Annotated in this window: 48 protein-coding genes and 1 tRNA gene (2 of these 49 cut by a window edge); 25 read left to right on the top strand and 24 right to left on the bottom strand. The window is 59.1% G+C overall.

Translation table 11 applies throughout. The features are described 5' to 3' along the window. The 3 genes from AB4Z52_RS04950 to AB4Z52_RS04940 form a co-directional block, all read left to right on the top strand. Positions 1–523, top strand: partial view of an amino acid ABC transporter substrate-binding protein gene (locus AB4Z52_RS04950; protein ID WP_442217001.1) — the 3' portion only. It extends 251 nt beyond the left edge of the window; the window shows 523 of its 774 coding nt (coding positions 252–774); its start codon lies off the left edge, out of view; it ends in the stop codon at positions 521–523. A 112-nt stretch (positions 524–635) separates the two neighbouring features. Further along, on the top strand, positions 636–1,316 hold the full coding sequence (locus AB4Z52_RS04945; RefSeq protein WP_442216798.1) for an amino acid ABC transporter permease: 681 nt from the start codon (positions 636–638) through the stop codon (positions 1,314–1,316). Further along, positions 1,313–2,074 (top strand): amino acid ABC transporter ATP-binding protein, encoded by a 762-nt coding sequence (locus tag AB4Z52_RS04940; RefSeq protein ID WP_442216797.1) that lies wholly within the window; start codon positions 1,313–1,315, stop codon positions 2,072–2,074. Before AB4Z52_RS04945 ends, AB4Z52_RS04940 begins: the two co-directional genes overlap by 4 nt. A gap of 54 nt (positions 2,075–2,128) precedes the next feature. Here the strand turns inward: AB4Z52_RS04940 and pyc are convergent, their stop codons facing one another. Then, on the bottom strand, positions 2,129–5,590 hold the full coding sequence (gene pyc, locus AB4Z52_RS04935; RefSeq protein ID WP_442216796.1) for a pyruvate carboxylase: 3,462 nt from the start codon (positions 5,588–5,590) through the stop codon (positions 2,129–2,131). A 115-nt stretch (positions 5,591–5,705) separates the two neighbouring features. Beyond that, positions 5,706–6,446, bottom strand: a complete 741-nt coding sequence (locus AB4Z52_RS04930) for a LuxR family transcriptional regulator (RefSeq protein ID WP_442216795.1) — start codon at positions 6,444–6,446, stop codon at positions 5,706–5,708. A 387-nt stretch (positions 6,447–6,833) separates the two neighbouring features. Between AB4Z52_RS04930 and AB4Z52_RS04925 the strand changes: the two genes are divergently transcribed. Beyond that, the gene (locus tag AB4Z52_RS04925) at positions 6,834–8,603 is read left to right on the top strand and encodes a glucan ABC transporter ATP-binding protein/ permease (protein WP_442216794.1); all 1,770 of its coding nucleotides are present in this window, start codon (positions 6,834–6,836) and stop codon (positions 8,601–8,603) included. Between the two features lie 122 nt (positions 8,604–8,725). Here the strand turns inward: AB4Z52_RS04925 and AB4Z52_RS04920 are convergent, their stop codons facing one another. The 14 genes from AB4Z52_RS04920 to AB4Z52_RS04855 all read right to left on the bottom strand — a co-directional run bounded on the left by AB4Z52_RS04920 (position 8,726) and on the right by AB4Z52_RS04855 (position 30,968). Further along, the gene (locus AB4Z52_RS04920) at positions 8,726–9,961 is read right to left on the bottom strand and encodes an OpgC family protein (protein ID WP_442216793.1); all 1,236 of its coding nucleotides are present in this window, start codon (positions 9,959–9,961) and stop codon (positions 8,726–8,728) included. Positions 9,962–10,059: 98 nt separating this feature from the next. Beyond that, positions 10,060–18,564, bottom strand: coding sequence for a GH36-type glycosyl hydrolase domain-containing protein (locus AB4Z52_RS04915; RefSeq protein WP_442216792.1), 8,505 nt, complete (start codon positions 18,562–18,564; stop codon positions 10,060–10,062). Positions 18,565–18,993: 429 nt separating this feature from the next. Next, positions 18,994–19,689 carry a helix-turn-helix domain-containing protein gene (locus tag AB4Z52_RS04910; protein WP_442216791.1) on the bottom strand — a complete coding sequence of 232 codons (696 nt, stop codon included), beginning with the start codon at positions 19,687–19,689 and terminating at the stop codon, positions 18,994–18,996. A 169-nt stretch (positions 19,690–19,858) separates the two neighbouring features. Then, positions 19,859–20,023 (bottom strand): DUF1328 domain-containing protein, encoded by a 165-nt coding sequence (locus AB4Z52_RS04905; RefSeq protein WP_442216790.1) that lies wholly within the window; start codon positions 20,021–20,023, stop codon positions 19,859–19,861. 476 nt (positions 20,024–20,499) lie between these two features. Further along, positions 20,500–20,688 carry a hypothetical protein gene (locus AB4Z52_RS04900; RefSeq protein ID WP_442216789.1) on the bottom strand — a complete coding sequence of 63 codons (189 nt, stop codon included), beginning with the start codon at positions 20,686–20,688 and terminating at the stop codon, positions 20,500–20,502. Between the two features lie 151 nt (positions 20,689–20,839). Next, complete coding sequence (locus AB4Z52_RS04895) at positions 20,840–21,589, bottom strand: ABC transporter ATP-binding protein (protein ID WP_442216788.1); 750 nt, start codon at positions 21,587–21,589, stop codon at positions 20,840–20,842. Further along, the gene (locus AB4Z52_RS04890) at positions 21,586–22,419 is read right to left on the bottom strand and encodes an ABC transporter ATP-binding protein (protein WP_442216787.1); all 834 of its coding nucleotides are present in this window, start codon (positions 22,417–22,419) and stop codon (positions 21,586–21,588) included. Before AB4Z52_RS04890 ends, AB4Z52_RS04895 begins: the two co-directional genes overlap by 4 nt. Beyond that, positions 22,416–23,351, bottom strand: a complete 936-nt coding sequence (locus tag AB4Z52_RS04885; protein ID WP_442216786.1) for an ABC transporter permease — start codon at positions 23,349–23,351, stop codon at positions 22,416–22,418. Before AB4Z52_RS04885 ends, AB4Z52_RS04890 begins: the two co-directional genes overlap by 4 nt. After that, complete coding sequence (locus tag AB4Z52_RS04880; protein WP_442216785.1) at positions 23,348–24,415, bottom strand: ABC transporter permease; 1,068 nt, start codon at positions 24,413–24,415, stop codon at positions 23,348–23,350. The genes AB4Z52_RS04885 and AB4Z52_RS04880 overlap by 4 nt, the downstream gene beginning before the upstream one ends. 18 nt (positions 24,416–24,433) lie before the next feature. Further along, positions 24,434–26,080, bottom strand: a complete 1,647-nt coding sequence (locus tag AB4Z52_RS04875) for an ABC transporter substrate-binding protein (protein ID WP_442216784.1) — start codon at positions 26,078–26,080, stop codon at positions 24,434–24,436. 47 nt (positions 26,081–26,127) lie between these two features. Continuing rightward, positions 26,128–27,186: a dipeptidase gene (locus AB4Z52_RS04870; protein WP_442216783.1), complete on the bottom strand. Its 1,059-nt coding sequence runs from the start codon at positions 27,184–27,186 to the stop codon at positions 26,128–26,130. Positions 27,187–27,356: 170 nt separating this feature from the next. Beyond that, entirely contained in the window at positions 27,357–28,382 is a 1,026-nt protein-coding gene (locus tag AB4Z52_RS04865) for an ABC transporter permease (protein WP_442216782.1), read from the bottom strand. A 38-nt stretch (positions 28,383–28,420) separates the two neighbouring features. After that, entirely contained in the window at positions 28,421–29,962 is a 1,542-nt protein-coding gene (locus AB4Z52_RS04860) for a sugar ABC transporter ATP-binding protein (RefSeq protein ID WP_442216781.1), read from the bottom strand. Between the two features lie 76 nt (positions 29,963–30,038). Continuing rightward, positions 30,039–30,968: a sugar ABC transporter substrate-binding protein gene (locus AB4Z52_RS04855; RefSeq protein ID WP_442216780.1), complete on the bottom strand. Its 930-nt coding sequence runs from the start codon at positions 30,966–30,968 to the stop codon at positions 30,039–30,041. A gap of 407 nt (positions 30,969–31,375) precedes the next feature. On the opposite strand from AB4Z52_RS04855, the gene AB4Z52_RS04850 reads away from it, so the two are divergent. Continuing rightward, positions 31,376–31,885 (top strand): DUF1993 domain-containing protein, encoded by a 510-nt coding sequence (locus tag AB4Z52_RS04850; protein ID WP_442216779.1) that lies wholly within the window; start codon positions 31,376–31,378, stop codon positions 31,883–31,885. On the opposite strand, the gene AB4Z52_RS04845 is transcribed toward AB4Z52_RS04850, so the two are convergent. The 3 genes from AB4Z52_RS04845 to AB4Z52_RS04835 all read right to left on the bottom strand — a co-directional run bounded on the left by AB4Z52_RS04845 (position 31,868) and on the right by AB4Z52_RS04835 (position 34,779). Continuing rightward, entirely contained in the window at positions 31,868–33,442 is a 1,575-nt protein-coding gene (locus AB4Z52_RS04845; protein ID WP_442216778.1) for an alkaline phosphatase family protein, read from the bottom strand. The genes AB4Z52_RS04850 and AB4Z52_RS04845 overlap by 18 nt on opposite strands. Further along, positions 33,420–34,403 (bottom strand): UDP-glucose 4-epimerase GalE, encoded by a 984-nt coding sequence (gene galE / locus AB4Z52_RS04840; protein WP_442216777.1) that lies wholly within the window; start codon positions 34,401–34,403, stop codon positions 33,420–33,422. Before galE ends, AB4Z52_RS04845 begins: the two co-directional genes overlap by 23 nt. Before the next feature lie 187 nt (positions 34,404–34,590). Further along, positions 34,591–34,779 (bottom strand): hypothetical protein, encoded by a 189-nt coding sequence (locus AB4Z52_RS04835; RefSeq protein WP_442216776.1) that lies wholly within the window; start codon positions 34,777–34,779, stop codon positions 34,591–34,593. A 296-nt stretch (positions 34,780–35,075) separates the two neighbouring features. On the opposite strand from AB4Z52_RS04835, the gene AB4Z52_RS04830 reads away from it, so the two are divergent. Then, complete coding sequence (locus tag AB4Z52_RS04830) at positions 35,076–35,855, top strand: class I SAM-dependent methyltransferase (RefSeq protein WP_442216775.1); 780 nt, start codon at positions 35,076–35,078, stop codon at positions 35,853–35,855. A 43-nt stretch (positions 35,856–35,898) separates the two neighbouring features. On the opposite strand, the gene AB4Z52_RS04825 is transcribed toward AB4Z52_RS04830, so the two are convergent. Continuing rightward, positions 35,899–36,183, bottom strand: a complete 285-nt coding sequence (locus AB4Z52_RS04825; RefSeq protein WP_442216774.1) for a hypothetical protein — start codon at positions 36,181–36,183, stop codon at positions 35,899–35,901. A 346-nt stretch (positions 36,184–36,529) separates the two neighbouring features. Between AB4Z52_RS04825 and AB4Z52_RS04820 the strand changes: the two genes are divergently transcribed. The 3 genes from AB4Z52_RS04820 (at position 36,530) to AB4Z52_RS04810 (ending at position 40,104) form a co-directional block, all read left to right on the top strand. Continuing rightward, positions 36,530–38,020 (top strand): lipopolysaccharide biosynthesis protein, encoded by a 1,491-nt coding sequence (locus tag AB4Z52_RS04820; RefSeq protein ID WP_442216773.1) that lies wholly within the window; start codon positions 36,530–36,532, stop codon positions 38,018–38,020. An 89-nt stretch (positions 38,021–38,109) separates the two neighbouring features. Beyond that, the gene (locus AB4Z52_RS04815) at positions 38,110–38,925 is read left to right on the top strand and encodes a galactosyl transferase (protein ID WP_442216772.1); all 816 of its coding nucleotides are present in this window, start codon (positions 38,110–38,112) and stop codon (positions 38,923–38,925) included. A gap of 108 nt (positions 38,926–39,033) precedes the next feature. Further along, positions 39,034–40,104, top strand: a complete 1,071-nt coding sequence (locus AB4Z52_RS04810; protein WP_442216771.1) for an acyltransferase family protein — start codon at positions 39,034–39,036, stop codon at positions 40,102–40,104. A gap of 327 nt (positions 40,105–40,431) precedes the next feature. Here AB4Z52_RS04810 and AB4Z52_RS04805 read toward each other — a convergent pair whose 3' ends face one another. Beyond that, a complete protein-coding gene (locus AB4Z52_RS04805; protein WP_442216770.1) occupies positions 40,432–40,665 on the bottom strand; it encodes a hypothetical protein in 234 nt (77 codons plus the stop codon). A 187-nt stretch (positions 40,666–40,852) separates the two neighbouring features. Between AB4Z52_RS04805 and AB4Z52_RS04800 the strand changes: the two genes are divergently transcribed. Beyond that, positions 40,853–42,289 (top strand): DUF6880 family protein, encoded by a 1,437-nt coding sequence (locus AB4Z52_RS04800; protein WP_442216769.1) that lies wholly within the window; start codon positions 40,853–40,855, stop codon positions 42,287–42,289. 316 nt (positions 42,290–42,605) lie between these two features. Here the strand turns inward: AB4Z52_RS04800 and AB4Z52_RS04795 are convergent. Further along, positions 42,606–42,695 (bottom strand) — tRNA-Ser (locus AB4Z52_RS04795). Positions 42,696–42,995: 300 nt separating this feature from the next. Here AB4Z52_RS04795 and rplU point away from each other — a divergent pair. The 4 genes from rplU to AB4Z52_RS04775 all read left to right on the top strand — a co-directional run bounded on the left by rplU (position 42,996) and on the right by AB4Z52_RS04775 (position 44,960). Next, on the top strand, positions 42,996–43,313 hold the full coding sequence (rplU, locus tag AB4Z52_RS04790; RefSeq protein ID WP_442216768.1) for a 50S ribosomal protein L21: 318 nt from the start codon (positions 42,996–42,998) through the stop codon (positions 43,311–43,313). 32 nt (positions 43,314–43,345) lie between these two features. Further along, positions 43,346–43,615 (top strand): 50S ribosomal protein L27, encoded by a 270-nt coding sequence (rpmA, locus tag AB4Z52_RS04785; protein ID WP_111163104.1) that lies wholly within the window; start codon positions 43,346–43,348, stop codon positions 43,613–43,615. Between the two features lie 125 nt (positions 43,616–43,740). Beyond that, complete coding sequence (locus tag AB4Z52_RS04780; protein WP_442216767.1) at positions 43,741–44,376, top strand: GNAT family N-acetyltransferase; 636 nt, start codon at positions 43,741–43,743, stop codon at positions 44,374–44,376. Continuing rightward, a complete protein-coding gene (locus AB4Z52_RS04775; protein ID WP_442216766.1) occupies positions 44,373–44,960 on the top strand; it encodes a GNAT family N-acetyltransferase in 588 nt (195 codons plus the stop codon). Before AB4Z52_RS04780 ends, AB4Z52_RS04775 begins: the two co-directional genes overlap by 4 nt. Positions 44,961–45,000: 40 nt before the next feature. On the opposite strand, the gene AB4Z52_RS04770 is transcribed toward AB4Z52_RS04775, so the two are convergent. Beyond that, positions 45,001–45,861: an endonuclease/exonuclease/phosphatase family protein gene (locus AB4Z52_RS04770; RefSeq protein ID WP_442216765.1), complete on the bottom strand. Its 861-nt coding sequence runs from the start codon at positions 45,859–45,861 to the stop codon at positions 45,001–45,003. 80 nt (positions 45,862–45,941) lie between these two features. Here AB4Z52_RS04770 and obgE point away from each other — a divergent pair, with 80 nt between their 5' ends. From obgE to modC, 7 genes are all read left to right on the top strand, one after another. Next, positions 45,942–47,030 (top strand): GTPase ObgE, encoded by a 1,089-nt coding sequence (gene obgE / locus AB4Z52_RS04765; RefSeq protein ID WP_442216764.1) that lies wholly within the window; start codon positions 45,942–45,944, stop codon positions 47,028–47,030. Continuing rightward, entirely contained in the window at positions 47,027–48,196 is a 1,170-nt protein-coding gene (proB, locus tag AB4Z52_RS04760; RefSeq protein ID WP_442216763.1) for a glutamate 5-kinase, read from the top strand. The genes obgE and proB overlap by 4 nt, the downstream gene beginning before the upstream one ends. Continuing rightward, positions 48,189–49,472 carry a glutamate-5-semialdehyde dehydrogenase gene (locus tag AB4Z52_RS04755; protein WP_442216762.1) on the top strand — a complete coding sequence of 428 codons (1,284 nt, stop codon included), beginning with the start codon at positions 48,189–48,191 and terminating at the stop codon, positions 49,470–49,472. The genes proB and AB4Z52_RS04755 overlap by 8 nt, the downstream gene beginning before the upstream one ends. After that, the gene (locus AB4Z52_RS04750; RefSeq protein ID WP_442216761.1) at positions 49,447–50,091 is read left to right on the top strand and encodes a nicotinate-nucleotide adenylyltransferase; all 645 of its coding nucleotides are present in this window, start codon (positions 49,447–49,449) and stop codon (positions 50,089–50,091) included. Before AB4Z52_RS04755 ends, AB4Z52_RS04750 begins: the two co-directional genes overlap by 26 nt. Before the next feature lie 553 nt (positions 50,092–50,644). Beyond that, the gene (gene modA, locus AB4Z52_RS04745) at positions 50,645–51,439 is read left to right on the top strand and encodes a molybdate ABC transporter substrate-binding protein (protein ID WP_442216760.1); all 795 of its coding nucleotides are present in this window, start codon (positions 50,645–50,647) and stop codon (positions 51,437–51,439) included. An 89-nt stretch (positions 51,440–51,528) separates the two neighbouring features. Then, positions 51,529–52,230: a molybdate ABC transporter permease subunit gene (modB, locus tag AB4Z52_RS04740; RefSeq protein WP_442216759.1), complete on the top strand. Its 702-nt coding sequence runs from the start codon at positions 51,529–51,531 to the stop codon at positions 52,228–52,230. Then, positions 52,227–53,297 carry a molybdenum ABC transporter ATP-binding protein gene (gene modC, locus AB4Z52_RS04735; protein WP_442216758.1) on the top strand — a complete coding sequence of 357 codons (1,071 nt, stop codon included), beginning with the start codon at positions 52,227–52,229 and terminating at the stop codon, positions 53,295–53,297. Before modB ends, modC begins: the two co-directional genes overlap by 4 nt. A 13-nt stretch (positions 53,298–53,310) precedes the next feature. On the opposite strand, the gene AB4Z52_RS04730 is transcribed toward modC, so the two are convergent. Further along, positions 53,311–53,682 carry a winged helix-turn-helix domain-containing protein gene (locus AB4Z52_RS04730; protein ID WP_442216757.1) on the bottom strand — a complete coding sequence of 124 codons (372 nt, stop codon included), beginning with the start codon at positions 53,680–53,682 and terminating at the stop codon, positions 53,311–53,313. A gap of 272 nt (positions 53,683–53,954) precedes the next feature. On the opposite strand from AB4Z52_RS04730, the gene rsfS reads away from it, so the two are divergent. The 4 genes from rsfS to AB4Z52_RS04710 all read left to right on the top strand — a co-directional run. Then, positions 53,955–54,398, top strand: a complete 444-nt coding sequence (rsfS, locus tag AB4Z52_RS04725; protein ID WP_442216756.1) for a ribosome silencing factor — start codon at positions 53,955–53,957, stop codon at positions 54,396–54,398. 121 nt (positions 54,399–54,519) lie between these two features. Beyond that, positions 54,520–55,002 (top strand): 23S rRNA (pseudouridine(1915)-N(3))-methyltransferase RlmH, encoded by a 483-nt coding sequence (gene rlmH / locus AB4Z52_RS04720; RefSeq protein WP_442216755.1) that lies wholly within the window; start codon positions 54,520–54,522, stop codon positions 55,000–55,002. A gap of 168 nt (positions 55,003–55,170) precedes the next feature. Further along, positions 55,171–56,601, top strand: a complete 1,431-nt coding sequence (locus tag AB4Z52_RS04715; RefSeq protein WP_442217000.1) for a murein hydrolase activator EnvC family protein — start codon at positions 55,171–55,173, stop codon at positions 56,599–56,601. Then, positions 56,591–57,671: the 5' portion of a S41 family peptidase gene (locus tag AB4Z52_RS04710; protein WP_442216754.1), read on the top strand. 242 nt of this gene lie beyond the right edge of the window; the window shows 1,081 of its 1,323 coding nt (coding positions 1–1,081); it begins with the start codon at positions 56,591–56,593; the stop codon falls past the right edge of the window. Before AB4Z52_RS04715 ends, AB4Z52_RS04710 begins: the two co-directional genes overlap by 11 nt.

The raw sequence follows: 57,671 nt of genomic DNA, 5'->3' as shown, positions 1-57,671 counted from the left end.
ATTGATCGCCGGTCTCGATTCTAAGCGCTACGACACCGTCATCAACGAAGTCGGGATTACCGACGCGCGCAAGCAGAAATATGATTTCTCCGAGCCTTATATTGCTTCCAAGGCAGTCCTCATCGTTCGCGACAACGATACCTCGATCAAGAGCTTCGCCGATCTGAAGGGCAAGAAGTCGGCACAATCCCTGACCAGCAACTTCGGCAAGCTCGCCCAGCAATCGGGCGCCGAACTCGTCGGCACCGATGGTTTCGACCAGTCGATCCAGCTCGTGCTCACCAGCCGTGCCGATGCGACGATCAATGACAGCCTTTCGTTCCTGGACTTCAAGAAGCACAAGCCCGACGCGCCGGTGAAGATCGTCGCCCAGGAGGCGAATGCTGACTATTCCGCAGCCATCATTCGCAAGGGCGAGCCGGAATTGCTCGACGCCATCAACAAAGCGCTCGCCGAGATCAAGGCGGACGGGACCTATGCGAAGATTTCGCAGAAGTACTTTGGCCAGGACGTCTCGAAGTAGTTGCCAGGACCGGCGATTTTGCGTTGTGGCGCGCTGGTGTGTAGTTACTGTTGACCTATCTTGAATGCGTCTGGGAACCCCTGGGCGCATTCTCTTATCGAAAGGGACCTTCGTGTCGCATTGGCTATCCCTGATGGCGGATTCGTTTTGGCCCCTGGTCTGGGCGGGCCTCGTCTTTACGATCCCCCTGACACTTCTGTCCTTCGCCTTCGGCCTTGTGCTGGGGTTGATCACGGCCATTGCCCGGCTCTTCGGTCCCGCCCCGGCCTCGGCAATTGCCCGCTTCTATGTCTGGGTCATCCGCGGCACACCGCTGCTGGTGCAACTCTTCGTCATATTCTACGGCCTCCCAAGCATCGGAATCCTGCTCGACGCATTTCCGGCAGCGCTGATCGGCTTCACGCTGAACATCGGCGCCTATACCTCCGAAATCATCCGCGCCGTTATCTCCTCGGTGCCGAAGGGCCAATGGGAGGCCGCCTATTCGATCGGCATGAGCTGGCGTCAGGCCATGCAGCGAACCATCCTGCCGCAGGCTTCCCGCGTCGCCGTACCTCCGCTGTCGAACACCTTTATCTCGCTGGTCAAGGATACGTCGCTGGCAGCAGCAATCACCGTGCCGGAGCTTTTCCAGGCAGCCCAGCGCATCGTCGCGACCACCTACGAGCCGCTGATCCTCTATATCGAGGCCGCATTGCTCTATCTGGCTCTGAGTTCGGTTCTATCCACACTGCAACAGCGCCTGGAACGTCGCTTTGCCCGCTATGGCGGTATGCTGGAGACGCGCGCATGATCGAGCTGTCGAACATCGAAAAGCGCTTCGGCGACGCCGTTATACTGAAGGACATCAGCCTCAGGATTCCGGAAGGCAACGTGACCGCCCTTGTCGGCCCCTCCGGCGGTGGCAAGAGCACGCTCCTGCGCTGCATCAACCTTTTGGAAATACCCACCGCCGGCACGATCCGCATCGGCGAGGCCGAACAGAGCTTCAAGCCGGGGCAGAAAACCGGTTGGCAGGCAATCCAGAAAATCCGCCGCCAGACAGGCATGGTCTTTCAGAACTTCCAGCTTTTTCCGCACCAGACCGCGATTGAGAACGTCATGGAAGGGCTGGTGACGGTGCTGAAGTGGCCGACCGACAGGGCGCACCGCCACGCAATGGAACTCCTAACCAAGGTCGGCATGGCGCACAAGGCGGACGCATGGCCATCGACGCTGTCGGGCGGCCAGCAGCAACGTGTCGCGATCGCGCGGGCGCTCGCCCCTTCTCCGCGGGTGCTACTGTGCGACGAGCCGACTTCCGCACTCGATCCGGAGCTGGCGGCCGAAGTGGTCGATGTGCTTGCCCGGCTTGCAAGCGAGGGCACGACCATGGTCATGGCGACCCACGATCTGAGGCTCGCTTCGAAAATCGCCAACGATGTCGTGTTCCTCGAGGCCGGCAGCGTCGTCGAGACGGGATCGGCCCGCAACATCTTCGGTGCGCCGACGCAGGAGCGAACCAAGCGCTTCATCTCGACGCTCAATGCTGGCCACAGCTACGACATATGAAAAAGGCGGCTAAGCCGGCCGCCTCTTCGGTCCATAGCAATCTATCTTTCCAGATCAGGCGCTGTAGACGACCAACAGGTCCTTGGCGTCGATCTGGTCGCCGGCGTGTACGAGCACTTCGGTGATGGTGCCGTCCTTCTCCGCATGCAGCGCCGTTTCCATCTTCATCGCCTCGATCGAGACAAGCACGTCGCCGGCCTTGATGGCCTGGCCCGCAGCGACGAACACCCGCGAGATGACGCCCGGCATCGGCGCACCGACCTGCGCGGCATTGCCGGTCTCAGCCTTGCGGCGCACGGCACCGCCCGTGGCGCCATGGGCGCGATCTGGCACCTTGATGCGGCGTGGCTGGCCGTTCAGTTCGAAGAAGACGGTGACCATTCCCTTGTCGTCGGTTGCGGTCATTGCCTGGTTGACGACGACGAGCGTCTTGCCCTTCTCGATCTCGGCAAACAGCTCGCCGCCTTCGGGAAGACCGTAGAAGTAGGCCGGCGTCGGCAGCGCCGACACGGGGCCGTAAGTATCGGCGGCAAAGGCGAAGTCGGTAAAGACCTTCGGGTACATCAGGTATGAGGCGAATTCGAAATCGTCGACCTTGCGCTCAAGCTTGGCTTCGATCGCCTGGCGCTCCGCGTCAAGGTCGGCTTCGGCAAGCAGCGAGCCCGGACGCCCCGTGTAGGGCTTTTCGCCCTTCAGCGCCTTCTTCTGCAGCGCTTCCGGCCATCCGCTCGGCGGCTGGCCGAGATCGCCCTTCAGCATCGAGACGACGGATTCCGGGAAGGAGACTTCCTTTTCCGGGCTGACGACGTCGGCAACGGTCAGATCCTGGCTCACCATCATCAGCGCCATGTCCCCGACCACCTTGGAGGACGGCGTCACCTTGACGATATCGCCGAACATCTGGTTGGCGTCGGCATAGGCCTGCGCCACCGCGTGCCAGCGGCTTTCGAGCCCTAGCGAGCGCGCCTGTTCCTTAAGATTGGTGAACTGGCCACCTGGCATTTCATGCAGATAGACTTCTGAGGCCGGCCCCTTAAGGTCGCTTTCAAACGCGGTGTACTGGTGACGGACCGCTTCCCAGTAAAACGAGATGCGCCGGATCCATTCGGGGTCGAGACCCGGATCACGTTCGGTGCGGCTGAGCGCCTCGACGATCGAGCCAAGGCATGGCTGCGACGTGTTGCCGGACAAAGCATCCATTGCCGCATCGACGGCATCGACGCCGGCATCGACCGCGGCCAGCACAGTGGCTGCCGCAATGCCGGACGTGTCATGCGTGTGGAAATGGATCGGCAGGCTGGTCGCCTCGCGCAACGCCTTGAACAGGATCTTGGCCGCCGCCGGCTTCAACAGACCGGCCATGTCCTTCAAGGCGATGATGTGCGCGCCGGCCTTCTCAAGTTCGACGGCAAGCTCGGTATAATATTTGAGATCGTATTTCGGCCGTGCCGAGTTCAGAATGTCGCCGGTGTAGCAGATCGCTGCCTCGCACAGCTTGTTCTCCTCGATGACGGCATCCATCGATACCCGCATGTTCTCGACCCAGTTCAGGCAGTCGAACACGCGGAAAAGATCAATGCCGCCCTTGGCTGCCTGGCGAACGAAGTATTTGACCACATTGTCGGGATAGTTCTTGTAGCCGACGCCGTTTGCGCCGCGCAAAAGCATCTGCAACAACAGGTTCGGCGCACCTTCGCGGATCTGCGACAGCCGCTCCCACGGATCTTCTGTCAGAAAGCGCATCGAGACGTCGAAGGTAGCACCCCCCCAACATTCAAGCGACAAGAGCTGCGGCAGCGCCCGGGCGTAGGTGCCGGCAACCTGGGCAATGTCATAGGTCCGCATGCGCGTTGCCAGCAGCGACTGATGGCCGTCGCGCATCGTCGTGTCGGTGACCAGAACGCGCTTCTCGTTGCGCATCCATTCACCGAATTTCTTCGGTCCGAGCTTGTCCAGACGCTGCTTTGTGCCGGCCGGCACCTTGCCGTCGATATAGGGCAGCACGGGCTCGGCAATTTTCGACGACGGCGTTGGTCGGCCGCGGGCTTCCGGATGACCATTGACGGTGACGTCGGCAAGATAGGTCAAGAGCTTGGTGGCGCGATCCTGGCGCTTCACCTGCTGGAAGAGCTCCGGCGTCGTATCGATGAAGCGCGTCGTGTAGCTGTTGTCGAGGAACTTCGGATGCGTGATGATCGCCTCAAGGAATGTGAGGTTCGTCGCCACGCCGCGGATCCGGAATTCGCGCAGCGCCCGGTCCATTCGGCTGATCACCTCTTCCGGCGTCGGCGCCCAGGCGGTGACCTTGACCAGCAGCGGATCGTAGAAACGGGTGATGATCGCACCGGAATAGGCGGTGCCGCCGTCGAGCCGGATGCCGAAGCCGGCGGCTGAGCGATAGGCGGTGATGCGGCCGTAATCCGGGATGAAGTTATGTTCGGGGTCTTCGGTGGTGATGCGGCACTGCAGCGCATGGCCGTTCAGACGGATATCCTTCTGTTTCGGAACGCCCGAGCCTGGCGTGCCGATCGCAAAGCCGTCGAGAATGTGGATCTGCGCCTTGACGATGTCGATGCCGGTGACGACTTCGGTCACCGTGTGCTCCACCTGGATGCGCGGATTGACTTCGATAAAGTAGAATTTGCCGGTGTCGGCATCCATCAGATATTCGACCGTGCCAGCGCCGACATAGTCGGTGGCGCCGGCGATCTTCAGGGAATAGGCGGCAAGCTCCTGGCGCTGCGCGTCGCTCAGATAGGGCGCCGGCGCCCGTTCGACGACCTTCTGGTTGCGCCGCTGGATCGAGCAGTCGCGCTCGAACAGATGAACGACGTTGCCATGCGTATCGCCGAGGATCTGGCTTTCGACATGGCGAGCGCGCTCGACGAGCTTTTCGAGATAGACCTCATCCTTGCCGAAAGCGGCCATCGCCTCGCGCTTGGCTTCGGTGACTTCCTTGGCCAAATCCTTGGGATCGCGGATGGCGCGCATGCCGCGACCGCCGCCGCCCCAGGAGGCCTTGAGCATGACCGGATAGCCAATCTCTTCCGCCATCTTGGCAACGATGGTCATGTCATCGGGCAACGGCTCGGTTGCCGGCACCACCGGGACGCCCACCGAGATCGCCAGGTTGCGCGCGGCCACCTTGTTGCCGAGTTGGCGCATGGTGTCGCCCTTCGGTCCGATGAAGATGATGCCGGCTTCCTTACAGGCATCGACGAATTCGGGGCTCTCGGACAGCAGCCCATATCCTGGATGGATCGCATCGGCGCCCGATAGCTTGGCGACACGGATGACTTCGTCGATCGACAGGTAGCTTTCGATCGGCCCGAGATCACGGGCCAGATGCGGCCCGCGTCCGACCTGATAGCTTTCGTCGGCTTTGAAGCGATGAAGCGCCAGCTTGTCTTCCTCTGCCCAGATCGCAACCGTCTTTATCCCGAGTTCGTTGGCGGCGCGAAAGACGCGAATGGCAATTTCAGACCGGTTGGCGACTAGGATCTTCGAAATGGGCAAGGCAATCTCCTCAACGCGCGGGATGCGGGCATGCTGCACCCGCGAAGAAAATTCTTAACGTCTTGTCACAAGAAGTTCAATTTCTCCAAGGCCCCTGCTCGGAAAAATGTTGCGCCTAGGAAATTAGGCCATATCGGAAGGCTAGGGCTACAATATGCTGCCTGTTCTTGGCCTTTAACTTGTCCTGGATGCCATTCATGTACCAATCGACGGTATGGTTCGAGATCGAAAGCAATTTGCTGATGTCCATCGAGGTCAGGCCGTCGGCAAGATAGTTCAAAATCTCCATCTCGCGTCTTGTCATCTGCGTATCGATGGTTGATCCCTGTTCAAGCGCATCGGCATCGCCCCTGAGCTCGAGAATCCGCCAGAACGTCTTTTTCGCTATGGCCTCGAAGAGCGACATCTCCGACGGCGAGAGATCGACGACGTTGCCGCCCAGCGTCATGTTGCCGAGCAGCCCGCTACGTCCGTGGATCGGGAAAATATAGCCATCGAGCAAGCCATGGTTGCGACCGTCCACCATCATCTGCTCCATACGTCTGCGATGCGGATCCGCGCGGAACGCTGCGACGGTATCCCGCCAGCGAAACGGCCTTTGCGCCCGCGAAAGGTAGCGCACGGTTGGGTCGATAAGCACATACTTCTTGGCGATGTAGACATGCGGCCATTTTTCGGGCCACCGGCCGGCAAGCACCAGGCTCATCGGATCGGAGTTTGGCTTTGGCTGTTTGAGAAGACCATAAAAGTCGAATTTGTAGGATCGAAGCACTCGCTCCAATTCGGCAATGACGTTCTCGCTTGTCCTGCATTCGTCGATGACGACGAGCAATTGTATTAAGGAATGAATATTCACCTATGCCCCCTGGCAATCAATAATGTGGATGCGACCACTGCAATATGCCGTCAACACTCATGGGCCCCTCCCCCGGCAGGCAGCAAAAATCGGCAATTGTCACCATCGGACCAAGTCCGGTTGCAACAGAAGCAAATAATCACCATCTGCAAAATTTCGCAGCCGACTGCAAACAATATTTCAAACGAAATGCGGCGTCTGCAGCAAACGGCGCCATTGACGCTGTCACTGTATGCCCAGAGCGGTCAACACCCAACCCTTTTGAGGGGTATTTCCGCATAATTCTGCTGGAAAAACAGCAGTTCGATTTCGTTAATCGCCGGTTCAGGTAGCGAATTGTAGCATCGCAACATTCCATATTTTGCAGATGCACATGAGGGTATCGACGTGTCGCTATTCAAAGTTTACGCCAGAGCCTTGCAGTATCTCGCCGCATACAAGCTCCGCGTGTCGCTGGTTGTCTTAGCAAACATCGTGCTCGCGGTGATAACGATTGCCGAGCCCATTTTGTTCGGCCGCATCATCGACGCCATCTCGTCGAAGGAAGCCGTTCGCCCGATCCTGATCATGTGGGCGGCTTTTGCCGTCTTCAACACCGTTGCCTTCGTGGTTGTCGCCCGCGAGGCGGACCGTCTGGCGCATGGACGCCGCGCAACGCTCCTGACCGAGGCGTTCGGTCGCATCATTTCCATGCCGCTGTCCTGGCATAGCCAGCGTGGCACTTCCAATGCGCTGCACACCTTGTTGCGTGCATGCGAAACGCTGTTCGGCCTGTGGCTCGAATTCATGCGCAATCATCTGTCGACCGCCGTTGCACTTGCCCTGCTGATCCCGACGGCAATGTCGATGGATATGCGCTTGTCCGGCGTCCTCGTCGTGCTCGGCATTCTCTACTGGCTGATCGGCCGCGTTGTCATGAGCCGCACCAAGGATGGTCAGGCCTCGGTTGAGGATCACTACCACAACGTCTTCTCGCATGTCAGCGACTCGATCAGCAACGTCTCGGTTCTGCATAGCTACAACCGGATCGAAGCTGAGACCCGCGCACTCAAGTCGTTCGCCGACCGCCTGCTTGCTGCCCAGTACCCGGTCCTCGATTGGTGGGCTCTTGCAAGCGCTCTCAACCGCATGGCCTCGACGATCGCCATGATGATCATCCTGATCATCGGCACGATGCTTGTCGAAGACGGCAGCCTGCGTATCGGCAACGTCATTGCCTTCATCGGCTTTGCCAACCTCCTGATCGCCCGCCTGGATCAGATGCGCAACTTCGCGACCCAGATCTTCGAGGCTCGCGCCAAGCTGGTCGAATTCTATGCGCTTGAGGACTCGGTGCGTGAGCGTGAAGAGCCGGCCGGCCTTGCTGAGATCAAGGACGTCAAGGGTGAAATCGAGTTCCGCGATGTTTCATTCGGTTTCGGCGAGACGTCGCAGGGCCTTCATGATGTGAGCTTCTCGGTCAAGGCCGGCCAGACGGTTGCGATCGTCGGTCCGACCGGTGCCGGCAAGACCACGCTGGTCAACCTCCTGCAGCGCGTCTTCGATCCGCAGCAGGGCCAGATCCTCGTCGACGGAACCGATATCACCAAGGTGACCCGCAAGTCGCTGCGCCGCAGCATCGCTACCGTCTTCCAGGATGCCGGCCTGCTCAACCGCTCGATCAGCGAAAACATCCGTCTCGGTCGCGAAGGCGCCACCGAGCAGGAAGTGATGGAGGCTGCAGAGGCTGCGGCGGCTGCCGACTTCATCGAAACGCGCGACGAGGGGTATGACACCCGCGTCGGCGAGCGCGGCAACAAGCTCTCCGGTGGCGAGCGTCAGCGTATCGCGATTGCTCGCGCCATTTTGAAGGATGCGCCGATCCTCGTGCTCGACGAAGCGACGAGCGCGCTCGACGTGGAAACCGAAAATAGGGTCAAGGCTGCGATAGACAACCTGCGTGAGAACCGCACGACGTTCATCATCGCTCACCGTCTGTCGACCGTTCGGGAAGCAGACATCGTGCTCTTCCTTGAGAATGGCCGTGTGATCGAGAATGGCAGCTTCAACGAACTTAGCCAGAGCAACGGCCGCTTCGCCGCCTTGCTCCGCGCCAGCGGCATCCTGACGGATGAAGAAGTTCGCAAGGCCCACGCCACCGCCTCCGAGGCAGCCTGATCGGCGGGATATCCGACAACAGTCACCTGTTCAAAAGGCCGGAAGAGCATCGCTCTCCCGGCCTTTGCGTTTGTGTACTGCGTCCGGCCAAATGCCCGTACGAAATGGCGTGGCATTGCGGCCTAACCGCGCTCCCTGGTGAAGCTGCGAACATCTGTCGCCCGAACCTGAACTGCGATGGGCCTCGTCGGAGTTGCGCCCTTGGCCCCGTCGCGAACCAGCAATCTCTTGCGCTCCAGATGGGATGCATAGGCGAGCTGAATGAGGATGCCGAGGATGACATAGAGTGGGCCAATGACCCGATCGTTGTTGGTAATATAAAGGATCACCTGTCCGGCCATCGCAAGAATGGTTCCCGCAGCAAAGATGCTCAACGAATGGCGCCCAAGCACCGTTAGCGGATGGCCGGATGACCGCCGCAACAAGCCGGACAGGACCGGGATGTTGAGAACGAGATAGGCCAGTGCCAGGACGTGCAACAGGCGCGGCAAGGACAGAAAAGTCTTGTCAAAGCCGACCAGGACCAGCGGAAGCCCTGAAGCGGCAAGCACGTTGCCGATACCCCAAAGCTTGAACACCACCCAGACGAACGAGAGCAGGACATAGGCTACTGATAGCAGGAGCAGGGCAGGATGGCGGGGCAATGATCCGCCGCGGCGGACATGCATCATGGAAATGATGCCAATCACGAAGAGAAACTGCCAGGATAGCGGATTGAGAAACCAATAGCCGTCCAACAGCGTCGTGTGCGGTGCGATCCGATAGATGCCGGCCACGAACCAGACCAGGCCTGAGACCAGCAGCAGCAACACCGGGCTATAGGCTTCGAGGAAAAGGATAAATGGCACAAGCAGCAGAAGCGCACCGTACATCGGCAGGATGTTGTTGTAACCGATCTGATGCCCGAGAAGCAGCAGCGCCGGTATCCCCTCCTTGATATTGGTCAGGACCGGCAGAATATTGATCTCGCAGAGCAGCCCCGGCCGGTGAAAGAGCCAGGCGCCGGATATGAACAGCACCAGCGTCATGAACGTCGTGATCATATGCGCCATGTAAAGGGTAAAGGCGCGCCGCACCGCTTTGAGACACGATGCCAGGCGGTTTGCGGGGGCGAACCGGCCGCCATAGGCAAGGCCGATCGAGATGCCCGAAATCAAAACGAAGGCTTCGGCAGAATCGGAGAAGCCGAAATTCTTGGTGGTAAAATTTTCGAAGATCTGGCCGGGAACGTGATTGATGAAAATCGCTAGCAACGCCAGCGCCCGTAGCACGTCGAGCCTGGTGTCGCGCCACCCGGCCGTTCGGGAGAGATCGCCCCGGCCCGATGACATTAGGCTGGTCTTCGGATTGGGGTCCATCGATCCACTCCTGTTCCGGCTCTCAAACGCAAACTGCGGCCAAAGGGTTCCCCCTCCAGCCGCAGTGATCCAAGCGAATACGGTAAAAAGGAGGCGTGTCAGCGCCCGATCAGATACCCATCCTCGGGATGAGCGATCGCTTTATCGTTGATCGTCACAGCGTAACCCACGCCATCGGACCGTTTTGAGACCGAAATGCGGCATTTTCCACCAGGAAGGTCAAGATCCGCCGCAAACCCATCCCACTTCGATGGAAGTGCTGGTTTCACGTAAAGGTGACCATCCTTGACGCGAATTCCGAGAATTCCTTCGATCGCAACACGATAGAGCCAACCCGCCGAACCGGTATACCATGTCCATCCGCCGCGGCCGGTAAGCTGCCCTTCGCCGTAAATGTCTGCGGCGATGACATAGGGCTCGACCCGATAGACATCGCTCGCGGGACGGTCGAGCGCATGGTTGATCGGGTTCAGCAGTTCGAAGCAGCGCCAGGCGTCGTCGCCGCGTCCCATTTCGGCAAGCGCAAGAACAACCCAGGTGGCAGCATGGGTATATTGCCCGCCATTTTCGCGCACACCGGGCGGATAGGCCTTGATGTAGCCCGGATCCCTGGGCGACTTGGCAAAGGGCGGAGTGAACAGCCGGATGATGCCGGCATCATCGTCCACCAATCGCTCCAGAACGGCATTCATTGCCTTTTCGGAGTGCGCCGGATCGCCTTCGCCGGAAATCACACTCCAGGACTGCGCGATGGAATCGATCTGGCACTCGAAATTCTCGTTTGAGCCGAGCGGGCTACCATCGTCGAAATAGCCGCGTCGATAGTAACCGCCGTCCCAGCCCGCCGATTCCAGCGCCTTCTTCAGCCTTGGGATATGCTTCGTCCAGCGCTCGACGCGATCCTGGTCCCCGCGCGCCTGCGCGTAGGGAATAAAGGCCGTGAGCGTACTGACCAGGAACCAGCCGAGCCACGTGCTTTCGCCGCGCCCCTGTATGCCCACGCGGTTCATGCCGTCATTCCAGTCGCCGCCAAGGATCAGCGGCAGGCCGTTGCCGCCCTCGCGCTTGATGGCAAGATCGAGCGCCAATGCAGCGTGCTCGTAAAGCGTGACTTTGTCCGCCGAGACCGTCGGTTGATAGAAGGCGTCATGCTGACCTGGCATCAACGCAACCCCCTCGACAAAGGCAAGTTGCTCGTCGAGCAGCGCCTTGTCGCCGATGACGCTGCAATACTGGTCGATCGCATAGGCAAGCCAGACCACATCATCCGAGATGTGGGTTCGAACGCCGGCGCCGCTGCCGGGCAGCCACCAATGCTGCACATCGCCCTCGTGGAACTGACGCGAGGCGGCATTGAGGATCTGCTTTCGGGCAAGCTCCGGTGCGTGCAACAGGAAGGCAAGCGTGTCCTGCAACTGATCGCGGAAGCCGAACGCACCGCTTGCCTGATAGAAGGCCGTTCGCGCCATGATCCGGCAACCGAGGCTCTGGTAGGGAAGCCAGGCATTGATCATGTTGTTCATTGCCTTGTCAGGCGTCGATATTTGCAGCCGGCCGGTGAAGCCATCCCAGAATGAGCGGCTGGCTCCCAGCAGGTCGCCGAAATCGGACTTCCTGATTTCGGAAACAAGCTCGCTCGCCTCTGCGGCTGTATCGGTATCGCCCATATATAGGCAGATGTCGCGTTCGGCGCCCGCTTCGATCGTCAGGTCGAAGGCGAGTGCCGCGCAAGGGTCGCCGACAAGATCGAGCGATCCGGATAGTGCTGCCCCTGACACCACGGCCTGCGGTGCCTGGATCGTGCCGAAACGGCCGATGAATTCGCGGCGACTGGCCGAGAAGCTTGTCGGCATCTCGCTCGCGCCCATGAACGCAATCCGGCCCGAATAATCGATGCTATAGGGGTTGGTGGCAAAGAGCGAACCCGTCGCCTCGTCATGGGACGAGAGGATGAAAGGTACGGTCTTCTGCGGATTGCCGCCGAGCAGCCATTCGGCGTAGTTATAGAGCCTCAGCCGCCGGGTGGTGGTCCCGCTGTTTCGAATGCGGACGCGGGTCATCTTGACCGGGCGCTGGCGATCGACAGTCTGGGTGACTTCGAGCGCAATATCGTCCTGGACGCTCGAGAATACCGAATAGCCGAGACCGTGGCGCGCTTCGAACTCGACGGCCGACCGCCGCGACAATGCAGCATAGGGCGTCAAGACGGCACCGCTGTCGAGATCTGCGACGTAGATCGCCTCGCCCGGACGATTGATGACCATGTCGTTGGACCAGGACGTCAGCTGGTAGTCGCGCGAGTTGCGGCTCCAGGTAAAGGCGGCGCCTTCGGCGGAAACGTGGAAACCGAAGGTCTCGTTGGATATGACGTTGATCCACGGGTGCGGTGTCGATTGTCCGCCAAGCAGGCGCACGACATATTCGCGGCCATCGGAGGCGAAGCCGCCATAGCCGTTCCAGAAGTCGAGATCGCCCTTGTCGTCGACGGTCGCCGCGGAGAAGGCCGGTTCCAGCGGCTGAAGCGGTACGACCCGACGCGTGGTCTCTGCCTGTTCGGAGCTATGGGCCGATGCGAAGAGCGCCGGCGCCCGCGTGATCTGATCGACGATCTTGCCATTGCGCGCGTGAAAGACGACGCGCGACGCGGCAAGCAGCGCCTGATAGGTGGACGGCTCCATCAGATCCTTGCGCACGGCGAAGATATGCTGGCGAAGTCCGTCCGACTGGCCGAGACGGCGCATGTTTTCGCACATCGCCTCGAGCGAGTGCTGCATGTCCTGCGCATAGGACGCAGCCCGCTCGTTGAGGATTACCAGATCGGCGGTGATGCCGCGTGAACGGAGATATTCCTGCGCACTCAGCGCTTCCTTGGCGATTTCGAGATCGATATCGTCATTGATGCGCAGCGTCAGGATCGGAAAATCGCCGGAGATCGCCAGCGGCCAGAGCGCCGATTGCGACTGCGAGCCCGAAATGACAGTGGCGGCGTCGGCCCGCATATGCATGTCGGGATAGACCAGGTAACGGGCCATCTGCTGGAAGACGGCCGCCTGCTGCGAGGTGACACCGACATGGCGCATCTGTACCTGCGTACGGGTCCAGGCGTGCACTAGCTCGTGTGCAAAGGCATCCGGATGCCTATAGCGGTCGACAGCCTTGTCGATCTCGTCGCGGTTCGGCGCGGCGATTGTCCAGAAGATCACGCTGACCTTCTTGCCGGCCGGAACGCGCACGACGCGACGCAGCGACAGGCAGGCGTCGAGCGTGAAGCCGTCGGTGCCGGAAAGCGCAGCGCCCGGATCGAAGGCGGCAGCCTCTGCAAGACTGCGTCCGCGACCGATGAACTTGCGACGATCCGTCTCAAACTCGGTCGGACGCTCGGTGCCGGCATTGTCGACGATCAGATGGGCGATCGCCATGTCTGGCTCGTTCGGATCGCGCTTGTTGCGCGACACCCGGATGACGTCGCCGCGGCGGCCGATTTCCGTCTGAACGAACATGCGAGCGAAAACCGGATGGGCCGCGTCGACATCGTCACTCGTAACCACAGGTTCGAGATAGGACGTGACCTCGATATAGCGATCTTCCGTTCCCATGTTCAAAAGCGTGACGCGCCGACCTTCGGCGTCGTTCTCGGTCGCGACGATACATTCGACTTCGCTGGTGAGATCGCCGACCGTCTTGACGTATTCCGCCTTCTCGTCGCTGAACGTGACCTTGGTCTTCTCGCCCTCGATGCTGCGCGGCTCGGCGGTCGCAGACCACCACTGGCCCGACGCGGTGTCACGCAGGAAGATGAAGGTTCCCCAGCGATCCTCCGTCGGATCCGCCTTCCAGCGCGCGACGGAGAGGCCGTTCCAGCGCGAATAGCCAGCGCCGGTTGCCGTCAGCATCACCGAATAGTGGCCGTTCGACAGGAACACCAGCTCGCGGTCCTGTAACGCCGGATCGCTGATCTTGCGCACTTCGGCGCGCAGCAGATCTTCCTGGATATTTGCCGGCGCATCCGTTTCGTGCTTGGCGGCCATGACCGGGATATCGCGTGGCGCCTTTTCCTGCAGCAGCAGTTCGGCAGCTTCTATCACAGGGTCGGAATGGAAGAGCTCGCGCAGGCGGCCGTTGAAGGCAACGTTGGCGACAGCCGCAATCGACATGCCGTGATGGTGGGCATAGTAATTGTAGACGATGGCATATTTCCTGCCCTCGGGCACGCGCGTCGGCGTGAAATCGACGGCATCGTGGAAACCGTAGATGCCAAGAGCGCCGACCTTGCGCAGCCGATTGAGGTTCTCGAGCGCAGCTTCCGGATCATACATGCTGGCGAGCAGCGAGGCATAGGGCGCAATGACGGCGTTCTGGCCGAGACCGCGCTTCAGGCCGAGCGATGGCACTCCGAAATTGGTGTACTGGTAGTTCATCTGATGGTCGCGGGCGTTGAAGGCCGCTTCCGAGATACCCCACGGAACACCCAGCCTGCGGGCATAATTCATCTGCTCGATGACGATCAGATTGTTGGTCTGGTTGAGGATACCTCCCTGACGCTCCTGCATGACAAGCGGAGGCATCAGATATTCGAACATCGATCCGGACCAGGAGACCAGCGCGCCGCGCGAGCCGACCGGCACGACCTGGCGGCCGAGGCGATACCAATGCTCCGTCGGCAGGTCGCCTTTGGCAATGGCGAACAGGCTGGTCAGGCGCGCTTCCGATGCGAGAAGATCGTAGCAGGCCGCATCAAGCTCGCCGCTTTCAACGCGATAACCGATCGACAGAAGACGCCTCTCTGGGCGGTACAGGAAGGCGAAATCCATCGAAAAGGCAATATCGCGCGTCCGGTCGCGCACAACGGTCAGCCGCTGGCGCAGAGCATCGACATTGGAAAGATCGAAGACGCTATCGGCGATATGCCCTTCGCAGGCCTTGACCAGCGATTCAGCCCAGCGTGTGACTTCGCCGCTCTGTTGAGACTTGACCTCATGATCGAGGTTGGCAGCCAGCTTCTGGATGTCGCGGGCAAGCACAGAAAGATTGATGACGCGGATGGACGCGAACTCATGTTCGCGCTTGACCGACGCAAGTGCATTCTGGAACCCGACAATGCGCTCCTCGAGCCGGTGACGCAGCGGACGCACGGTCTTTCGATCGTCGGGAAGGTCGGCAAGAATTTCCTCCAGAACGCCAGAGACGTCGCCGACGCCGTCGAGATTTCCCTGCATGTGCGCGGAAGGCGCTTCCGCCCAGATCCGGCAGGCAGACGACACCGCGATCAAATGGCCGGCGAGATTGCCGCTGTCGACGGCGGAGACGTAACGCGGCCCAAGTGTCTGCAAGGTATCCGTATGGTACCAGTTCAAAAGATGACCGCGGAATTTTTCCATCTTGTCGACGGTCGCGATCGTCTGTTCGAGCCGTTCGATCGTCTCTTCGAAAGACAGCCAGCCGAAATGACGGGCCGAGACGACGGACAGAAGATAGACGCCAATATTGGTCGGCGATGTCCGCGGCGCGACCACCGGATGCGGGGTCTGCTGGACGTTATCAGGTGGTAGATAATTCTGCTGTTCGACGACGAAGGCTTCGAAATAGCGCCAGGTCCGCCGGGCGATCTTTCTAAGCTCGGCTGAGATATGCTCGGGAACCTCGAGCCTGTCCTCCGTCTCCGCAGTCTGGCTGACATACCAGGCAACCGCCGGCGACAGGACCCAGAGGACTGCGAAAGGAATGCCGATGAAGAATGCATTATCGCCGGAAAGCGCTGCCAGGCCAAGCGCCAGAAGCGCTAGTACAGGCGCGTGCCACATGACGCGGTAGTGCCCCAGTATCGTGGTCTGCGCGACTGCCTGGGCGCTCGCCGCAGTTCGCCATTGCAGCATCAGTTTCCGGCTGACGAGCGTGCGATAGAGCGATCGGCCGATGGCGTCAGCCATCATGCAGGCTGTATCGGCGATGAAGACGATCCGAAGCGCCACCTGCGCGTTCGCCTCGCGGATATCGGTCCACACGGTATAAAGGTGAGCGCGCGCGACAATGTCGCTGCTGCGCGGTACGATGCCGTTGATAAGGCCGAGCGTCGGTGCAACGAACAGGCAGAAGATCAGCACGATCTGCCAGATCAGCGCCGCGAACGGGCTCATGAAATACCAGCCAAGCACCGAAGCAAAGAACCAAGCGATCGGTGTCAGCGAGCGGCGCAGATTGTCGAACATCTTCCAGCGGCCAAGGCCGGTAACGCCACGCGCCGGGTTGAAGATATAGGGCAGAAGCTGCCAGTCGCCGCGTGCCCAGCGATGCTGACGCGAAACCTCGACCTCGTAGCGGATCGGGAAATCCTCGACCAACTCGAGATCAGTGACGAGGGCACAGCGCGCCATCGACCCTTCGAGAAGGTCATGGCTGAGAACGGAGTTCTCCTCGATCCGGCCCTTCAGCGCATTTTCGAACGCATCGACGTGATAAAGGCCCTTGCCCGTAAAGGTGCCTTCGCCTGCAAGGTCCTGATAGACGTCCGAGACCGTGAAGACGTAGGGATCGAGGCCCCGGTTGATCGAAAATACGCGCTGGAAGACAGAGGCGTCCTTGCCCGTGGTCAGCGAAGGCGTCACGCGCGGCTGCAACACGCCATAGCCGCTGACGACGCGCTTGGTCTGCGGATCGACGACCGGCCGGTTGATGGGATGATAGAGCTTGCCGACCAGCTTGGTGACAGTATCGCGCATCAGGCGCGTGTCGCTGTCGAGAGTCATGACATATTGCACGTTCTTTGGCACCACGTTGGCGCCGGCAAGGAACGTCGTGTCGCGATCGCCGCGAAGGAGCATATTGAGCTCGTGCAGCTTGCCGCGCTTGCGCTCCCAACCCATCCAGGCATCTTCCGCAGGATTGAACAGCCGCCGGCGGTGCAGCAAATAGAAACGCGTCGTGCCGTCATAGGCATAGCGGGTCGAAAGATTAGCGATCTCGCGGCGCGCATAGTCGAGCACCTCGAGGTCGGCGTCGGTTTCCTCGGTTTTGCTGTCCGGCCAGTCGCTAAGCAAGGCGAAGTAGATTTCGCCGCGGGGATTGGCAAGGTAGTGAACCTCGAGATTGCGGACCAGTTCATCGACGCTGTCGCGATTGGAGATCAGGCAAGGAACGACGAGCAGCGTCCGGGCATCCTCCGGAATGCCATCCTTGAACTCGTAGCCCACCAGCCGTGCCGGCGTCACGAAGAAGGTGATGAGCGTGTTGAAGAGACCGGTGGCGCCTTCCGACGCCGGCAGCGAAAACATCAACAGCAATATGATCATTTCGAGCGCGCCCATGCCGGCGTTGAGCATGAAGCGGCCGACGATCGCCATCGCAATGACAGTCAACAGGATGACCGGCGCTGCAATCGCGAACCAGTTCAGCTTGCGGATTTCACGCACGATCTGAAGAAGCGGGGACGGACGGTAGTTGATTGCTTTTTCCAGCTGGGGTCGCAGCGGTCCGACGAGATAGCTGCCGACATTGGGTTCATGCGGCTGCGGTTCGCTCGAGGTCTTGGCCGCCTCCGTCATGTCGATTGCAACCTGCGCGATCTCCAACTCGGTTCTGTCGGAGCGGCGGGCAAGCTTTTCGATCTGCTTGCGATAGCTATTGCGCGAGCCGGGGTCGAGATCGACGTAGTCGGTCCTTTCCGCGAGCAGCTTGTCGACCTTGCTGACTTCCTCCACCCAAACAGACCACTCGGCGTCATCGATCTCGCGAAGACTGCGAATGATGTTGCCCATCGTCACGTTGCCGGACGAAAGGCGGCTGTGCTCGGCCATCATCGCGCTCTCGGCGTCCATGCCGGCCTGTTCGAGCGATTGCTCTATCCAGCTGATGGCGACGCTCGAGGTCTGCGAACCGTCGCGCAGCCGGTAAAGAAACTGCGTCGCGAAGGTGTTGTCGCTAGCAAGCGGCTCCAGCGTCTTCAGATATTCAGCACATTTGTCGGGATCGTTCAGGCGGATCAACTCGTCGGCGGCGGCATTGGCCTGGCGCCGCATCTGCCGGCTGCGTTCGACGCGGCTGGATATCCGGCGAAGATTGTCGACAAGGACGTAGCGCACCAGCGAAGGCAATGCCCATAATTCGCCGATCTTCAGCGTTTCCGTCGCCTGGAAACCCGCGACCAGAGCCATGAGGCCCTTGTAGGATACGGTGCTGTGAGTGTGGGCGACATAGAGCCAGGCCAGCGCGAGCGTGCGCGGCATGACCATGCCCTCCATGTTCATTGTCGGCAGCTGGAGATAAAACCGCTTCGGAAAATCGCGCCGAACCTCCTGGATTGCCTCTTCGACTATATAGTGGTTGTCGAGCAGCCACTCGGCGGCAGGAGTGATGGACTCCCCGGCCTCGACATCGGCCGCAGCCGAGCGATAGACCCGCAGAATTTCCTTTTCGTTGTCGCGGTGGCGCGCGAAGAATTCAAACGGCGAAAACGCTGTCAGCTTCTGATTGCCGTCGCGCGCAAAGGCCTCGCCGCAGTCCCGCAATTGGTCGTTGGTGAAATAGGTGGCGCGGATCGAATCGTTATGATCGATCTGCTTGGCTTCAGAATCGCGGAGTGGAGCAGTGGAGGGATTTTGAGACGTCATGGGTGCGGGTTCTGGATCCAAACAGGGTTACGAACATTTTGGCCTTGACCTGTTCGTACTGCGAAACACAACCGTTCACATGTCTTGCGACTAGTCTGCCCCGGGGCACGCAAGGAGCTTGTAAACTGGAGGCGCCAAATGCAGCACAAACCACTTCAGGCTGAGATTTTCGAGATGACCTTACCGAAATGCAGGCATTGACACCAATATCGGACGGCTATCGCGAAAGTTTAAGCGCACTCGGTGGAACTGGGTGAGCGCGCCAAGGAGAACTCAAAGTCGTTCGATCAAATTCATGATGCATTCTCCATTGTGCTGCTTCGTTGGGCAAAGCAAGCGAAAGGGTGGCGCGTCGCCCCCGATATCCGTCCCAACATGAACTTAGACTGAATTGTTTCGCTTAAAGATATAGCAAAAGCTGACCCAGCCTCAAACGCCCGTTCGTTCCGAGTAGGAAATTATCGATAGGAAGCGAATAGGCAGGTTAACCAGCACTTCCGGTCCGTGCGGAGCATCGGCGTCGAAAAACAGGCTGTCTCCCGGCAGCATCGTATAGAGCTTGTCGGCGTGGCGATATTTCACCTCGCCTTCCAACATATAGATCAGTTCGAGACCTTCGTGCTGGAAAGTTGGAAACACGTCGGAATCGGCGGTCAAGGTGATCAGATAGGGCTCGACCTGGACGCCGCTCGAACTGTTTCCGATGTGGCCAAGGAGATTGTATTGGTGACCGGCGCGCGTGCCGCGCCGTTCGATCTCCAATCCCTCCCCGGCTTTGACAAAGACTGCGTTGCGGACTTCTTCGAACCGCCGGAAGAATGCAGTCACCGGAACCCCGAGCGCGCGCGCCAGCGACTGAAGGGTCGTGAGCGACGGGGACGTGTTGCCGTTCTCGATCTTCGAAAGCATCCCGAGCGAAATGCCTGTTGCGGACGCAAGGTCGCCGCCCGTGATGCCGAGCTTCTTGCGGAATGCGCGCACTTCGTGGCCGATGGCGATCTCGAGATTGTTCTCCTTGGGATCGCGCAATGCATGTGGGTCCTGATTAAGGATGGCCTTCGCCGCATTGCTGTTCAGTGCTGCCGTCTGTCCGTCGCTGGTTCGTGCGGCCGCCACTTTTGTCATTCATTTGGTCCCATGCATTTTTCTCACGCCACAGCTTACGTTGTTCGCCATGGGCATTCCATCGGTCCACCAAAAAATTTTCTCGACAGGAAAGATTTGTATTGCCCAACGCAAAGAAAATCCGCCGGGCGGGCACCGGCGGATCATATGACGGCTATCTCCAGCCCTATCAAACGCGCCGCATGACGCGCATGATCAGCGACACCACGAACAGCACCAGGAAGAGGAAGAAGAGAACCTGTGCGATTGAAGCGGAAGCACCGGCAATGCCGCCAAAGCCGAGTACGCCGGCAACAATTGCGACAACCAGGAATACGAGTGCGTAGTAGAGCATGGCGATCTCCTTGTATCATTGCTGAAAAAGGAAACGGCAACACCGGGAAATTGTTCCGGAATGGCTGAAAGATTTGCGATTTCAGCAACAAAGTCTACGCGCAGCATACTGTAGACTGCGGATCGGCCACATCTGCCAACCTGCTTAGCCGGGGAGGCCAAAGATAAGAGCGGCCACAAATAGGAATGCAGCGGCAATAAGCGCGACATTGAGGCCAGTCTGAAATCTACGGCGTCTGGAAGCGCTTTGGGCAGCCAGAAGCCGCTTATGCGCCACGGAACCGTCGAACTGGTTCACATGAGTATGAAACATACCCAAATTTGCCATGTGCTGCCTCCGATCGACCTGTTGTTGTTGCGCGTGGGAACGAGCCCAGCGCGACCTTCATATATTCTCTATCAAGTAGGTAGACATAAAATTTCGTCCAGAGGTGCTGTCGAGAAAAATTAACCTCTGGAAATTGTCTGCAGAGAAAATCAGCAGAGAATGCGACGCGCCCAGATCAGCGTACGCTCCACGGCGCCTTCACGCTGAACTACCACCTCGGCAGGGCCGATATGGCGGCGGTCTTTTTCTTCCGGCAAAGTCACGCTCAACGCGTCTTCTTCCTTCGCCTCTTTCGGCGGATGAAGATATCCCATGGTCATGCCACCCATGAAAAACATGCCTTGCCTCCGGCTATGGCGATCACGAAAGCTAACCGCCGTTAACAAGATCATGACAGAAATACGGCAGGTGTCAATAATCTAGTCGATTGGTCGTCTTTTAACCAGCGCTTAACTATTACGAGCAGCTAGCCGCTGACAAAACAACGTGTTAGGCGCGAACAAATCCCTTGCTGGCGATCATCAGGTTGCGTGTGTACTCTTCCGCGACGTTGCCGGCAGCAAGATTTTTAGACGTCAGCCGTTCGACGATGGCACCATTTTGCATGACGGCAAGCCGCTCGCACATGTGCGTGACGACACCGAGATCGTGGCTCACCATGACGAAGGTCAACTGACGATCGCGCCGCACCTGTTCCAGAAGATTGAGTACTTCCGCCTGCACCGAGGCGTCGAGCGCAGAGGTAGGCTCGTCGAGAAGCAACACGGATGGTTCGACAATCAATGCCCGGGCGATTGCGACGCGCTGCCGTTGCCCGCCGGAAAGCTGGTGGGGATAACGAAAGCGGAAACCCGACCCAAGCCCGACTTCATCGAGAGCCCGGCTGATACGTTTCTCGCCATCGGCGATCCCGTGGACAGACAATGGCTCCAGCAGCAGCCGATCGATCGTCTGCCGTGGATGCAGCGAACCATATGGATCCTGGAAGACCATCTGGACGTCGCGATAGAAGGCTTTGCTGCGCTTCGAGCCCTCGAGTTTTCTTCCTTCGACACGGATGGTCCCGCCGCTGATCGGCGCCAACCCGGCAACCGCGCGCAAAAGCGTCGACTTGCCGGATCCGGACTCGCCGACAAGCCCGAAGGATTCGCCCTTGTCGACAGCGATGCCGACCGCGTTCAGCGCGTAATAGCGATCATAGACGACACTGAGATCGTCGATTTCGAGGATCGCGCTCATAGTGCCCACTCCGGCTTGCGGTCGAGGACGGGCAAGGGATGACGGTCCTCGCCGATCGACGGCATGCAGTTGAGCAGTCCGCGGGTGTAAGGATGCTGGGCGTTGCGAAGTTCCGACGCCGGCAGTTCCTCGACGATCTTCCCGGCATACATGACAATCACCCGGTCGCAGAAGGACGACACTAGCCGCAGGTCGTGCGACACGAAGATCAGCCCCATCCCACGCTCCGACACCAGCTTGTCCATGATCCTGAGGACGTCGAGCTGGACCGTGACGTCGAGAGCCGACGTCGGTTCGTCGGCGATCAAAAGTTCAGGGCCGGCGATCAGCATCATCGCGATCATGACGCGCTGCCCCATGCCGCCGGACACCTCGTGCGGGTGGAGATCGAAGACGCGTTTCGGGTCGCGGATCTGCACGGCCTCGAGCATGGCAAGCACCCGGTCACGCGTCTCCGCTTTGCCCACGCTCTCGTGCGTCCGCAAGGTTTCAGCCACCTGCCGACCGATGGACATTACCGGGTCGAGCGAATATTTGGGATCCTGCAGCACCATGGCAATGCGTTTGCCGCGCAACGCTCTTCGAGCCCGCGGCGAAATGGACAGAAGATCCAATCCGTTGAAATTCAATGTGTCTGCCGTGACCACGCCATGCGATTGCGTCAGGCCCATGATGGCCCGGCCGGTTTGCGACTTTCCAGAGCCGCTTTCGCCCACGATACCAAGCCGCTCGCGCCCCAGCGTGAAGGAGACCCCCCGAACAGCCTCGATCACGCCGGTGCGCGAGGGATAGCTGACCTTGAGGTTGTCGACTGTCAGCATTGTCGTCATCGACCGCTCTCCTGAGGATCGAGCGCATCGCGCAGCCCGTCGCCGAGCAGATTGAAGCCGAGGCTAACGACAAGGATGGCGATGCCGGGCATGGCCGCGACCCACCATTGATCGAGGATGAAACGCCGACCGGAGGCAATCATCGCACCCCATTCCGGCAGCGGCGGCTGGGCGCCAAGGCCGAGAAAGCCGAGGCCTGCAGCCGTCAGGATGATACCGGCCATGTCGAGCGTCACGCGAACGATCAGCGAAGAGATGCAAAGCGGCATGACATGGCGAAAGATGATGCGCATCGGCGAGGCGCCCATCAACCGAACCGCGGCGATATAGTCCGAGCGCCGCACCGTCATCGTTTCGGCCCGGGCGATACGGGCATAGGGCGGCCAGGAGGTAATGGCGATGGCGATGATGGCGTTCTGGATCCCCGGGCCAAGCGCCGCGACAAAGGCTAGCGCCAGCACCAGCTTTGGAAAAGCCAGGAAGATATCGGTGATGCGCATCAGAACGGCATCAACCCAGCCGCCGACATAGCCCGAGACCGTGCCGACGACGAGCCCGATCGGTGCCGAGATGACCGCCACGAGCACGATCACCAGCAGCGTGAGGCGTGAACCGTGGATGACGCGCGAAAAAATATCCCGGCCCTGATCGTCGCTGCCAAGCAGGAAACCCTGAACCCCCGGCGGCAGCAGCCGTGCATTGCCAAGATCGCCGACAGTCGGGGACTTGGTGGCAATCACATCGGCGAAGACCGCGACAAACAGCAAGGCGAGGATGATGAAGAGGCCAACGAGCGCCAGGCGATTGGCCGAGAACTGTCGCCATGTGACATAGGCGCGACCGAGGCGGGCTTGGGTCCGTGATTGCGGCCGGTCGGAAAGCAGCCATTCGCGCCGGCTGGCAGGTTTTGCAGATGTCGTCTGACCCGTCATTTGCGTCGCGTCCTTGGGTCGAGGGTCCGGTAAAGCAGATCGGAAAAGAGGTTTAAGGCAATGAAGACGGTCCCGATCACGATCGTGCCACCAAGTACCGCGTTCATGTCCGCGTTCTGCAGCGAATTCGTGATGTAGAAGCCTATTCCCGGCCAGGAGAAGACGGTCTCTGTCAGGACTGAACCTTCAAGCAGGCCGGCATAGGACAGCGCGATCACCGTCACCAGCGGCACCGCCGCGTTGCGAAGCGCGTGACCCCAGATCACCCGCGTTTCCGAAAGCCCCTTGGCACGCACGGCAACGATATATTCCTGGCCGAGCTCGTTCAGCATGAAGCTGCGCGTCATTCGGCTGATATAGGCCAAGGAGAAATATCCAAGCAGGCAAGCCGGCAAAATAATGTGCCGGAATGCATCGTAGAACACGTCCCACTGGCCCTGCCAGGCGCTGTCGAACAGAAAGAACCCGGTGATCGGTTCGAACGTATATTCGTAGGCGATGTCGAGACGGCCCGGAAAGGCCACCCATTTCAGGCGGGCATAGAAAATGACAAGCGAAATCAGCGCAAGCCAGAAGATCGGCACGGAATAGCCGATAAGCCCGACAACGCGGACGACCTGATCGATGATGCTGCCGCGCTTGACCGCGGCGAGTACACCGAGCGGAACCCCAATGACCGAGCCGATCAGCGTGCCGAACGTTGCAAGCTCCATCGTCGCCGGAAAGGCGCGACGGATGTCGGTCATGACAGGATTGGTGGTCAGCACCGATGTCCCGAAATCACCCGACAGGGCGCTTTTCAGATAGATGTAGAACTGCTGGTAGAGCGGCAGGTCGAGGCCAAGCTCGCGCCGCACCCGTTCGACCACATGCGCCGGCGCCCGGTCGCCAAGGATGGCGAGCACCGGATCGATCGGCACGACGCGGCCGATAAAGAAGGTGACGGCGAGAAGGCCGAGATAGGTCGTGACGGCCACGACCAGAAATCGCAGGATTGCCATGGCAATCGGAAGCGCACGGCCCTTGGCGGGCCGCACCTCCATTTTTCGCTCGACAGTGCTCAAGGAACCGATCCGTCCCTGTTATTCCTTCGAAATCGGCGAGACGAAGTTGGTATCGAAGCTCGGGCCGAGTTTGAAGTCCTTGATGTCCTTGCGGTATCCGGCCACTTCGATCTGCTGGAAGATCAGCACGAACGGGCTGTTGTGCAGGAATTTCTTCTGGACGTCCTGATACATGGCAGCGCGCTTGTCCGCATCGGCCTCAAACAGCGCAGCACGGGTTTCCTTGTCCAGATCAGGTGTCAGGAAGGTGTTGCGCCAGGCAAGCGTCTTGGTCTTGCCCTCGTCGGAATTGTCCGGGTTGGTGGTGAAGGTCTCGGCGTTGGAATTCGGATCCCAGTAATCCATGCCCCAGTTGCCGATATAGATATCGTGATTGCGGGCACGATACTTCGTCAGGGTCTGCTTGCCATCTCCAGGAATAATCTCAAGCTTGATGCCGGCCTGGCCAAGCGTCTGCTGGATCGACTGGGCGATGCCGGTGACCGGCTCGATGTTGCGGGTGTCCATCGTCACCGAGAAGCCGTCCTTGAGACCTGCCTTGGCCAACAATTCCTTAGCCTTGGCAACATCGAGCGTGAACGGATTTTCCTCAAGCGCGCCGAGCACGCCCTTCGGCTCGAACGTCTGGCGGATTTCGCCGATGCCCTTGATCAAGGTCTTGCCGATGGCGTCGTAGTCGATCAGATATTTAAAGGCTTCCTGAACCTCCGGCTTTGCCAGATTAGCATTCTTCATGTTCAAGCTGATGTAGTAAACCGTACCCTTCGGCGCGCTGGTCGAGGCGAGCGCTGCGTTCTTCATGACCGCATCCAGATCACCGGGCTCGAGATTCCGCGCAATGTCGATATCGCCGTTTTCGAGCGCCAGGCGCTGGGCCGAACTTTCCTTCATATAGCGGTAGATGATGCGCGCGAGCTTTGGCTTATCGCCATAATAGTTCTCGTTGCGCTCAAGCACGACCGCTTCGTTGGCGCGCCATTCACGCAGCTTGTAGGCTCCCGAGCCGGCATAGCCCGTCTTCAGCCAATCATTGCCGAAATCATTGTCGTACTTGTAGTCAGCCGACGGCGTCACAGCCTTGACGTGGCCAAGCACCAGCTTTTTGTCAACGACGTTGGCGACGGTCGATGTCAGGCAGTTCAGCACGAACGACGGCGCATAGGGCTTGTCGACGGTGAAGGTGAATGTGTTCGGATCGGTGGCCTTGGCTTTTTGCGTGACATTATCGCCGGTAAGGCCGAACTGGGTAAGGATAAAGGCCGGGCTCTTGTCGAGCTTGACCGCGCGCTCGAACGACCAAGCAACATCCTCGGCCGTAATCGGATTACCCGAGGCGAATTTCAGGCCGGGCTTGAGCTTGAAGGTGTAGGTCAGGTGATCATCGGAAACCGTCCAGCTCTCGGCCAGATCGCCTTTGACCTTGGTGGTATCGGCGGTGTCGAGGCGGATCAGCAGGCTATAGGTATTGCCGGTGATCTCGGCAGTCGAAAGCTCGTAGGCTTCACCCGGATCCATCGTGATGATGTCGTCGATCGCGAAACCTTCAACCAGGGTGTCTTTCGGCGTCGCAGCAAAAGAGACACCTGGCGCTGCTGCCATCAAAAGCGTAAAGGCGGCACCTGCGGCGAGAAGACGGATGTTGCGGTTGACCTTACTCATCATCATTTTTTTCATTCCCCTGTTTCGTCACGTTTTTTACTTGAAATCCTGGTCTAAGCGCCAGCCTCTCCCCAGGCGGACGCAAGAACCCGAAGCCAATTTTCCCGGCAAATTTTAGCGAGATCTTTATCAGCATAGCCAAGGTTCCGCAGGGCAGCAATCAGCCTCTGGTTGCCCGCGGCATCGCCTATTCCTTCCGGAATGGTTGCCCCGTCGAAGTCGGATCCCAGGGCGACGCAATCGATCCCCATGCGCTCCACGAGGTAGTCGATATGGCGCAACATATCCTCGATCGGCGTGTTCGCATCGGAGCGCCCGTCGCCACGCAACATGGCGGTCGCGTAATTGAGGCCGACGACACCGCGGCTTTCGCGGATGGCATCGAGCTGCCTGTCCGTCAGGTTTCGCGCAACTGGTGTCAGGGCGTGCGCGTTGGAGTGGCTGGCGACCAACGGCTGATCGGTGGTTTTCGCCACGTCCCAGAAGCCCTTTTCGGTGATATGCGCAAGGTCGATCAGGATACCGAGTTCATTGCACCGTTTGATGAGATCAAAGCCCACATCGGTGAGGCCAGGACCGGTGTCCGGCGACATTGGATAGGCGAAGGGAACGCCGTGAGCAAAGACATTGTTGCGGCTCCAGACCGGCCCGAGCGAACGCAGCCCCGCCGCATAGAAGGTCTCGAGTGCTGCAAGATCGGCGCCGATCGCCTCGCAGCCTTCCATATGCATGACGGCTGCAAAGATACCCTTTTCCATGCTGTCGCGAATATCAGCTACCGAGTGGCAGAGCTTCCATACGCCTTCCCGGTCGAGGCGCAGCGCGATCGCCGCCATTTCGTTGGCGATGTCCAGTGACGGCGCACGCTCAAGTGGGGCGGCAAGGGGGGTCACATAGTGGCCTTTACGGTCCGGCTCGGCAAACACGAGGTCGCCCGAAGGGATGTAGATGGCGCATAGACCACCGGCAAGGCCACCCGCCTTCGCTCGCGGCGCATCGATATGACCGGTCGAGATGCCGTCGCGAAATTCGGCGATCGGATCTTCCCCGTCACGCGCATGGCTCCAAAGGCGGAGAAGAACATCGTTGTGGCCGTCGAATACGAATTGCATTTTTAATCCTGGAAGGCTCGATCGAGCAAATCGGAAACCGCAGCATAAAAAGGCTGCGGAGATTCGCCATCCCTAAAATGAAAAAATATGCATACGAATGAAAATGCTTGGACAAGCAAAAGCGGGGGAACGAGCCCCCGCTTCGAATGTGACGCGAACGTCAGGCCGGATTAGTGCTTGGCGCGCTTCTTTTGCCGGTAAACGTCGATGACGACGGCGGCAACGATGATCACGCCTTTGACGATCTCCTGGTAGTAGGCGTCAACCCTTAGAAAGGTGAAGCCCGAGGTCATCACGCCGAGAATGATGGTCCCGATGACCGTTCCGGTGATGCGCCCGACGCCGCCGGTAAGAGACGTCCCGCCGATGACGGTCGCCGCGATGGCGTCGAGTTCATACATTACGCCCATGCCGGCCTGCGCCGTTTGCGCCCGGGCTGCGGTCACGACCCCGGCAAGGCCCGCGAGAAGCCCGGCAATTGCATAGACCTTGATGAGATGCGCCTCGATGTTGATGCCCGACACGCGCGCCGCCTGCACATTGGCGCCGATCGCATAGGTGAATTTTCCGTACCGCGTGTAGCGCAGAGCGATATGGAAAACGAAGGCGACGACGAGGAAGACGACGACCGGCCAGATGCTCATGCCAATAAACGTGAACTGGTCCGTCAGACCGGAAACGGGCTGGCCCTTGGTATACCATTTGGCGACGCCGCGGGCCGAGACCATCATGCCGAGGGTGGCGATGAACGGCGGGATTTTCGTCCGGGCGATCAGTTCGCCATTGATGAAGCCGGCCGCAAGCCCGATCAAAAGCCCGACCCCGATCGGAATGACGAAGGGAAGATCGGTGAGCGACGGATAGAGTGATCGCGACCAGCTGGATGATTGGGCAAAGCTTGCAGCGATCATCGCGGTCATGCCGACCACCGAGCCGGATGACAGATCGATGCCACCGGTGATGATGACCTGCGTCACGCCGACGGCAATGATGCCGATAACCGACACCTGTAGGATCATGATCGTTAGCCGCTGCGTGTTCATCAGGAAGCTCTGGCCGATGAAGATCCACCCGAGCGCCTCGTAGACCAGCGCGATGCCGATCAGAACCAGGAAAATGCTGAGTTCCGGCGGAATGCGGCGGCGCTTTGTCCTGGTCGCCATCGGCGCGGTCACTTCCACAGCTTTCGTTACCATCTCTCAATCCTCCCTTACACGACTGCCGGCGCCGATCATCACTGCGCTGCCAGCTCCATCACCTTGATCTGCGTTGCCTCGGCGCGGTCGAGAAACCCCGTGACACGCCCTTCATGCATCACCATGATGCGGTCGCTCATGCCGAGCACCTCCGGCATTTCCGACGAGATCATGATGACGGCGACGCCATTGCGCGCCATTTCAACCACCAGCCGATGGATTTCCGCCTTGGCGCCGACATCGATGCCGCGGGTTGGCTCGTCGAGGATCAGGATCCGCGGATTGGTCAGCATCCACCGGCCGATCAGCACCTTCTGCTGGTTGCCACCAGACAGGTTCTCGACCCGCTCGTCGAGATTTGGGGTCTTGACGCGCAGCCTGTGGGCCATCTCCTCGCACACCGCCTCGATGGCGCCTTCCTGCACGAAGCCACCCTTGACGAACTTGTCCTGAAGCACCGCGATCTGCATGTTTTCAAAGACGTTGAGGATCAACAGACAACCGGTCTCCTTACGGTCCTCGGTGAGGAAGGCCATATGGTTCTCGATGGCCACCGTCGGTGACTTGATGTCGACATGCTTCCCGTAAAGCTCGATCGAGCCTGAGCTCGCCTGCGTGACGCCAAACAAGGTTTCGGCGACATTCGAGCGACCCGAACCGACGAGGCCGGCAACACCGAGGATTTCTCCCGCTCTGACGTCGAATGAAACGTCGGCAAACACGCCCTTCAGGCAGAGATCCTTCACCGAGAGAATGACGTCGCCGATCGGCACGTCTTCCTTCGGAAACATCTGCGTGATTTCCCGGCCGACCATCATGCGAATGATGTCGTCGCGCGTAACATCGGTGGAGGCATGCGTGCCAATATACTTGCCGTCTCGAAATACCGAGAATTCATCGGCGATTTCGAAAAGCTCATTCATTTTGTGGGTGATGTAGACGATGCCGATGCCTTCGGAGCGAAGCCCGCGGATAATCTCAAAGAGATGCGCGACTTCGCGCTCCGTCAGCGCGGAAGTCGGCTCGTCCATGATCAGGACGTCGGAATTGTAGGAAACCGCCTTGGCGATCTCCACCATCTGCCGATTGGCGACGGAGAGATGCCGGACCTCAATCTCGGGATCGATCGTAATATTGAGCCGGCGAAATAGTTCTTCGGTCTTGTTTCGCATCACGCCGTGATCGACGAATCCGAAGCGGGTAAGGGGCTCGCGCCTAATCCAGATATTTTCCGCGACCGTCATGAACGGCATCAGATTCAGCTCCTGATGGATCATCGCAATACCGTTCTCGAGCGCGTCGAGCGGCGATTTCAGCCGGATTTCGGCGCCCTTGAGGCGGATATCTCCCTGATCCGGGATATAGATGCCGGCAAGGATCTTCATCAGCGTCGATTTTCCCGCGCCGTTCTCGCCCATCAGTGCGTGCACAGTCCCGCGTTTCAGCCGGAAGGAAACGTCGTCGAGGGCCACTACCCCCGGAAACTCCTTGCGGATGCCTTCGGCACTGAGCAGGTATTCGGCATTCGGAATTGCGCCACTGGCGCGTACGGCAGCCATGGTGGAGGGGCTGACAGCCATCTCGTTTCCTCCCTGGACCTTCTTGAAAAAGAATGGGATGCGGGCTTTGGCGCCCGCATCCGCGGTCTCGAAGTCGTCAATTCTTCTTGACGAAATCCTTAACGTTTGCAGGGGTCACGAGTTGGAAGGGAATGTAGACCTTCTTCTCGATCTTATCGCCCTTTGCAAGCTTGAGGGCCGCATCGACGGCACCCTTTCCTTGGCCCGCAGCGTCCTGGAACACGGTGACCTTGAGGTCGCCCGCCTGCATGGAGGCAAGCGCATCCTGGGTGGCATCGACGCCGCCGACCAGGACCTTCTTCATATCCTTGCCGGCTGCCTTGAGGGCTTGAATTGCGCCGATGGCCATTTCGTCATTGTTGGAAATCACCGCATCGAACTCGACACCGCTCGACAGCCAGTTCGCCATCAGATCGGAGCCCTGCGTGCGGTCCCAGTTCGCCGTCTGCTCTTCGACGATCTGGATACCTTTGCACTCATCCGTCTTGATGACGTCATGGACGTCCTTTGTGCGTTGGCGAGCAGCCTGGTTCGAAAGTTCACCCATGATGACCACGGCTTTGCCCTTGCCATTTAGCAGGCGGCAAATTTCCTTGGTCTCCAGCGTGCCGGATTCCTGCTCGTTCGAAGCGACAAAAGCCTGGCTTGCAGGAAGTGCGTCGACATTAACCGGTTCGCGGTTGACGTAGACCAGCGGGATTTTTGCGTCGGCGGCAAGTTTCGACATTGCCGCTGTCGCATCCGTATCGACCGGATTGACGATGATCGCAGTGACGCCAGATGCAATGAAGTTCTGGATCTGGCTTTGTTGCTTGGCGACGTCGTTCTGGGCGTCTTCAACCTGCAGCGTGACGCCCTTAAGCGTCTTTGAATAGTCGATCATGCCGTTGCGTAGCACGGTCAGGAAGTTGTCGTCGAACTTTGCGATCGAAACGCCGACCATCTCGGCATGCGCAGCGGTCGAAAGCAGGAGCGCCACAGCGGCACCCAGGATAAGCTTCTTCATGTTTCTTCTCCTCCACAAACGGTGTCCGGCTACACCCTCCTCACGCCGGAGCCCTCGGTCTTGACCGCAGAGCCGTCATCTCGATGGCGCCATCACTCCCGATGACTGCGCCTAAAACGGAACAAACAAACCGTAGAATTTACCTTACGGAATATTCATTCCATTTTATCTTAGCAACGTCAACCCCGTTTGCAGTCAGTTGAGCGTCGATCTTTTCATCCTATCGGCCGACAGACGCGTTTCTTCGCCACGACTACTGAAAACCAGCGTATCGTTGACTACATGAGCACGGCTGCAGATGGCGTGGAACATACGTTCCATTCCAGCCGACCTCGACCAATGGCGCACATTCGAAGATTGATTAAGTGGTCAACGGCCGAACCTGAATTTAACACGGAGACTTTCACATGCCGCTTTCGATGTACCGATTGACAATCCCCGTTTTTCAACGCGGCCTTGTCACCATGAAGACCTATCTCGACAAGGCGGAGATCTATGCGAAGGAGAAAGGCATCGATTCCACGACGCTGGTCGGCGCCCGACTTGCCCCGGACATGCTTCCGCTATCGGGCCAATACCAACGTGTCACGGATACCGCCAAGCTGGCCGTCGCACGCCTGACCGGCATCGATGCTCCACGCTTTGAGGACAACGAAACGACGATTGAGCAACTGCGCGAACGGCTCGCCAAGACGGAGGCCTACCTTGCCACCATCACGCCCGAGACGATTGACGGCAGCAACGGCCGCGAGGTGACTATCTCCCCCGGCGGCAACAAGACGGTGATGCGCGGCGACGAATATCTCGCCACCTATGCGCTGCCGAATTTCTATTTCCATATCGCAATGGCCCACGCAATCCTGCGCAACCAGGGCCTGCCAGTCGGCAAGATGGATTATCTAGGCTCTTTCGGCTGATATCTGCGCGGGCCGGAGCGTTACCGGCCCGCGTTCTGTCAACTCGGTATAGGCGAGCGTCTGGTCGAGATGCCGGGCACGCAGCGATAGAAGCCTTTCCGCATAGGCAAGCCGAACGGACGCATAGGCCGGATCGTCCGCACGGTTGATCAGCTCATCAGGGTCGTGCTTGAGGTCGAAGAGCAATTTCGGCAGGCCGGCGAAATGCACATATTTGAAGTGCTGATCCCTGATCACCGCCAGATTGCATTCGTTCGAGGCGAGACCGAAATAGCGCTCGCTCTGTCCCTCGGCGATATCGCGGAAATCGAACTCCCAGAACGCGGCATCGCGCCAGCGGGCAGGCTTCCGACCTTGAAGAAATGGTGTCAACGCCTCCCCATCGACATGATTGCCAGGCTGGATACCCAGTAGATCGCAGAGCGTCGGAAAGACGTCTGCCGCGCTGGTGAAGCTGTCGATCTTTGTCTGCCTGTGCGCGCTTGCTCTTGGATCGCGTATGACCAGCGGGATGTGATAGCTGCCATCGAAGAAGCCGCCCTTGCCAAGCGTCCAGTGATCGCCGGCCATCTCCGCATGATCCGATGTAAAGATGATAAGCGTATTCTCCCAGGCACCGCACTCCTTCAGCGCCTGCCAAATCCGACCGAGTTGGGCGTCCACCTCGGCGATCATGCCGTAATAGGTGGCACGGATTGACGCGAGATCGCTCATCGACCAGCCGCTGATCGGCCCGGTGGCGCCGTAAACGAAACTCCCTTTGCCGGTTCGCGGCATTGCGTAGGCAAGATAGGGATGCAGCGCCTCTTCTTTACCACGCGTCTCCGCCCTCGCGAATGCGGGGCCATCGGCGGCGGCAAACATCGTATTATAGGGAGCCGGCACTGAAAAAGGCGGGTGCGGCCGCAAAAAGGAAACATGGGAGAACCACGGCGCTTCCTGTTCGCCCACCCAGCGAATGAACTCGCCGGCGAGGAATGCCGTTTGCGTCTCATCCCTGGAATAGGGGGGTGCTGCGCTGGAAATCTGCCCGGGCCTCGCACCGACGGGAATATGCACCGCCCGGCTGGTCGCGTCCTTGTGGCCACGCGACCGCAACCAGGAAAGCCATTGCTTTTCGTGTTCCGGCAAAAGCTGACGGGCGCTGAATCCCGGAAGCAGGCCCTCGTAGGTCGTCAGATGCGGATCGTTCTGGCCCATGCCACGCGGATCGGGCGCCGTATCGGTATAACCGAACAGGATCGGATCATAGCCGGCACGCCGGGCGGCCAGCGCCAGATTGTCGAAGCGGGCATCCAGCGGTGATCCATTGCGGCAAACGCGATGGTTCATCTGATAGAGCCCGGTATAAAGCGTCGCCCGTGCCGGCGAGCAGGGCGCCGCTCCCGCGTAGTGTTGGCGGAAGACCACACCTTCGCGCGCCAGGGCATCGACATTCGGCGTCTTGACGCAGGGATGAGCGACAACCGACAGGCAGTCGCCCCGCCATTGGTCGGCGGTGACCAAGAGGACATTGGGCCGATCGCCGACCCGTCTAGTGATGGTTGGATTTGGCATGCCACTTCCACGCGGATTCGATGATGCGCGACAGGTCGTATTTGGGGGCCCAGCCAAGGACCGCCTTGGCCTTGTCGTTGTTGGCGACCAGCGTGGTGGAATCACCTTCGCGTCGTCCGACATATTCCACAGGGAACGGTCGCTCGGTGACGTCCTCGATGGCCGACAGCAACTCTTTGACGGTCGTGCCCGTCCCGGTTCCAAGATTGAGCGCGACGGACGTGCCGCCGTTGAGCAGATATTCTACCGCCCTGACATGCGCATCGGCCAGATCAAGGACGTGGATGTAGTCGCGCACGCAGGTCCCATCGCGGGTGTCGTAGTCGGTTCCGAAGACCTTGAATCCCTGCCGCCGGCCGAGTACCGCTTCGATCGCCAGCGGGATCGCGTGAGTTTCCGGGGTATGCCATTCACCGATCCGGCCGTCGAAATCGGCGCCGGCCGCATTGAAGTAGCGCAGGATCACCGAGCGGAAGCCGGTATACTGATCGTAATCGGCAAGCGCCTGCTCGACGACATATTTGGTTCGCCCGTAGGGATTGATCGGCACCTGCCGGTGGCTCTCGTCGAGAGGCAAGGTCTGCGGCAATCCGTAGGTGGCGCAGGTCGACGAAAAGACGAAGGCATGAATACCGGCCGCCTGCGCCGCAGATAGCAGCGTTAGCGTGCCGACCACATTGTTTTCATAGAAGGAAACTGGATCCTTGACCGATTCTCCGACTTCGATCAGCGCCGCAAAATGAAGAATGGCCGACGGCTTGTGCTTGGCCAGGACTTCGTCGAGGCGGGCGCGATCACGGATGTCGCCCTCTTCGACAGGCCCCCATTGGACAAACTCACGATGACCATTGGAGAAATTGTCAAAGACAACCGGCCGGAAGCCCTTGTTGGCAAGATCGAGACACGTGTGCGAACCGATATAGCCGGCACCGCCGACTACCAGAACCGTTTCTCCCGCCATGGATCATTCCCTTTCGATCAACTGTCTTATGCTGGCCCCAGACTTAGACCAGTTGAAGCGTGAGAAAAAGATGGAATACGCTCAAAATAGGATGACGCCCCTATGGGCGACCAATCGTGGCAATTGGCTAGTTGCGGACGTCGGCAGAAAGCGGGCATTGGGCGAACGTCCGCGTCCGCGATCCGGTCTAGATGCTCCGCTCACGTTCGAGGTCGGCGATTTCTTTTGAAACGTCAGCGATCCGCTGTCGCAGATCCGCCTCCGTTCCATCATCGACCTCCTCGTTGCCGAAGCAATAGCGTGCATTGTGAAGCTCGAGTTTGGCCTCTAGTTCTGCACGCTTGGCATAGAGGCGATCAAGATATCTGTTGCCCATCGGCTGCTCTCAACATGGATTTCTATCTAGATAGATGGGGTGGCTTCGATCAGAATTCGATAGATGCATGATCAAACGTATATCCAGATACAATGCATTCACCGCGCCGAGGTTCCGCTCGTCGGATCGCCATAGACTTCCGTAAGCAAAAATCTTGTTATGAGAGTAACATTCCGCGGCAATTGTAGATATAGCGCGTTGACGTCACACTATGACTTAACAAAATTGTCCAAAAGCGAATTATAAGCTATCTTTCCACGTGGTCTATTCACGGAAAGAGACTGATATTTTCCGATATGGCAAACATTCGCAAATTTATCTTTCACGATCTTCGCACTATCAACGGTTATATCGATCCTCCCGACGCGCTGGTTTTCCTTTCGATTTTGGAGAGCCAGCACGAGCGCGATCTCAAGGGAGGCCTTGCCGAAATCGGCGTGTTTTTCGGGCGTTCGTATTTCTTGATGAGGAAAATCACTGCGCCGGATGAGAAGGTTCTTGCAATCGACCTATTCGATCTCGGAGACCCGTCAGACGGCCGTTCCACGCAGTACCAGCAATTCATCGACAACGGCATGCGGCTGGGGCTGGCGGTGGACGAGAACCTCGTGATAGTCGGCGATAGCACAAAGCTCGTTGCAAAAGACATCGTCGACAGGGTCGGAAAGCTCAGGTTTTTCAGCATCGACGGCGGTCACATGCTGTCTGATATCACCGCTGACAGCCACCTGGCAGAAGGCGCCCTGGCAAAGCATGGCGTTATCGCCTTCGACGACACTTTCAATCCCGCCTGGCCGGAAGTCACCGTCGGCGTTGCCGATTTCCTGCGCAAGAGCAATCGATATTCGGCCTTCTGCATGACCAAGTACAAGACCTATGTCTGCAGGAACGAATTCCATGACGGCTATCTGGCGGCAATCGAGAGCGCACCGCATCTTCGCCCATTCGAGCACATGGAAACGGAGTTTCTCGGCGCGAAAGTCGTCCGCCTGCACGATCCGTTCCATCGCCGCATCTTGCACGAGATCGCCAACCGTCTGGGATTGAGTGCATTTTCGGAGCGCGTCTATCGTTGAGGTGGGCGAAGGTCAGGCCGTTCGACAATGCCTCTATGCGCGATCATTCCTTTTGCAGGCAATGCCCGGCCGCCATCGCGTTCGTGCGGGCAGAAGCCCTGTCGATCTTGCCGGCGGCGACCAGACCCTTGGTTCTCTCCGTAACCACTGCCCGCAAATCTGCTCCTGGCTTATAGCTCGGCAACACGTCGTCATAGATGACCCGGCTATCGCCGCGAAGCGCTGCAGCACACCCGTCGGCCGCCTTTTGGTCGGCAAGAACGGGCTCTGCGGCCAAGGCAACCGTGCAAAACATGGCAGCCGTCCCAAAAGCGAAAAAGAACCTCATTGCAACCCCTCCCGATCCGCTGCGCAACAAGCCAATTCGATCTCTACATTAGCAATTATTGGCACAGCATAAAACTGCTCCGATGCTTGATCGTTGCCGGCATCGGTCGGAATGAAACGCTCGTGTCTTGGCGGCACGTTAGCCTTTGGCAGAGCAAAAAATTTGCCTAACCTTTTGAGCAACTTCATGCTGCAATGCAATATGCGTCTTTCATTAGACAAAATCCCGGCGTAGCCTAGGCCCGAGTCAGTCGTGACTCCGCACTTGCGTTTGACCGCCGGCACGCTTGCGAAGCCGGCCCGGAATATCGCCTGAGCGCGTGAAATTGCTGATATGGAGTGGATGATTGCTGGCTTCCGAAGCGGACGAAATCGTCTTTGAGCATCTGAGTGAAAACCGATCGCGGGCGGCATTGAGAGGCGCATTCTGGTCGGCTCTGGACACCTTGATACCGACCGCACTCAACAGCCTGGTTTTTATCGTCACATCGCGATTTCTTCAGCCGCAGGATTTTGGACTTGTCGCACTTGCCTTCAGCATAGTGAGCTTTGCCGCCGGCCTTGGGCCGACCGCTTTCGGTGAAGCGCTCATCCAGCAGAAGTCCATCAGGCGAAGCCATCTCGACACCGTCTTTTGGCTGTCCTTCTTTTCAGCGGCACTTCTCTACGGGGTGTTGTTCTTCTCGTCTCCGATGCTTGCCCACGCATTGGGCCACGATGAAATCGTTGGCCTGCTGATGATCATTGGTTTGAAGATCTTCTTCGACATGATGATCATCGTTCCGAACGCGCTGATCGGAAGGACGATGTCCTTCCACTTGGCCGCAGCGCGCACCGCAATCGCCACTTTCGTCTCAGCCACCATATGCCTGTCGCTGATCCTGGCGGGCTTCGGCCTGTGGGCCTTGGCGATTGCGCAGATCGCAGCACCTGCAGCTGCCTGCGTCGCCGCCTTCTGGGGTGCGCGGTGGCTTCCCGGGGTGCGGATAAAGCTCAGCAGCCTTCGCGAGCTCCTGCACTACGGAATCTTCGCCTCGGGCAACCGTTTTCTGCAGACTATGAGCCTTGACCAGTTGATCATCGGCACCTTGGTCAGCCCGGCAGCGCTCGGTATCTATAATTTTGCACGTCGGCTGTTCGAGATGATCAACAACGTCGTCGCCGGCGGTCTGACCTCCGTCACCCATGTGCTGCTGTCTTCGCTGCAACATGATCAAAACAAGGTCCGTGACGCGTTCCTGATGGCAACGTTCGGCTGCTCGCTGATTTCCTTTCCGGCTTTCATGGGCCTGGCAGCAGTGGCCGACGACGCCATCCCATTGATCTTCGGATCGCATTGGGCCGCTGCCATATGGCCCGTTCGCTTCTTCTGCGTCATCGGGTTGATGAGCGGTATCGGCGTTGTCCAGGCGTCGTTGATCACCAGTCAGGGAAGATCGGACTGGTGGTTCTACTATCAGCTGGTCCGCAACATCATCACCATCCTGACTGTCTTCCTCCTGTATAAATATGGCGTCGCCACCATCGTCTTCGCGCTGATGCTCGAAGTGCTGTTGATGTGGCCCATAACGCTCTGGATGGTTTCGAAACTCATCGGCTTGAGCATCGGAGCGTATTTTGTCCAGTTCCTGAGGCCGACGGCCGCCTACCTTGGAATGCTTGCTGTTGTCTTGGCGGTATCGGCGGGCTTGCACGATTGGCCGCCGGCCTGGCGATTGATCAGCGAGATCCTGGTTGGCGGCATCGCCTATTCGGGCCTGATATTCGCACTGTGCAGAGAGCGAATCCTCTTCTTGGTCAAGACAACGTTGCAGGGGCGCCAAAGGAAAGCGCAGTAGCCGCCGTTCGGCGCAGGGTCGAAGGCCGATCCTGTTCCAGTATTCGATCTCCGCGATTGCGGTTCTGATTTTAAACAAGAGGAAGCACAATGACGCTGGTCACGTTCATCATCCCGGTTCGCCACCAGGCAAATTCGAACGATTGGCCATCGTTGAAGAGCAGGCTGTCGCAAACGGTGGCATCGATCGCCGGGCAGTCAAACAGCGATTGGCGCGCCGTCATCGTCGCCAACGAGGGCGCCGATCTCCCCGACCTGCCGCCGCAATTTTCCGTCGAGCGGGTTACCTTTCCGCCAAATGAGCTGCACGATATAAATGGTTCTGATCGCGAAAAGGTCTATGACGCCTTCCGCCGGGATAAAGGCCGACGTGTGCTCAGCGGCATGCTTTCCGCTCGCGATACACGCTTCTTCATGATCGTCGACGATGACGACTTCGTCAGCGCTAATATTGTCGACTACGCAGCCAAGCACCCCGACGCCAACGGCTGGAAGATCGAGAAGGGCTATCTTTGGAACGAGGGCGGTCGACTGCTTTTGCATCACGATGATTTTGCAAATTTCTGCGGCACGTCCCTGATCGTGCGTTCGGATCTTTATCGTCTTCCGGCAACGCTTGCGGACGCCGACATCGACTACATCAAATCGATGCTCGGCAGCCATATCCGCATCGGCAAGGCACTCGCCGATGCGGGCAATCCGCTGGGTGCGCTGCCCTTTCGAGGCGCGATCTATCGGATCGGGCACAGCGGCGCCCACAGCAAATCTTCAAGCTTGATCAGCACCTATTTCCTGAACGTGGCCGTTCTGCGTCACCCACGGCAGCTCCTGCGCAATCTCAAGCGCGTACGCCCGCTCGATCGCAGCCTGCGAAATGAGTTTTTCGGCGCAAGGGCGCACGGATAAGCCTCGGGTCTCGGAGCACCGAACCGACGTCCTGGAACGATTGAGAGACTAGTGAAGGTATTGCGATGAGAAACCTGGACATCCACTCCCTGAACGGCGCGCCGACAAATGCCGGTTGATGAAACGAGACATCGATACGCGTCACTCGACGCAATGCGGGGCCTTGCGGCATTCGCGGTGGTCGTTTACCACCTCGACAGGCCCTATGCGCCCTCGGCCTATGTCGCCGTCGACTTCTTTTTTGTCCTCAGCGGATTTGTAATTGCCAGGGCCTACGGCGAGAAGCTTGCGAGCGGAATGACTGTCCTGGCATTCATGAAAGCGCGATACGTCAGGCTCTATCCGCTTTTCCTGCTCGGCAGCCTCTATGGCCTCATCCAGTTGCTCACCCATTGGCAATCTTCGGGCGTCGGCAGGGCGGATTTGCTTGCAAGCGTGGTTTCGACCTTGTTCATGTTGCCGTCGCCCAGCTTCCTGACAAGATCGGCGGGAGATCTATGGCCGCTCTACCCGCTGAACGGCCCGGCCTGGTCGTTGTTTTGGGAGTTGCTGGCAAATCTCACCTTTGCGTTCGTCCTTTTCCGGCTGAAAACACGTAGCCTCGGCGCAATCGCTATCGCTTCCCTAGCCGTCTTGGCTGCCTCGGTCCTCGTGCACAAGTCGCTTGACCTCGGCTGGGAATGGCGATCCGTCGACGGCGGCCTTGCCCGTGTCTTTTTCTCCTTCACCCTGGGGATGATCATTTACAGGATCAGGACCGTCCACGGCATCGGGCGAACGGTCAGCACCTATTTTGCCGTTCTGCCGATCGCGGCCATTTGCGGACTGTTGTTTCTGCCGACCTATTCGCTGAAATTCGCACTGCTTTTTTGCATCTTGATCTCGCCGCTCATCGTTTTCGCCGGCACGATGCTCGAAATCCCCGCGCGGTTCCAACGGATTTGCATTTTCCTCGGCTACCTGTCCTATCCCATCTATGCCTGCCACCGCGGCTTCACCGACATATACGCCAGTCTGATGCGCGACGTTCCTCTACCGACGCCCGCCTATATCCTGCTGTTTATCGCCTTGATTTCGGTAATATCCTATCTGTCCGCGCAGGCCGCTTCCGCTGCTACAAACTATGCACTGTCGCGAAGGCGCTCGACCAAACAGGTAGACGCTACATCCGGCTCCTAGCAGCAGGCGCCCTCTAACAACACGCTTGGGGGTAACACAGGCCGGCAAGCGGCAAGCGTATCTTTGCGCCACGGCGTCATCATGGGAGCGACGACTGGAGATACACGATGCTTAAAGATACCTGCCTCGGCCATCATCCATTCAAAGAGCTGGAGAACCTGAAAAACTTCTAAGTTAGCTCGGATCCACGAAGGCTCGCGCATCCTCAATACTCGGCCAGGTAGACCCGGTATCATGCTCGATGAACTCGGCGATGACAGCAGGTTGCTCTTAAAGTTGGTCTATGCGGACACGACCGCTGGCTGCACGTCCTGGGAGATAGACGCCTTATTCCCCGGGTCGGTGTTGTGCCATGAGGTCAGGTGTCGCCGTGCCGTGGTAAATGAAGCTTTCGGCCTCGACTAAATTAAGCTTTATCGTCAGGCTCGTGGCCGAGGCGTCTATCACCGAATATTGAAGGGGCGTTGGTTCGATGCTTAGCTGGCGATAGATGAGCAGGGCGGCATGAGTTCGGTCGTTGGCCTCGACCTCGTGATGCGTGGTGACTATGAAGCGTGGCATTAGTGCTGCTCCTCTTGGTTCACTGCGAATCAGAGGCTAGCACAGCCATTGCCGACCAACGAGTGGTAGGAAGGGCTAGCCAGTGAGTAGGCGTTACTTCTTCATCAAGTTCACGATGATGGTGTTGGAATCTCAGTCTACGCCTGGCGGGGTGGCGTTATTAACTTGAACCAGACGGCGAAGAGCAATGGCAGCGAAGACGACTCTTAATGCGAAGAATCTGGAAGCTCTTGGCCCGCAGCGGCTTGCCGAGCTGCTGATCGAGATTAGCACCGGCAGCGCAGCTCATAAGCGGCGACTTCGCATGGAACTCGCCGGTAGTCATAGTAGTGCCGAGGTCTCGCGCGAGGTGCGTAAGCGCCTTGCCAGCATTGCTCGCGCGCGAACTTTCATCGACTGGCGCAAGGTGAAAGCGCTCAAGGCCGATCTGGAAACGCAGCGCAAGACAATCGTCGATTTCGTTGCTGCCGACGATCCGAAAGAGGGCTTCGAGCTGATCTGGCAATTCCTTGCCCTTTCCGATCCAATCTTCGCCAGATCCGACGATGGCAGCGGCTCGCTTGCCGAGAGTTTTCGTCAAGCTTGCACGGATGCAGGCGTTATCGCAAAGGCGGCGAATCTCGATCCCGATACTCTCGCCAACAAGATTCTATCAGCTGTCCAGGACAACGGTTACGGTCAGTATGACCGGCTGATCACTGCGATGGTCCCGGCACTCGGCAACGACGGTCTTGAATGTCTGAAAGCCCTACTTGTGCAATGGTCGAAGGAACCGGGCGAGAAGCTCTCCCAGAGCGACCGCCAGGTCATCGGCTGGAGCAGCAAAGGGCCAATCTACGAGGACGAAATCTACGGCAATCACCGGGAGCTAACGGTCCGCATCGCTCTACAGGAGATCGCCGATGCTCAGGGCGACGTAAATGCATACATTGCGCAGCAGCCTGAAAAGACGCGCAGAGCGCCCTTGGTGGCTACGGACATCGCCGGCCGTCTACTTTCTGCGGGGCGAGCCCATGAGGCGCTGGAGACGCTGGATAGTGTCGATACCAAAGGCCGGGTCGACGTTCCGATCGAATGGCAACTCGCACGCGTTGCGACGCTCGAAGCCTTGGGACGCGCGGACGAAGCACAGACCTATCGATGGAAGTGCTTTGAGGAGTCGTTGAGTGACGCACACCTGCGTGCCTTCCTCAAGCGGTTGCCGGACTTCGATGATCTGGAGGCCGAGCAGAAGGCATTCAGCCATGCCCAGGCTTTTCCAGACGTTCACAGGGCGCTTGCTTTTTTCCTAGTCTGGCCCGCGCTCAGCGAGGCGGCGAAGCTCGTCGTCCAGCGCAAGCCAGAACTAGACGGCGACCTCTATGAACTGATGACGCCGGCTGCCGACACCCTTGCCGAAAAGCATCCGCTCGCGGCAACACTCGTCTTGCGCTCAATGATCGACTTCACGCTCGATAATGGGCGATCCAGTCGCTACAAGCACGCGGCGCGGCATTTGGTGGAATGCAGGGCCCTTGCACCCCATGTCGGTAACTTCGCCGGCGCCGGATCTAACGATGCCTACGTCGAAGAGCTAAAGCGCCGGCATAGTAAGAAGCACGGCTTTTGGAGCCTGGCATCGTGACGAGCCGGCGCAGCTGGGCCCGCCAACGTTCTCTCAATTTTCTGACCGTTGCCCTGTGTGGTTAAGCTGACAAAATTTTCAGAAATTTTTTGGCTTCGTTCGCTCGTCTTAGTATGCAGCTCCGCCCGACCCGGCCGTCATTGGCGGGGTGACCCCAGGGTGGGTCAAACGTTCGCGTCAGTTTGAGCTTGGTGGGGACCTGGTACGTGAGACGGTATCGCTCCAAGCAAAGGGCAGGCAAGGTGAAGAAAGAGATGCAGGAAAACACACACCTTCTATAAAACAACAGCAATAACAATTACTTCAGAGAAAGATATGGCGGAGAGGGTGGGATTTGAACCCACGGTGCCCTTGCAGGCACGCCGCATTTCGAGTGCGGTACATTCAACCACTCTGCCACCTCTCCGCATAACTGGTTGGCGCCATCAGGGCGCGGCCGTTCTCATAGCGATAGAAAGATGGGCTGGCAAGGGTGAATATTCAAGCTTTTCATCATTTTGCCTTGACAGATTCTGGACGCTCTTGTATCCCGCCTTCGCAATAGGCGTGGAGAATTCTGCGCCTGGCAGCCGAGCGCTTGCGCGACGCTTCACCGGCAGACCGAGCTCCAGGCGTCAAGCCTTTGAATTCCCTGCTATATCTAGACTGATAAAAAGACGGCCGCCTGCATTGCGGGAGAGCCGGAACGAACATGAAAGGATAAAAAATGTTCGCAGTCATCAAGACCGGCGGTAAGCAGTACCGTGTGGCAGCAAACGACGTGCTGACCATCGAGAAGCTGGAAGCCATCGCCGGCGACACTGTTGAATTTAATGAAGTTCTCGTTATCGGCGAAGGCGCCGATGCAGCGATCGGGGCTCCCTTCGTTACGGGTGCTTCCGTCAAGGCCGAGGTGGTCGAGCACAACCGCGCGCGGAAGGTTATCGCCTTCAAGAAGCGTCGTCGTCAGAACTCGAAGCGCTCGCGCGGTCATCGCCAGCATCACACTGTTGTCCGCATCACGGACATCGTGGCTGCCAAGTAACTAACGGGATCAAGGGTTAAAGGAGAACTCCAATGGCACACAAAAAAGCTGGCGGTTCGTCGCGCAACGGTCGCGATTCCGAATCCAAGCGCCTTGGCGTGAAGAAGTTCGGCGGCGAAGCCGTCATTTCGGGCAACATCATCGTGCGTCAGCGCGGTACGCAGTGGCATCCGGGTTCCAACGTTGGCCTCGGTAAGGACCACACCATTTTTGCGCTTACCGCGGGCAATGTGAACTACCGTACGAAGGCAAACGGCCGAGTATACGTGTCTGTAATGCCGAAAGCGGAAGCAGCGGAATAAGCCGGTAGCGCTCAAAAACAGCCGGCGTCTCATCGACCCGGCTGATCGCATCAGGTTCAGTCTAGAAAAAAGGGGAGATGGGGCGCCATCTCCCCTTTTTTTTCACTCTCCAGGAGGACTGAACCATGCAAGGCGAATTATTGAGGGAAGACCAATCAAGGTCTCCCGAAGAACGGCTGAGGCCGGACAGGTTAAGGACCGATTGCCCCGTCTTATTATCGGAAAGGCTCGTTTTGCGCGCGCCCCACGAAGAAGACATAGACGCCCTTGCCCATCTCGCCAACAACGCCAACGTCGCCACAATGGTATCGCGGATGCCGCACCCGTACACGGCCAAAGACGCCGCCGACTTCGTGCGACGCACGAATATCGGCGAGATTGGCAAGTGCGTCTATGCGATCACCAAGTCCGAAAACGGTGCCTTCATCGGTTGTTGCGGTGTCGAGCCGGGACATGATCCGGCAACCGTCGAGATCGGCTATTGGTTGGGTGAGCCCTATTGGAACCAGGGTTATATGACGGAAGCCACCCATGCCCTGATCGACATGGTCTTCCGGACACGCGAATGCGTCGAGCAGATCGACGCCCGCTGCCGGGTAACCAACGTCGCCTCGCGCCGGGTGATCCACAAGTGCGGCTTCCAGTTCCAGGGATCGGGGCTGGCGGCGTCCTTGGCGCTCGGCGGCACGGTGCCGGTCGAGTGGTTTCGGCTGGACCGCAAGACCTGGATGTCGCTCAGGAGCTGGGGGGCATTGCGATGAACGCCGCCCTCTTCCACGGTCGCCACGACAATGCGGCTGGCCCTGGCCCGATACCGGTCATCCAGACGGAGCGACTGACCTTGCGGACGCACCGCCTGGCGGATGCAGATGCGATCGCGAGCTCGCTGTCGGATTTCGCGGTCACGCGGATGATGGCCCGGGTGCCAGCGCCCTATGACCGTCAGGATGCGCTCGACTGGCTCATCCCTCGTGCTTCGGGCATCGATCGGAACTGGACGCTTGCAATCACCGAAAAGGACGACGTCCATATCGGTGTCGTCGCGATCGAACTCAGGCATGGCCGCTGGAATCTCGCCTATTGGCTGAACCGCTACTACTGGCGGCGAGGCTTCATGGGTGAGGCAGTGTCCGCAACGCTTGAGCGGTTCGGGAGGCGAATGCCCGAAACGGCTGTGCATTCCGGTGTCTTCGTCGACAATCCTGCATCCTTAAAGCTGCAGGAGAAGCTCGGCTTCCGCATCACGGGCTGTACTGAAGTTTACAGCTTCGCACGCAACACCATGGTCCCGCATGTCGAGACAGTGCTGTCGCCAGGTACGCTGCCTATTTCGCGGGTTGCCTAAACGAGAGCCATCGCTGCATCTACGGCGATGGCTCTATCCGTCAGTCCAATTCCATCCAGACCGGAAAATGGTCAGACCCTTCCGCATCGGTGTCGACATAGGCGGACCTTAGCCGGCTTTGGAGGCCGCAACTGATGAAGCAGTAATCGAGATGCATTCGTCGCATATGATTTCCCGGATCTACCCAGCTATAGCAGCCCGGCTTGTACCAGCCGGCAAGATCGAGCGCGTCGGCAGGGATATCGAAGCGGGGCACCCGGTCGTAGAATTTGTCTTTTGTGCCGACGCAGGCCCTGTATTCCGGCGATTCCGGCTCCATGTTGAAGTCGCCCATGACGATATAGTCCTCGGGCAAAGGCGGATCGATCAATCCGACCTCCTCGCCGCCGGTAAGCGACCCGCCTTCGCGCACGAAGCTGTTGAGACGATCTTTGAGATGGTTGATTTGGGCGATCCGCTCGTCGGGCGAAACATGGTCGAGATGCAGGGAATAGACCCTAAGCGCACCCTTCGGCGTGTCGATCACCGCTTCGGTGGCGCCGCGCTGCATATTGAGTTTGGACAAGGTGCGGCTGCGCGGCAAAAGCAGCGTGCGGGTGGCAAGAATGGGCCAGCGCGACAGCACCATGTTGCCGAACTGGAAGCGCCGGCTGACCTGCCGCCCGTCTCGGACGATGGTATCGTGGTGAATGTCGCAGGCCGGCCCATAGGCGGAGAAGTGGTCGGGAAGCAATGCCTCGATCGCTGCGACCATGTCGACATGGCCGTTGCGGGGCGAGCCGCGGGTGACCTCCTGCAGCGCAATGATATCGGCATTGGCGATGCTCGCAACGATCCGTTCGAGATCATATCTACCGTCGAGACCGAACCCGTACTGTATGTTATAGCTTGCCAACTTCACGATAATCTTTGACCTCCGGCTGAACCGCCTATATCGAAGCGGCATGCGGGTTCAATCTGGTACCGAATAGCGGACATAAAATGAAATTTCTAGATGAAGCGAAGGTCTATATCCGATCGGGTGATGGCGGCGGCGGCAGCGTTTCGTTTCGCCGCGAGAAGTTCATCGAATTCGGTGGCCCTGACGGTGGCGACGGCGGACGCGGCGGTGATGTCTGGGCCGAGGCGGTCAACGGACTGAACACCCTCATCGATTTTCGCTTCCAGCAGCATTTCAAGGCCCAAATCGGCACCCATGGCATGGGGCGCAATCGCACCGGTGCCAACGGTAGCGACGTGACATTGAAGGTTCCGGTCGGCACACAAATCTTCGAGGAAGACAGCGAGACGATGATCTGCGACCTGACGCAGGAAGGCCAGCGCTTTCGCCTGGCCGCCGGCGGCAATGGCGGTTTCGGTAACGCCCATTTCAAATCCGCGACCAACCAGGCACCGGATTGGGCAAACCCCGGCCTAGATGGCGAAGAGAAGACGATTTGGCTACGGCTGAAGCTGATCGCCGATGCCGGCCTGGTCGGTCTTCCCAATGCCGGCAAGTCGACTTTTCTTGCGGCGGTCACCCGCGCTCGCCCGAAGATTGCCAATTACCCATTCACCACCTTGCACCCAAACCTCGGCGTTGCGACCGTCGATGGCCAGGAATTCGTTCTGGCCGACATTCCAGGCTTGATCGAAGGGGCGCATGAGGGCGTCGGCATCGGCGACCGTTTCCTCGGCCATGTCGAGCGGACGCGCGTGCTGCTGCACCTCGTATCCGCGCAAGAGGAAAAGGTTGGCAAGGCCTACAAGACCGTCAAGCATGAGCTTGAAGCCTATGGCAACGACCTCACCGACAAGCCGGAGATCGTGGCGCTGTCGCAGATCGATGTCCTTGACGATGCCGAACTCAAGAAGAAGACCCGCGAGCTCGCGCGCGCCTGCGGCAAGACGCCGTTCCAGATTTCCGCGGTTACCGGCAAGGGCATGACCGACCTGCTACGGGCGCTCCGCGATATTATCGTCGTTGGACAGCCCAGTGAAAAGCCGCTCAAGGCACTGAAAATCCGCCACCGCGATATCGAGGGGTTGGATGAAGACGGCAAAGGCATAGACGAGGAGCAGCAGGGATGACAGCCCGCAAGCCGCTCGACCGCTACCGCCGCATCGTCATCAAGATCGGCTCGGCGCTTCTGGTCGATCGCAAGGCCGGCCTCAAGAAGGGCTGGCTGGATGGCATATGCACCGACATTGCCGCCTTGAAGGCGAAGGGCATCGACATTCTGGTGGTTTCGTCGGGTGCGATCGCACTTGGGCGCTCCGTGCTCGATCTTCCCTCCGGCGCTCTGAAATTGGAGGAAAGCCAGGCAGCAGCAGCCGTGGGCCAGATCTCGCTTGCGCGCGCCTGGTCGGAAAGCCTGTCACAAGGCGAGATTGTCGCCGGTCAGATCCTGCTGACGCTCGGCGATACCGAGGAGCGCCGCCGCTACCTGAACGCAAGGGCCACTATCAGCCAGCTGTTGAAGATCGGCGCGGTTCCGATCATCAATGAGAACGACACCGTCGCCACCAGCGAAATCCGCTATGGTGACAATGATCGCCTCGCTGCCCGCGTCGCGACGATGACGGGTGCCGATCTGTTGATCCTGCTATCCGATATCGATGGGCTCTACACCGCTCCCCCGCATGTCGATCCGCAGGCAAAGTTCCTGGAAACGATCGCTGAGATCACTCCTGAAATCGAGGCGATGGCCGGCGGCGCCGCCTCAGAGCTGTCACGCGGCGGCATGCGCACCAAGATCGATGCCGGCAAGATTGCCACCGGTGCCGGCTGCGCCATGATTATCGCCTCCGGCAAGACCGATCGCCCGCTGAACGCAATCGAGAACGGCGCACGCTCGTCCTGGTTCGCCCCGTCGGGCACGCCGGTGACGGCCAGGAAGACCTGGATTGCCGGGCAATTGCAGCCGGCCGGCGAACTTCACGTCGATGACGGCGCAGTCGTAGCGCTTGGGGCTGGCAAAAGCCTCCTGCCTGCGGGCGTGCGTTCCGTCACCGGCCATTTCGGCCGCGGCGACACGGTGGCCGTCATGGGGCCGCTCGGCCGCGAAATCGCCCGAGGCCTTGTTGGCTACGACGCCGACGAGGCGCGCCAGATTACCGGCCGCAAGTCGGCGGAGATCGAAGCCATTCTCGGCTATGCCGGTCGCGCCGCGATGGTTCACCGCGACGATCTGGTGATGACCACGACCTCGAAAGCACGAACAGAGAAGCAGAGGAAGGACGAAGCCCATGCTTGACGCCGTCGCCAAGGGCCCCGACATCGATGCGCTGATGAACGACATCGGCCGCAAAGCCCGGGCTGCCTCGCGACCGTTGTCCTTCGCTTCGACCAAACAGAAGAATCAAGCGCTTGAAGCTATGGCCGATGCCATCGTCGCCAACATGAGCGCCATCCTGGCTGAAAACGCTAAGGACCTGAAGGCGGTCGAAGGCACCAATATGCTTGCCTCCTCGATCGATCGATTGACGCTTACCGAAAAGCGCGTTGTCGAAATGGCTGAGGGTATCCGCACCATTGCCGCGCTCAACGACCCCGTAGGGGAGGTCATCGCCGCCTGGGATCGCCCCAACGGGCTGAAGATTGAGCGCGTCCGCACGCCGCTCGGCGTTATCGGCGTCATATTCGAAAGCAGGCCAAACGTCACGGCAGATGCCGGCGCCCTTTGCCTGAAGGCTGGAAACGCGGTCATCCTGCGCTGCGGCACCGATTCCAGACGCTCATCGCTGGCGATCCATGCCTGCCTCGTCGAGGGATTGAAGTCAGCCGGCCTTCCCGAGCACGCGATCCAGCTCGTACCGGTAAGCGACCGGGCGGCCGTCGGCGCGATGTTGCGCGGCCTTGACGGAACGATCGATGTCATTGTGCCACGCGGCGGCAAGAGCTTGGTTGCCCGCGTCCAGGACGAAGCCCGCGTACCGGTCTTTGCCCATCTGGAAGGCCTTTGCCACGTCTACATCGACGCCTCCGCCGACCTGGAGATGGCAAAACGCATCATTGTCAACGCCAAGATGCGCCGGACAGGGGTTTGCGGCGCGGCCGAAACACTGCTGGTTGATAGGGCGGTCGCCTCCACGCACTTGCGGCCACTTCTTGCCGCGCTATCGGACGCCGGCTGCGAAATCAGGGGTTCCGCCGAGGTTTTGGAGACCGCTCCAGCGCTCAAGGCCGCGACCGAGGACGACTGGTCGACGGAATATCTCGACGCAATCATCTCCGTTACTCTGGTGGACGGTATTTCCGGCGCCATCGCGCACATCGGCAAATACTCGTCGAACCACACGGAAGCCGTCATTGCCGAAAATCCCGAAGTCGTTGAGCGCTTCTTCAACGAGGTCGACTCCGCGATCCTGCTGCACAACGCCTCGACACAGTTTGCCGATGGCGGTGAATTTGGCATGGGAGCGGAAATCGGCATCGCCACAGGCAAGATGCATGCGCGCGGACCGGTCGGCGTCGAGCAACTAACCTCATTTAAATACCGTGTGCGTGGCAATGGACAGATACGGCCCTGACGTGACAGCCGAAAAGATCGATCCGCGTTACCTTCGCATGCCGCATGCCGAGCGCGGCATGGTTGTCGGGCTATTTGGCGGATCCTTTAATCCACCCCACAAGGGCCACGCGCTCGTCGCCGAAATTGCCATCCGCCGGCTTGGGCTCGACCAGCTCTGGTGGATGGTGACACCAGGAAACCCGCTGAAAAGCCGAAATCATCTAGCGCCGCTTTCCGAGCGGATTTCACTTAGCGAAGGGGTCGCGCTCGACCCGCGGATCAAGGTGACGGCTTTCGAACGGGCGCTCGGCATGAACTATACCGCCGATACGCTTGCCCGCATCAAGGCGATGAACCGCAATGTCCACTTCATATGGATCATGGGCGCCGATAGCCTAAACACATTTCACAAATGGCAGAAGTGGCAGAATATCGCGCGAACCTTCCCGATCGCAGTCATCGACAGGCCAGGCTCGACGCTCTCCTACCTCTCGGCAAAGATGGCCAAGACGTTCCACTATGCCCGTGTCGACGAAGACGATGCTCGCGTGCTTTGGAAAAGGGCCGCGCCTGCCTGGACCTTTATTCACGGGCCCCGCTCCGCACTGAGCTCGACGGAGCTCCGTGCCGCCCAATAGCGCATCAACGACGATCGAATTTCCGAGGAGTTGCCCAAAATGAAAAACCCGACGGGGGAGGAGATCCGTCGGGCTTTCAAACCTGATCGACAACTGGGAGGAGGAGTGTTGCCGATCCAAATCGAAAGGCGTTGGGAGGAGGAGAACGCCATTTCGATATTTAATATCTATCAGAATTCATAGGCAAATACATTGCTCTTATCGCAATGCAGCTATGCGCAATTGGCATATCTTAGCTCACTTTGTGCCCAAAAAATATCCCCATGTCCTCAAGTCACTATCGGATCCGATCGCGCAGGAGTTCTGCGATCACCTGTGGAGGTGAAAAGCGGTCGTTCGCTGCGGCTGATCGCGAAATGACCCCTAATTGGCCGACCGCAGCAGGCCAAGCCATGCGCCCACCGAATGCAAAACCCCGAAATATTCAATCTTTTCCTTAGGGCACCGGAAAATCTGGCTGGCATCGCGTTATGTTTTTGCGAATACAACCCTAGCCAAAACCGCCGGCAGGCGATACTTCTCGCGTGGCTTAGGCGCTTTTTTGGAGAGAGATATGACCGTCCGTCACCGCCCGTTTGTCAGGCTCGCTACTGCTGCCTTTTCTGCCATATGGCTTGGTATCGCTGCTATTCCCCTGCCGGCTCGTGCCGCAGAAAACGTGACGATCTTTGCAGCTGCCAGCCYGAAGAACGCTCTCGACAATGCCGATGCCGCCTGGACGACACAGACGGGCAAGAAAGTTGTCGTTTCCTACGCGGCAAGCTCGGCGCTCGCCAAGCAGTTGGAAAGCGGTGCGCCGGCGGATGTCTTCATTTCCGCCGATACCGATTGGATGGACTACCTCGCCAAGAAAAACCTCATCAATCCCGACACACGCGTTAGTCTTCTCGGCAACCAGATTGTCCTCGTTGCTGCCAAAGACAAGGCGAAGCCTGTCGACATCAAGCAAGGCCTAGATTTGGCTACTTTGCTCGGCGATGGCCGCCTCGCCATGGGCCAGGTCGATTCTGTGCCCGCTGGCAAATACGGCAAGGCCGCGCTTGAGAAGCTGGGAATCTGGTCTTCGGTAGAGAAAAAGGTGGCCGGAGCCGAAAGTGTTCGCGCGGCGTTGGCCCTGGTATCGCGTGGCGAGGCACCCTACGGCATCGTCTATCAGACCGATGCAGCGTCCGATCCGGGCGTCGCTATCGTTGGGACTTTCCCTGCCGACAGCCATCCGCCAATCATCTATCCGGCTGCAATCACGACCGACAGCAAGAATCCTGATACTGCCGCCTATTTCGATTTCCTGAAATCCGCTAAGGCTGCTCCGTTCTTTGAACATGAAGGCTTCACGATCATAAAATAAGCCAAGGCGCCGTGAAGAAGGCCTTGCGGCAGGATATTGCAGGTTCGCAGATCGATCGGCGGGCCTGTTACGTTTAGCGGGGCTGGGCATTGGACGCGTTGGGTCTTAGCAATGACGAATGGACGGCGGTCCTACTCAGCCTGCGCGTCTCTATGGTCGCCATGCTGGTCAGCCTCCCGTTCGGTATAGCAGCTGGTCTACTGCTTGCCCGCGGCAGGTTCTGGGGCAAGTCGCTTCTCAACGGCGTCATTCATATGCCGTTGATCCTACCACCTGTGGTCACGGGCTTCATTCTACTGATCCTATTTGGCCGCAAAGGCCCGATCGGCGCATTTCTCGATGCGCATTTTGGTATCGTCTTCTCGTTCCGCTGGACGGGTGCTGCACTCGCCTGCGGCATCATGGGCTTTCCACTGATGGTCCGAAGCATCCGACTTTCTATCGAGGCGGTCGACCGCAAGCTGGAGGAGGTGGCAGGCACGCTCGGGGCCAACCCCGCATGGATATTCCTAACGGTGACGCTCCCGTTGATCTTGCCCGGCATCATAGCCGGCATGATCCTTTCCTTTGCCAAGGCGATGGGCGAATTTGGCGCGACAATCACCTTCGTCTCCAACATTCCAGGCGAGACCCAGACCCTGTCGTCGGCGATCTACACCTTTACCCAGGTACCTGGAGGCGATGCCGGGGCGTGGCGACTAACCTTTGTCGCAATCGTCATTTCGATGGCAGCGCTGCTGGCATCCGAATTTCTTGCCCATCTCTTTGGACGGAGGCTGGAGTTCGAATGACGCTTTTCGTCGATATCAGCCACAGCCTCGGTTCGTTCTCGCTTCAAGCAGCGTTCAAGGCGGACGGCGGCGTCACGGTGCTCTTTGGCCGCTCCGGTTCTGGCAAGACGTCGATAATGCGCATCATCGCCGGACTGACGCGCCCGGATCATGGTCGGATCGTCCTTAACGACACCGTCCTTTTCGATGCCGAAAAAGGCGTCTTCATCCCGCGTCATCGGCGCAGGTTCGGCTACGTCTTTCAGGAGGCGAGGCTCTTTCCCCACATGACCGTCAGCCAGAACCTTAGCTACGGCCGCTGGTTCGCCCAGAAAGGGGAGCGCAGTAAGAATTCCGATCGCATCATCGACATGCTTGGTATCGGCCATCTGCTGACGCGGCGGCCAGCCAAGCTCTCCGGCGGCGAAAAGCAGCGCGTTGCAATCGGCCGGGCGCTGCTTTCAGCGCCGAGATTATTGCTGATGGACGAGCCCTTGGCGTCGCTTGATGACGCCCGCAAGGCGGAAATCCTGCCCTATCTCGAGCGGCTGCGCGATGAAACCGATATCCCTATCATCTACGTTAGCCATTCGGTTGCCGAGGTGGCGCGACTTGCCAGCCGTGTGATCGTGATGCGAGACGGCAAGGTGGAGGCGACCGGATCTGCCGTCGAGGTGTTGAGCCAGCCGTCCGCTGTGCAAGTCGATCGACGCGAGGCCGGCGTCTTGCTCGAGGGCAAGGTGGAAAGCGTGTCGCAATCTCACCGGATAACGGTCGTCGCGCTCAAAACCGCACGGCTGCATGTTCCCAGCGTAAGCCGAGCGATCGGCAAGTCGGTGCGCGTCCATATTCCCGCGCGCGACGTCATGTTGGCGATTGCCGAGCCGACCGGATTGAGCGCACTCAATATCCTCGAAGGCCGCATCAGCCGGATCGGGGAGACGAGCGACGGCATGGTCGAGGTTGAGGTCGATTGCGGTGGCGAGGCGATACTCTCCCGCATCACGCAGCTATCCCGCGAACGGCTGGCTCTGGAGACTGGCAAGCCAGTCTACGCGATCATCAAGACCGTGGCGCTGGAACCCTGACAATTGCTGGCAATCAAGGGTCTTTCGGCTCGTCGATCGGGCGACGATTGGCGTCGAGCCATTCGAGGTCGGCGACAAGTGCTTGATGCATCGCTTCTTCCATGGTGCGGAAGCGAGCAAGCAACTGCTCGCCGAATTCGGTGAGGACCGCTCCGCCGCCCTTCTGCCCGCCGCGCTGGGATTCGACCGACGGCTCGCGGAACATGCGGTTGAGATCGGCAACAAGCAGCCACGCCCGGCGATAGGACATATCCATGGCGCGGCCCGCGGCCGAAATCGAGCCCGTCTCTCTGATATGTTCGAGAAGTTCCATCTTGCCGTGCCCGAGCCTGTCCTGGCCGGGAAAGCTTATTCGCAGGACGGGTTTGAGAGGGTCTTTCCGCATCTTTGCTCACGGCGATCGGCTCTTGGTGATCAACAGTCTATACGCGCGCCTCTACCCTCTGTATACGGCGCAAGCCGAGCGGTAGCCTTGCTTCGCGCCAAACCTTTGCAGGGCTATTGAGCAATTGCTCATACTCCTCGCAACAAAATGACGTGAATCGAAAATAAACTTGGCTCCCCTGGGCGATATGAACATGCGCGCGTCTTGAAACCTTTAAGGTTTGATGACTATCTTTAGTGTGTGATTTGGACGTCGTCCGGATCATTACGTGTATGTTCTGTTATTCCAGGAAAGGGAAAGCACTGACAACAGTACACGCCAAGGGAAGAACGCATGTCGTTATCCCGAAGAGCCCGGAACGTGGCGCCGATGCTGCCGCCCGAGCCCTGCAAGCCGTCCTCGCGAGCCTCGAGGACTCCAAAGCTGAGAATATCGTCACCATCGACATTGCTGGAAAGTCTGCGCTGGGGGACCACATGGTGGTTGTCTCCGGGCGTTCGAACCGGCACGTTCTGGCGATCGCCGATCACCTGACGTCCGATATCAAGGACGAAGGGCTCGGCAACCCCCGCGTCGAGGGTCTCGAAGGCGGTGATTGGGTTCTGATCGACACCGGTGACATCATCGTACACGTGTTCCGCCCGGAAATCCGCGAGTTCTATAACATCGAAAAGATGTGGGCAGCGCCGGATCTCGAAGAGAGCACTCTGCACTAGCGTCCGGGAGCAATTCCGGCTGATGGGCGGCAGATGTAAGCAGGTTTGAATGGCCGGAGGGCAGCTTTCCGGCAGCTGATGAATTTGCGTCGCCTTGATGGCGTCATGCTTTGGAGCCGGAATGCGAATTGGCCTCTTTGCAGTGGGACGGTTGAAAGCCGGCCCCGAGAAAGACCTTGCGGCTCGCTATTTTGACAGGTTTGCCAAGACCGGCCCGGCAATCGGCATGGAACTCGCGCGCCTTAGTGAGGTCACCGAAAGCCGTGCCTCGAATGGCGAGACGCGCAAGCGCGAAGAAGCTTCCATGCTTTTGAAGACGCTGGCCGAGGGCAGCATTCTCGTCCTTCTCGATGAGCGCGGCAAGGCGATGGACAGCGAGGCCTTTGCCGCCCTTCTTGGCAATTTCCGCGATCAGGGAAAACGCGATCTGACGATCGCCATCGGCGGCCCCGACGGACTTGACCCGTCCCTCTACGACAAGGCCGACGCCACGATCTGCTTGGGAAAGATGACATGGCCGCACCAGCTCGTGCGCATCCTCATTGCGGAACAGCTCTATCGTGCCGTGACCATTCTGTCCGGCCATCCCTACCATCGCGCCTGATCTTAACCGAATGCTCACAGACGAGTGTTTTGATTCCGTGGGCGATTCACGCCATGTTCTTGGCCAATGTCCGCAAATCAGCTTATGAGGTTGGACGAGAGGCAGGGCCTCGGACCCAGCCCGATCAAACGGACCTGAATGACACGAACCATGACCACGCTCAAACGCCTGTTGCTGCCATCCTTGGCGGCATCAGTTGGCGCGGGCTTGTTCATGGCGTTGTTGATCGATTTGAAGAATACCGAAGCGCGCGCGCAAGAGGCAGGCCCCGCGTCTGGCGCTGCTGAAACCGCGCAGCCCGGCCCCTCGGCCGATGCTGACACCTCTCACCCCGCAGCAGACCCAGCCGCCGAATTGGCGCAGAAGCGCGACCAGACCCGCGTCGAGCTTGATGCCCTGTCAAAGACGATCAGCATCTCCGCAGACAGGATCAAGGAACTTCAGGCAAGCATCGCAGCACTCGATAAGAGCAATGCCAGCATGCGTCAGGCATTGATCGATTCCGCCGCACGCCGGAAGGCAATGGACCGCAAGATTGCCGACAGCGAGAAGACCCTGACAGGCTTCAAGGTCAAGGAGGACGGAATTCGCCGGTCGTTGCACGACCGTCGTGGGTTGCTTGCCGAGGTACTTGCCGCTTTGGAGCGGATCGGTCGCAACCCACCGCCGGCGCTGCTGGTGACCCCCGACGATGCGCTTGCTTCCGTGCGAAGCGCCATCCTCCTCGGCGCGGTCGTCCCGGGAATGCGCAAGGAGACTGACAAGCTCATTGCCGACCTCACCGATCTTTCCAAGGTCGAAGTTGCCGCGGCGACCGAGAAAGCCGACCTTATCGCCACCATGACGAACAGTCTGGAAGAGGAGCGGCGAATGGATCTGCTGATTACCGAAAACGACAGGAATAGCAGGCAGAATATCGCCCAAGCGGAAGCCGAACGTAAGCGATCGCAGGAGCTTGCCGGCCAAGCCACCAGTCTTGAGGGCCTTGTCGCCTCGCTTGAGAGCCAGATCGGCTCGGTGCGCGACGCAGCGACCGCGGCCCGTGAAGACCAGGAGCGCCGGCTGCTGATGACGGATGAGCAGCGCGCCCAGGCGAAGGCGCTGGCCGAAAGCGGGGTGCCCGATAAAAACCGCATTGCGCCCGCATATCCATTTTCAGACTTGAAACAGAAGCTCGAGTTGCCTGTGGCGGGTGAGATACTCCGCCAATTCGGCGACGACGACGGGACCGGACATACCGCCTCGGGCCTGACGGTTGCCACTGGCCCTGACGCACTGGTCACGGCTCCGGCCGACGGATTGGTGGTTTTTGCTGGTGCATTCCGCAGCTATGGCCAAATGATCATCCTCGATACGGGCGACGGTTACCACATGGTTTTCGCCGGAATGGACGCAATCAAGACCCGCCAGGGCAAATTTATCTTTGCCGGCGAGCCTTTGGCTGCGATGGGCGAAAAAAGAGTGGCAAGTGCGACTGCATTGGCGCTGGAAACAAACCGGCCAACGCTTTACATTGAATTTCGAAAAGATGGAAAGCCGGTCGATTCCCGACCATGGTGGACCCTGAAGGATACTGGAAAGGCACGCAATGATTCGTAGGGCTTCTCTTGTTCTCGTTGGCGCATTGATGGGTGCGACCGCGATGAGCGTTATTTACTCGGCAGGGGCGCCGGCGGAAGCAGCGAACGGCTCCACTTACAAGGAATTGTCTATCTTCGGCGATGTCTTTGAACGTGTCCGCGCCCAGTACGTGACCCCGCCTCAGGAAGACAAGCTTGTTGAAGCTGCCATCAACGGTATGCTTGCCTCGCTCGATCCGCATTCAAGCTACATGAACGCGAAAGACGCCGAAGACATGCGCACCCAGACCAAGGGTGAATTCGGCGGCCTTGGCATAGAGGTGACGATGGACAATGACCTTGTGAAGGTCGGGTCAACGATCGAAAACACCCCCGCCGCCAGGGCTGGCGTACAGGCCGGTGACTATATCACCGCGATCGACGGTGCTTCCGTCAAGGGCCTCAAGCTAGAAGATGCGGTCGAGAAGATGCGCGGCGCGATCAAGACGCCGATCAAGCTGACCTTGACCCGCAAGGGCGTCGACAAGCCCATTGATCTGACGATCATCCGCGACGTTATTCCGGTCGCCGCCGTTAAGTCTCGGATCGAGAACGATGTCGGCTATATCCGCATCCTGCAGTTTACCGAAAAGACCACGCCGGATCTAGAAGCTGCGATCCAGAAGATCAAGCAGCAGGTTCCTGCTGACAAGCTGAAGGGCTACGTCATCGACCTTCGCCTGAACCCAGGCGGTCTGCTTGACCAGGCAATCAACGTGGCCGACGACTTCCTCGAGCGCGGCGAGGTCGTGTCGACCCGCGGCCGCAATCCGGACGAGACCCGCCGCTACAATGCCGGCCCGGGCGACCTGACCGACGGCAAGCCGATGATCGTTCTCATCAATGGCGGTTCGGCATCCGCCTCGGAGATTGTTGCCGGTGCATTGCAGGATCTGCGGCGCGCCACCATCCTCGGCACGCGGTCGTTCGGCAAGGGCTCTGTCCAGACGATCATTCCGCTCGGCGAAAACGGTGCGCTTCGTCTGACGACAGCGCTCTATTACACGCCGTCGGGCCGATCGATCCAGGGCACTGGTATCGCCCCAGATG

It is taken from the genome of Rhizobium sp. 2YAF20 (assembly GCF_052114685.1).
Taxonomy (GTDB): Bacteria; Pseudomonadota; Alphaproteobacteria; order Rhizobiales; family Rhizobiaceae; genus Rhizobium.
This window is presented reverse-complemented; position numbering and strand designations above follow the sequence as displayed.

Excerpts from the sequence above, each read along its gene's own strand:
- AB4Z52_RS04940 (WP_442216797.1), top strand. The coding sequence starts at position 1,313 with ATGATCGAGCTGTCGAACATCGAAAAGCGCTTCGGCGACGCCGTTATA.
- AB4Z52_RS04920 (WP_442216793.1), bottom strand. The coding sequence starts at position 9,961 with ATGGACCCCAATCCGAAGACCAGCCTAATGTCATCGGGCCGGGGCGAT.
- AB4Z52_RS04915 (WP_442216792.1), bottom strand. The coding sequence starts at position 18,564 with ATGACGTCTCAAAATCCCTCCACTGCTCCACTCCGCGATTCTGAAGCC.
- AB4Z52_RS04910 (WP_442216791.1), bottom strand. The coding sequence starts at position 19,689 with ATGACAAAAGTGGCGGCCGCACGAACCAGCGACGGACAGACGGCAGCA.
- AB4Z52_RS04905 (WP_442216790.1), bottom strand. The coding sequence starts at position 20,023 with ATGCTCTACTACGCACTCGTATTCCTGGTTGTCGCAATTGTTGCCGGC.
- AB4Z52_RS04900 (WP_442216789.1), bottom strand. The coding sequence starts at position 20,688 with ATGTTTTTCATGGGTGGCATGACCATGGGATATCTTCATCCGCCGAAA.
- AB4Z52_RS04895 (WP_442216788.1), bottom strand. The coding sequence starts at position 21,589 with ATGAGCGCGATCCTCGAAATCGACGATCTCAGTGTCGTCTATGATCGC.
- AB4Z52_RS04890 (WP_442216787.1), bottom strand. The coding sequence starts at position 22,419 with ATGACGACAATGCTGACAGTCGACAACCTCAAGGTCAGCTATCCCTCG.
- AB4Z52_RS04885 (WP_442216786.1), bottom strand. The coding sequence starts at position 23,351 with ATGACGGGTCAGACGACATCTGCAAAACCTGCCAGCCGGCGCGAATGG.
- AB4Z52_RS04875 (WP_442216784.1), bottom strand. The coding sequence starts at position 26,080 with ATGATGATGAGTAAGGTCAACCGCAACATCCGTCTTCTCGCCGCAGGT.
- AB4Z52_RS04870 (WP_442216783.1), bottom strand. The coding sequence starts at position 27,186 with ATGCAATTCGTATTCGACGGCCACAACGATGTTCTTCTCCGCCTTTGG.
- AB4Z52_RS04865 (WP_442216782.1), bottom strand. The coding sequence starts at position 28,382 with ATGGTAACGAAAGCTGTGGAAGTGACCGCGCCGATGGCGACCAGGACA.
- AB4Z52_RS04860 (WP_442216781.1), bottom strand. The coding sequence starts at position 29,962 with ATGGCTGTCAGCCCCTCCACCATGGCTGCCGTACGCGCCAGTGGCGCA.
- AB4Z52_RS04855 (WP_442216780.1), bottom strand. The coding sequence starts at position 30,968 with ATGAAGAAGCTTATCCTGGGTGCCGCTGTGGCGCTCCTGCTTTCGACC.
- AB4Z52_RS04850 (WP_442216779.1), top strand. The coding sequence starts at position 31,376 with ATGCCGCTTTCGATGTACCGATTGACAATCCCCGTTTTTCAACGCGGC.
- AB4Z52_RS04845 (WP_442216778.1), bottom strand. The coding sequence starts at position 33,442 with ATGCCAAATCCAACCATCACTAGACGGGTCGGCGATCGGCCCAATGTC.
- galE (WP_442216777.1), bottom strand. The coding sequence starts at position 34,403 with ATGGCGGGAGAAACGGTTCTGGTAGTCGGCGGTGCCGGCTATATCGGT.
- AB4Z52_RS04835 (WP_442216776.1), bottom strand. The coding sequence starts at position 34,779 with ATGGGCAACAGATATCTTGATCGCCTCTATGCCAAGCGTGCAGAACTA.
- AB4Z52_RS04830 (WP_442216775.1), top strand. The coding sequence starts at position 35,076 with ATGGCAAACATTCGCAAATTTATCTTTCACGATCTTCGCACTATCAAC.
- AB4Z52_RS04825 (WP_442216774.1), bottom strand. The coding sequence starts at position 36,183 with ATGAGGTTCTTTTTCGCTTTTGGGACGGCTGCCATGTTTTGCACGGTT.
- AB4Z52_RS04815 (WP_442216772.1), top strand. The coding sequence starts at position 38,110 with ATGACGCTGGTCACGTTCATCATCCCGGTTCGCCACCAGGCAAATTCG.
- AB4Z52_RS04810 (WP_442216771.1), top strand. The coding sequence starts at position 39,034 with ATGCCGGTTGATGAAACGAGACATCGATACGCGTCACTCGACGCAATG.
- AB4Z52_RS04805 (WP_442216770.1), bottom strand. The coding sequence starts at position 40,665 with ATGCCACGCTTCATAGTCACCACGCATCACGAGGTCGAGGCCAACGAC.
- AB4Z52_RS04800 (WP_442216769.1), top strand. The coding sequence starts at position 40,853 with ATGGCAGCGAAGACGACTCTTAATGCGAAGAATCTGGAAGCTCTTGGC.
- rplU (WP_442216768.1), top strand. The coding sequence starts at position 42,996 with ATGTTCGCAGTCATCAAGACCGGCGGTAAGCAGTACCGTGTGGCAGCA.
- rpmA (WP_111163104.1), top strand. The coding sequence starts at position 43,346 with ATGGCACACAAAAAAGCTGGCGGTTCGTCGCGCAACGGTCGCGATTCC.
- AB4Z52_RS04780 (WP_442216767.1), top strand. The coding sequence starts at position 43,741 with ATGCAAGGCGAATTATTGAGGGAAGACCAATCAAGGTCTCCCGAAGAA.
- AB4Z52_RS04775 (WP_442216766.1), top strand. The coding sequence starts at position 44,373 with ATGAACGCCGCCCTCTTCCACGGTCGCCACGACAATGCGGCTGGCCCT.
- obgE (WP_442216764.1), top strand. The coding sequence starts at position 45,942 with ATGAAATTTCTAGATGAAGCGAAGGTCTATATCCGATCGGGTGATGGC.
- proB (WP_442216763.1), top strand. The coding sequence starts at position 47,027 with ATGACAGCCCGCAAGCCGCTCGACCGCTACCGCCGCATCGTCATCAAG.
- AB4Z52_RS04755 (WP_442216762.1), top strand. The coding sequence starts at position 48,189 with ATGCTTGACGCCGTCGCCAAGGGCCCCGACATCGATGCGCTGATGAAC.
- modC (WP_442216758.1), top strand. The coding sequence starts at position 52,227 with ATGACGCTTTTCGTCGATATCAGCCACAGCCTCGGTTCGTTCTCGCTT.
- AB4Z52_RS04730 (WP_442216757.1), bottom strand. The coding sequence starts at position 53,682 with ATGCGGAAAGACCCTCTCAAACCCGTCCTGCGAATAAGCTTTCCCGGC.
- rsfS (WP_442216756.1), top strand. The coding sequence starts at position 53,955 with ATGTTCTGTTATTCCAGGAAAGGGAAAGCACTGACAACAGTACACGCC.
- rlmH (WP_442216755.1), top strand. The coding sequence starts at position 54,520 with ATGCGAATTGGCCTCTTTGCAGTGGGACGGTTGAAAGCCGGCCCCGAG.